We start from the raw sequence: 56485 nt of genomic DNA, 5'->3' as shown, positions 1-56485 counted from the left end.
GCCACAATCGCGAATAATTCTCGTTAGTTTAAACTTCTCGATCGGTGAACCTGCTTGTCGTCAGTCCAAAGCCCTCAAAATCAGCTGGTTGGTGCGCTGTACCGCGACCACCGCAGTTGGCTATTGGCCTGGCTGCGACGCAATATCGCCTGTGCCCATCGGGCCGAGGACCTGAGCCAGGACACCTTCGTGCGCCTGCTGGGTCGCGAGCAACTCCAGGCCCCCCGCGAGCCCCGGGCCTTTCTCCTGGCCATCGCCAAGGGCCTGCTGTTCGACCACTTCCGCCGTGCCGCCCTGGAACAGGCCTACCTCAATGAACTGCTGCTGATTCCCGAAGGCGAACAGCCCTCGCCGGAACAACAGCAGATGATCCTCGAAGACTTGCGGGCCATCGACCGCCTGCTGGGCAAACTCTCGAGCAAGGCCCGGGCGGCCTTCCTGCATAACCGCCTCGACGGCCTCAGCCATGCTGAAATCGCCGAACGCCTCGGCGTCTCGGTGCCGCGGGTGCGCCAATACCTGGCCCAGGGCCTGCGCCAGTGCTACATCGCCCTGTACGGGGAGCCGACATGACCCCCATCAGTTCCAAGCCGGTATCGGCCCAGGTGCTGGATGCCGCCATCGCCTGGCAACTGTCCCTGGATGGCGGCGGTACTGCGCTGGAGCGCGAAGAGTTCGCCAAGTGGCACGCGGCCCATGAAGAACACGCCCGGGCCTGGCGCCAGCTGGGCATGCTCGACCAGCGCTTCAGCCTGGCCACTGGCCCTGCCCGCAACGCCCTGCTGCAATCGCGTGAAGGCCTGCGCCAGCGCGTGCGCAATCTCGGTCGCGGTGTCGCCAGCGTGCTGCTGTGCGGCGGCCTGGCGCTGTTCGCCGGGGAACGCTACCTGCCAGTGGACTACTGGCTGGCCGATCAACGCACCGCCACGGGCGAGCAACGCACCTTGCGCCTGAGCGACGGTACGGTGATCAACCTCAATACCCACAGTGCGCTGGACGTGCATTTCGACGAGAAGCAACGGCGCATCGTGCTCCAGGAAGGCGAGATCCTGATCCAGACCGGGCACAACGACAGCCGCCCCTTTATCGTCGAGACTCGCGACGGCCGCCTGCGCGCCCTGGGCACGCGGTTCCTGGTCAAGCGCGAAGACCGGGGCACGCGCCTCGGCGTGCTGCAATCGGCAGTCGCCGCCCGGCCGGATGCAGGCCAGGCCGAGCAGGTGTTCAAGGAAGGCCAGCAAGTGCTGATGCACCACGACGGCCTGGAGGCTCTGCCGGCCCTGGCCCTCGGCGCCGATGCCTGGACCCGGGGCATGCTGGTGGTGGACAACGCCCGCCTGGGCGACCTGATCAACGAGCTGGGGCGCTATCGTCGCGGCCACCTCGGGGTGGCGGCGCAAGTGGCCGACCTGCGCATCACCGGCAGCTTCCCGCTGCAAGACACCGACCTGGCCCTCAACGCCCTGCTGCCGACCCTGCCGGTGCAGATCGAACGCCACACGCCCTGGTGGGTGACCGTGGCGGCCAAGGCCGAGACCAAGCCCTGAACCCTGCCCCGTGATTCGCCACGGGGCCATTCCCGATAACCGATGCCCGCAATGGATGGCGGCTGCCAGACAGCACGCCACGGACGCTGATGCCTTTGTGCAATGGGTCCTGCGAAGTGGCCAACGGCTGAATCGAAATTATTTTCAATCAGCCCTATCACTTTGCGGATCTCGTTCGGCACCTAGGCAATTGCGAAATATTTCCATTCAGGAGCCATCGTATGTCCCGCCCGCTAGACACCCTGTTGCGTCCCAGCCTGCTTGCCGTTGCCATTGCCCTCAGCGCCCCACTGGCCAGCCCGGTGCTGATGGCCGCCGAACAGGCGTCCAGCGTGCGCGCCTACAACCTGCCGGCCGCGCCCCTGGCCAGCACTCTGAACCAGATCGCCAGCCAGGCCGGGCTGACCCTGAGCCTCGATCCCTCCCTGGCCGCCGGCAAGACCTCGGCCCCGGTCCAGGGCCAGTTCGACGCCCCCGGCGCCCTGCGTGAAGCACTGCGCGGCAGCGGCCTGCAGCTGGAGCGCAGCAACGCCGGCAGCTACAGCCTGATCGCCGCCCCGGATGGCGTGGTGGCCCTGCCGCAAACCAATATCACCGGCCAGCAGAGCTATGAGTCCGCCTGGGGCCCGGTTGAGGGCTATGTGGCCACGCGCACCGCCGCCGGCACCAAGACCGACACCGCGCTGGTAGAAGCGCCACGGTCGATTTCCGTGGCGACCCGCCAGCAGATGGAAGACCGTAACGTGCAGAACCTCGACGACGCCGTGCGCTATATGCCTGGCATCGTTTCCGCCAGCTACGGCAGCGACACCCGCTACGACTGGATGCGCGTGCGGGGCTTCGAGCCCACCCAGTTCCTCGATGGCCTGCCACTGCCCCGCGGCGTGTATGCCAACCCGAAAGCCGAAACCTGGAACCTCGACCGCCTGGCCCTGCTGCGCGGCCCGGCATCCTCGGTCTATGGCCAGACCCCGCCGGGCGGCCTGCTGGACATGGTCAGCCGGCGCCCCAGCGCGGAAACCAGTCACGCCATCCAGTTGCAGTACGGCAGCGACAACTACCGTCAGTTGAACTTCGCCAGCACCGGCAAGATCGACGATGAGGGCCAATTCCTCTACGGCCTCAGCGGCGTGATACGGGATGCCGGAACCCAGGTCGACCACATCGACAACAAGCGCTACAACATCGCCCCCAGCCTGACCTGGAACATCGACAGCGACACCAAGCTGACCCTGCTCTCGCAATTCACCCGCGACGATACCGGGGCCACCAGCCAGTTCATGCCGATCCAGGGCACCAAGATCAAGTCGCCCCTGGGCGAGGTTTCCCACCACAAGAACCTGGGCGACCCGAACTACGAGTTCTACGACCGCACCTACTACGCCCTGGGCTATGCCTTCGAGCATCGCCTCAACGATGTCTGGCAATTCCGCCAGAACCTGCGCTACACCAAATCGGAACTGGCTTTCCAACAACTGACCGTGGGCTCCTACGCCTACTCACCAGCGGATGCGGCGGGCAATATCGGCCGCACCTCGACCAATGTGAACGAGGACATCGGCCAGTTCGCGATCGACAACAACTTCCAGGCCGACTTCAGTACCGGCGACATCAGCCACACCCTGCTGCTGGGCCTGGATCACCAGCGCACCGACACCTCCTACCTGTCGATCTACGGTGACGGCGGGAAGACCAACATCTTCAAGCCGGTCTATGGCCAGGCGATCGTCCGCCCCGCGCGCTCCGGCGCCTACTACGACTACAACCAGAAAACCGTGCAGACCGGCCTCTACCTGCAGGACCAGATGGCCCTGGACCAATGGCGCCTGACCCTGGGCGGTCGTGAGGACTGGGTGCACCAGAGCACCAAATACTTCAACAAGAACGACGCCACCAACACCGACCGCAACCGCAATTTCAGCGGCAACGCGGCGCTGAGCTATGTGTTCGACTCGGGTGTGGTGCCCTACCTGTCCTACGCCGAGTCGTTCCAGCCGGCCAGCAACGCCGATGCCTCTCCTAGCCAGTCGTACAAGCCCACCGAAGGCAAGCAGTGGGAACTGGGGATCAAGTACCAGCCACCCGGTTCCAACACCCTGCTCAGCGCAGCGGTCTACGACCTGACCCAGAAAAACGTCCAGGTCACCAGCATCGGGCCTGGCGGCGAGTCGATCACCAGCCAGACCGGTGAAGTGAAGGTCAAGGGCCTGGAGCTGGAAGCGGTGTCCGACGTGACCGACAACCTCAAGGTCATCGCCGCCTACACCCTGGCCAAATCCGAGGTGCAAAAAGGCATCTACAAGGGCAACCGCCTGCAACTGATGCCCAACCAGCAAGCCTCGCTGTGGACCGACTACACCTGGCACAGCGGCCTGCTCGACGGCTTCGGCGTAGGTGCCGGCGCCCGTTACACCGGCAACACCTACGGCGACCAGGCCAATACCTGGCTGGGCAAGGCCAATGCCTACACGGTGTTCGACGCTGCCGTGCACTACGACCTCGGCCGCCTGGACCAGAGCCTCAAGGGCGCCTCGCTGAAACTCAACGCCACCAACCTGTTCAACAAGGACTACCTGTCTACCTGCGATGCGTCCTACTGCTACTTCGGCGACCAGCGCAGCGTGGTCGCCAGCGCCACCTATCAATGGTAATCGGCTGAGTTGAACCCCGGGCCGTCCCGCAAGGACGGCCTTGGCGTGTCTGAAGGCAAAGAAATGAAAAGCACAAGCATCCGCCGCTGGTCCTTTATCCACACCTGGACCAGCCTGATCTGCACCCTGTTCCTGCTCATGCTGGCGCTCACCGGCTTGCCGCTGATCTTCCACCACGAAATCGACCACCTGCTGGGGGATGCCGCCGAGTTGCGGCAGATGCCCGACAACACCCCGCACCTGGACCTGCAGCAGCTGGTCGAGGCCGCCGAGGCCCATCGCCCGGGCGAGGTGATGCAGTACTTCGGCTGGGACCAGGACCAGCCCAATGGCGTGACGACCATCATGGCCAAGACCGCCGGTACCCACCCCGACGACTCCTTCACCTTTATGCTCGACGCCCGCACCGGCGAGGCCGTGGCCACGCCTTCGGCCAATGGCGGGCTGACGATGTTCATGCTGCGCCTGCATGTGGATATGTTCGCCGGGCTGCCGGGCAAGCTGCTGCTGGCCTTCATGGGCATGCTGTTCGTGCTGGCGATCATCTCCGGCAGCGTGCTCTACCTGCCCTTTATGCGCCGGCTGAAATTCGCCACGGTGCGCCAGGACAAATCCACCCGCCTGCGCTGGCTCGACCTGCACAACCTGATCGGCGTGGTCACCCTGACCTGGGCCCTGGTGGTGGGGGTGACCGGAGTGATCAGCGCCTGCGCCGACCTGATCATCGCCGCCTGGCGCAACGACAGCCTGAGCGCCATGGTCGCGCCCTACCGCGATGCCCCGCCGCTGGCCTCCCTGGCACCGGCCAGCCGCCTGCTGGATATCGCCCGGGAAGCCGCCCCCGGCATGCAGCCGGACTTTATCGCCTTCCCCGGTACGCGCTTTTCCAGCGAGCATCACTACGCGGTGTTCCTCAAGGGCGGCAGCCACCTGACCTCCCACCTGTTGACCCCGGTACTGATCGACGCCAGCACCCTCAAGGTCACCGCCGTGGGCGAACGGCCCTGGTACATGGACGCCATGGGCATGTCCCAGCCGCTGCATTTCGGCGACTACGGCGGCATGCCGATGAAGCTGCTGTGGGCGGCCATGGATGTGCTGACCATTATCGTCCTGGGCAGCGGCCTGTACCTGTGGCTGGTACGCCGGCGCAGTGCCAAAGCCAAGCGGGAGGCGCGCCCATGAGGCCTCGGCAAGCGAGTTTCTGGAAGGTCTTCGGCGCGCCCCTGGGCATCGGCCTGCTCAGCGCCACCGGGCTGTTCGCGGCGCTGCTGGGCGACGGCGTCTGGGACAGCCTGAGCTGGCTGGGCCTGGGCCTACCGACCCTGATTGCCCTGCGCGGCCTGTTGCGGCGCAAGCCTGCGGCCTGAACCCGGCGCCGGAAAACCGCGCCACAGGTAGGTCGAGAGCCCTAGGCCAACCAGCATCACTGGGATAAACACGCGGTTGTCCTGCATCGCCTCGATGGCCACCAGCACGCTGAACAACGCCAGCCCCAGCAGCGGCACATAGCTGGCCGCCAGGCCCCAGCGCCAGGGCCGGGTCACCGGGTCGGGGCCGCGCAGGCGCAACAGGGCACAAACCAGGGCCGGCAGGCTCACCGCTGGCAGCGCCCAGTACCAGGCCATGTAGGCGAAGGCCATGATCAGCTCCGGCTCGCCGTCGCCCTTGCGGCGAAACTCGTACTGCAGGGCCAGGTACACCGCCAGCGCCCCCAACAGGGTCAGGGCCAGGCTGTACAAGCCGTGCAGAAGATAGGACCTGCGCATTTATCGCTCCTTGTTCATCCATCAATGCGCGCCTGTAGCCGTTGCTCCAGGCTGCGCTAAGATCCTCGGGTTGCGAGCCTAAAGCTCCTGCCACCTTTGAGGAATATTCATGTCCACCGCCAGCATGACGCTGTTCCACAGCCCCACATCACCCTACGTACGCAAGGTCATGGTGCTGCTGCACGAGACCGGGCAACAGAACCGCGTGGCCCTGCAAGACAGCAAGCTGACCCCGATCACCCCCGATGTGGCGCTGATCCAGGACAACCCCCTGGGCAAGATCCCCGCCCTGCGCCTGGCCGACGGCCAGGTGCTGTACGACAGCCGGGTGATCCTCGACTACCTGGACCAGCAGCACGTCGGCAACCCGCTGATCCCCCGTGAAGGCTCGGCGCGCTGGCGCCGCCTGACCCTGGCGGCCCTGGCCGACGGCATCCTGGATGCCGCCGTGCTGGTGCGCTACGAGCAGTTCCTGCGTGCCCCCGAGCTCCAGTGGCAGCCGTGGCTCGAAGGCCAGCGCGAGAAGATCCGCCGCGCCCTGGCAGTGCTCGAAGCCGAGGCAATTGCCGAGCTGGCCAGCCACTTCGACGTGGCCGCCATCAGCGTCGCCTGCGCCCTGGGCTACCTGGACCTGCGCCACCCCGACCTGGAATGGCGCCAGCAGCAGCCGCAACTGGCGGCCTGGTACTTCGAAGTCAGCCAGCGGCCGTCGATGCTCGAAACCCGGCCGCCGCTCTAATCGGTCAGGCGCTCGCTGCGCTTCAGTGGCAAGCCGGCACCTGTAGAACGGGGGCCTGCTTGCCGGCGCACCAGCCACCAGGCATCCAGCGGAAACAACTGGCCAAGCTGCTGCTCCAGGTGCTCGCGCTGGCGTTGATCTTCGCGCAACCCCAGCCCCCTACTCACGAACCGCCTCCAGATCGAACTGCAAGGGTGCCGGCGTCTTGCGCGCCCCCACGCCATACCAGTCCAGCTTGCGGGTCAGCACCATGAATACCCCCAGCAGCGCAAACAGCAGCAACGAGCCCATCAGCAGCGCATAGTCCTCGGCGCTCAGCAGGCCATACAGCAGGCCGTACAAGGCCGCCAGCCCCGCCGCGAACGCCGCTCCATGACGCCAGCTGTGCAGCACATGGCTGACATAGAAACCGATCAGGCCGACACAGGCCGCCGCCGACACGCCATAGGCCAGGGCAAAACCCAGGTGCTCGGAAAGCGACAGCAGCAACAGGTAGAAGAACGCCAGGGCCACCCCCACCAATCCGTACTGGATCGGGTGCACCGACAGATTCTTGAGCACCTCGAAAAGAAAGAAGCCGGCAAAGGTCAGAACGATAAACAGCAGCGCGTATTTAATCGCGCGGTCACTTTTCAGGTACTGGTCCACCGGATCGATAAAGCTCACCCCGAAGCTGCGGCTGTTGAAGCCTTGGCACTCATCATTGAGCGCGCAGCGATCCAGGGCCTGCTGCAGGTTGGTGGAGAAGAACGAGGTCTGCCAGATGGCCGAGAAGCCCTGCTCGGTGACTTCCCGCCGTACCGGCAGGTAGTTGCCGACAAAGCTCGGATGGGGCCAGTTGGCGCTCAGGCGCACCTGGCTGGTCTTGCCCACCGGCAGCACCTGCAACTGCCCGGTACCCTGCAAGCGCAGGTCGAAGGCGAAATCCAGGCGGGCGGGCTTTTTCAGGTCCAGGGGCGGCAGCACCGCATGCACACCCTCATCCAGCCAGCTGACAAAGGCCCCCGGGGCAAAGTCCAGGGTCTGGCCATTGAGCTGCAGTTGCAGGGCGTTTTCGATGCCGCGGATATCGCTGATGCCCACCGCCAGGAACGGCGCGTCGAACTGATAGTCGGCGAAATCTTCCTTGATCCCGTATTGCTCGGGCACCACGAAGTGGCCGCTGATGTGGTTGTCGGCGTGGAACAGCCGCGCCTCGTAGATCCCCCGGGCGCGCAGCTCGGTCTGGGCCTTGCCGTCCAGCTCGAAATGCTCCGGCAGGAAGAACAGCCGGCCCTGCCGCTCGCGAGTTTCCTGGTAGCGCTTCTTGGTTTTCTCGTCGGTCTTCCAGGTGCGCACCGTCTGCCGGTAGTCCACCACCAGCACCGGGCCGCTGATCTGCTGCTGGGTGCTGGAGCTGCGGGCGATATCGCTGAGCACGCCGTCGCGCAGTTGCTGGCGCTCGCCGATCAGGCCGCTGATCATCAGCAGCGGGATCAGCAACAGCATGATCAACAGGCCAATGGCCCCGAGTTTGAAGGTCAGGTTGCGGTTCATGAGGCTCTCCCAGTTGGAATGGGAGAGAGTCTGGAACGCACCTATGGGGGTTTTATGGGGACCATGTGGAGACTCTGTGGAGAATCCCCAAGATCTTTGTGGCGAGGGAGCTTGCTCCCGCTGGCCTTGGGCGCGCTTTGCGCGCCAACGGGAGCAAGCTCCCTCGCCACATCCTCACATTGCTCAGGGCAGGCGCAAGGTCACCTGCACCCCGCCCGGGACGTTGTCGATGTGCATCTGGCCGCCATGCAACTGCACCACTTCCTCGACGAAATTCAGCCCCAGGCCGGTGCTCTTGCGCCCGCTGTCCGGGCGCGGCAGGGAGTAGAAACGCTCGCACAAGCGCGGCAGGGCGTAGTCGGGAATCGGCTCGCCCTGGTTGAACAGCACCAGCTCCACGCCCTCCTCCAGGCGTCGCGCGGTGCAGCGCAGCAGGCCACCCGCAGGGCTGAAGTCCAGGGCATTGGTCAGCAGGTTGCCCAAGGCCTGGCGCAGCAGGAAAGGCTCGCCGGACCAGGCCAGGTCCGCCGGCAACTGCTGCTCGATGCGCAACTGCTTGCCCTCGATGCGCCCATGCTGGCTGGCGAGCAATTCCTTGAACAGCGGCGCCAGGGGCACCTCCAACCGCTCCTCCAGGCCCTGGCGCTGCTCCACCTGGGCCAGGTTCAGCAGGCGCTCGATCAACTGCTGCATGCGCGCGCTTTCGCTGTCGATATTACCGACGAAGCGCTGGCGCTGTTCCTCAGGCATCTCGCTCTGCAACAACTCCGCGGCACCGCGAATCGCCGCCAGCGGGCTTTTCAGTTCATGGGTCAGGGTGTGTACATAGCGCTCGACATAGGCCTTGCCTTCCAGCTGGGTGCGCATGCGTTCCACCGCAGTGGCCAACTGCTCCAGCTCGCCACCGCGATAGTGCGGCAGCTCGGCCCGGCGCCCTTCGCTGACCGCCAGGGCATAGCCGGTGATACGCCGCAGCGCGGCACTCAGCCACCAGGACAGCAAGGCGCCGAACAGCAGGCCCATGACGATCAGCCCGGCGCCCCACCACAGCAGGCGGCGCTCGGTACGGTCGACATAGGGCTGCAATGAACTGTTGGGCTTGGCCACGGTGACCACGCCGATGATCTGGCCGTTATCGCGGATCGGCGCGCCCACATGCATCACCGAGGAATTGGGGTCGTCGGCCACCGCCCGCGACGAACGCGCGCCATATTGTCCGCGCAGGGTCAGGTACACGTCATTCCAGCGCGAATAGTCCTGGCCCACCGCCAGGCCGCTGGAATCCAGCACCACCATGCCCTTGGCATCGGTGACGTAGATCCGGTGGTTGACCTGATTCTTCGGCAGGCCCCAGATGGTCGCCGCCGGTTGCCGCTCGCCATAGGCCCGCAGCAGCTGCGGCCAGCGATTCTCGCTCAGGGTGCCGGCCTTGAAATCGTCCCGCAGGATTTCCGCCAACAGGTTGGCGGTGTCCACCAGGGTTTCCTCAGTGGACTGGCGAACCCCGGGGCGGATCTCCTTGGTCACCGTGCTCAGCACGAAATAGCCGGTCAGGCTGATAAACAGCAGGTACACCAGGAAGATCCGCAGCCCCAAGGTCATCAGGCGTGGCTCGGGCTGTAGCTGTAGCCCAGGCCGCGATGGGTCTGGATCGGTTCGGCCGCAGCCGCCACCAGCCGCAGCTTGGCCCGCAGGCTCTTGATATGGCTGTCGATATTGCGCTCGTAGCCCACATCCGCCATCACCCCCAGGGCATCCAGCAATTGCTCGCGGCTGAACACCCGCTCGGGCTGTTCCAGCAGGCATTGCAGCAGGCGGAATTCATGCCGGGTCAGGTTCAGGGGTTGGCCGCGATAACTGATCTGTACCCGCGCCGGGTCGATCACGAACAGCGACTGCGAAGCTTCGGGCGCCAGCCGTGGCGCCATGCGCTTGAGGATCGCCTTGACCCGCGCCGCCACTTCCCGCGGGCTGAAGGGCTTGACCACATAGTCGTCGGCGCCGATCTCCAGGCCTACCACCCGGTCGATCTCGCCGTCCCGGGCACTGAGGAACATCACCGGCACTTCGCTGAAGCGCCGCAGCTGCTTGCAGGTTTCGAAGCCACTGATATCCGGCAGGCCGATATCGAGGATGATCAGGTCCGCCGGGGTCGCCTGCTGATGCTCCAGCGCAGCACGCCCCAGGCTCAGCCAGGTGGTGGTGAAACCTTCGCCTTGCAGGGCAAAGATCAGGGTGTCGGCAATCGCCGCTTCGTCTTCGACAATCAGGATATGGGACATGGCATCCGAGCACGGCAGGTCAATGGGCGCACGGTGCCGGATGCCTTGTGGACAGTCAATCAGACCTTGTGAAAACGTAGCGAGCGAGAGCAAGACAAGGCGAAAACAGGCGAGGAAGCGGAGTGTAGGGACCTACATGAGCATTCCTCGCCTGTTTTCAACGCAGTATTGCCGAGCGCAGTAGCTTTAGCAGTTGGGCTTGTCGGCGGTATAGCGCCGCGCCGGGTTCACCGCCGCACCGAATTCCCGCAGGGCCTTGGCGCCGATCAGCAAGGGGTAGTTGAAGCTGCTGCGGTCGGTGAGGTTGACCTCCACCGTGCGCTTGACGTTGCCCAGGCACATTTCCAGCTCCACCACCGGACGCTTGGCCGACTGCGGCTCTTCAGCCTCATCGCCTTCGTCGGCGCGGCTCTTGATCTTGCTGATGCGCGCCACCTTGTGCTCATAGACCTTGCCGCCGGCGTCCTTGGTGGCCAGGCGGAAACGCACCCAGTTCTCGCCGTCGCGGGTAAAGGTCTGGATATCCTTGGCCGACAGCGACGCGGTCAGGGCCCCGGTGTCCATCTTGGCTTGCAGGGTTTCGCCGATCTCCGGCAGGCGGATGTATTCATAACGGCCATACAGGGTCGGCTCGGCGGCCAGCACCGGCAGCGCCAGAAGAGACAGCAAAGCAAGGATGGATTTCACGACAGTGGGTTCCTTGAGAAAGAGGCAGCGGGATTTTAGACCGCCACCAGCCAATTGGTTCGCCCCGTAGGAGCCGGCTTGCCGGCGAAGAGGCCCAGCGTGCCCAACACCCTACCCGGCCCCAGGTGAAACATTCGTCAGCACACTTGAATTTGGCCTGCCCGCCGAAGCTGCTTATCATGGCGCGCCCAAAAGATTGTAAAGAGTGCCCTATGCGCCGACTGCTCACCGGCTGTTTCGTCACCCTGCTCCTGCTGCTCAACACCCTGGTGCTGTTCGGCCCACTGATGCTCTTCGCCCTGCTCAAGCTGGTGCTGCCCGGACGCCTGCGCGACTACGCCTCGGCGGCGGTAATGTGGATCGCCGAGACCTGGGCCGAGATCGACAAGCTGATCTTCGCCCTGTGCATCCCCACCCGCTGGGACATCCGCGGCGGTGAAGGCCTGCGGCAAGACACCTCGTACCTGGTGGTGAGCAACCACCAGTCCTGGGTGGATATTCCGGCGCTGATCCAGACCCTCAACCGACGCACGCCGTTCTTCAAGTTCTTCCTCAAGAAGGAACTGATCTGGGTGCCGTTCCTCGGCCTGGCCTGGTGGGCCCTGGACTACCCCTTCATGAAGCGCTACAGCAAGGCGTTCCTGGCCAAGCACCCGGAACTGCAAGGCAAGGACCTGGAAATCACCAAGGCCGCCTGTGAGCTGTTCAAGCGCCAGCCGGTGACCGTGGTCAACTACCTGGAAGGCACCCGCTTCAGCCCCGCCAAGCGCCAGCAGCAGGGCTCGCCCTTCCAGCACCTGCTCAAGCCCAAGGCCGGCGGCGTGGCCTTTGTCCTGGCGGCCATGGGTGAACAGCTGGACGCCATGCTGGATGTCACCGTGGTCTATCCCCAGGCAGGCACTCCCGGCTTCTGGGACCTGATCAGCGGCAACGTGCCCAAGGTGATCATCGACATCCGCACCCGCGAGCTGGCCCCAGCCCTGTGGCAGGGCGATTACGAAAACGACCCGGCGTTCCGCCAGCAGGTCCAGGACTGGGTCAACCAGCTGTGGACCGACAAGGACCAGCGCATCAGCGCACTGCTGGCCGAAGGCAACTGATCAATCGCTGATCACATGGGGCAGGAAACGGCTGCTGTCCTTGGTGATCGGCGAATGGTCTTCGCGAATGCCGATCCCCGCCGGCTGATCGCCAATCACCCAACTGCCAATCACCGTGTGGTTGCCGGCAAACACCGGCAGCGGGTGAAACTGCTGGCGAATGCACGGCCCGCCATAGGGCCCGGCCTCGATCAGGCGCTGCCCATCTGCGGTGCAGATCTCCACATTGGCCCCTTCCCGGGAAAAGAATGGTTTGCGCACCCAGCCCGGGTTCAGGCTGGCGCTCGGGTGCTCATCGATAAACGCCGGCAGCAGGTTCGGGTGCCCCGCATGCCGCTCCCAGAGCAGGGCCATGGCGCCCTTGTTGGAGAGAATGGCCTTCCACGGCGGCTCGACGAACTGCGTGCGGCTGCCGGCGATGGCCGGGCCAAAGCCTTCATTGAACATCTGCTCCCAGGGGTAGAGCTTGAACAGGCTGTCGATGGGCGTGCCCAGCAGGTCGACGAAACGCCCAGCGGCATTCAGGCCGATGTCTTCGATATCCATCAGCCGCGTGCCCAGGCCGGCCTGCCGGGCGATGTCCCGCAGGTACTCCACGGTGCCGCGGTCCTCCAGGGAATCGGCCACCGAGGCAAAGTGCATCGGCGACTTGAAGCCACCCTGGACAAAGGCCTGCAGCAGCTTGTCCTCGATGCTGTTGAACTGGTCGCAACCCGCCGGCAACTGCCCGCGCTGCAACTGCTGCTCCAGCCACACGTACTGGAAGAAGCTCGCCTCATACAGGGAGGTCGGCGTGTCGTAGTTGGTTTCCAGCAGCTTGGCCGGGCCCGTGCCGTCGTAGCTCAGGTCCATGCGCCCGTAGAGATGGGGATCGCCCTGTTTCCACGACTGGCGGATCAGCTCATGAAAGGCCTCGGGAATCGCCAGGCGTTCCAGCAATTCCTGGCTCTCCACCACCTCAGCCACCAGGGCCATGCACAGTTCGTGCAGTTCCTGGGTCGGGTCTTCCAGGTCGTCCTCGATCTGCCGCAGGCTGAAACGGTAATAGGCCGACTCGTCCCAGTAGGGCTCGCCGTCAAAGGTGTGGAAGGCAAAGCCCAACTGCTCCGCCGTGGCCTGCCAGTCCGGGCGCGGAGTGCTGGCGATGCGCTTCAAGAACCGAAGCCCCAGCTGTGCCCGGAGCCGAAACCGCCGCGGCTGACCACCTCATGGGCGCCGGCCATGGAGTTGCCGGCGCGGGTGAAATGCTCCGGGCTGGAAATGCCGAAACGGCCATTGCTGCCGGCATGGCTGAAGGTCTTGCCGGCCTCGACCTGCTGGCTGAGGGTGCTCAGTTGCGCACCGCCGCGCCCGTCGCGCTCCTTGTACAGGGCCTCGCTGAAGTAGCGGGTTTCCGGGGTGGAATCCAGGCCGATCCAGCGCCAGAAACTGGAACCGGAAGAACCGCTGCTGTGGCTACCACCACCACTACCACCACCAGAGCTGCCCGAGCCACTGCTAGCAGATTGCTGTTGCTCCTCTTCCTCGGGCTTGACCGGCACCGTGCGCTGGCTGGTCAGGGCAAAGCCCTGGAAAATCGGCACATAGGCCCGGTTGTCGCTGGAAACCATGCAATTGCCGGGGTAGAAGTCTTCCTCGCAGCGTTGCAGATCCAGGTAGCGCGGGGCCACGGAGTGGCTACGCTCCCAGGCGTCATCACGGGCCGACTGGCAGATATCCAGGGGAATCTGCGCCTGCTCGCATTGCCGCGGGCTGCTGAAATTCTGCACCTGGCGCACTTCGCGAGTCGCCTGGGGCTGGCCATCACAGGCCGCCAGGGCGAACGGCACGCTGCCCAGCAGCACCAGGCGCACACTTTTACTGCGTTTCATGGCGCGCCCTCAGACCGATGGCGTCATGCAGGCCGCGTTCAGCAGGCCGACACCGACAGACACCCCCGCCACCAGGATCGCCGCGGCGTTCTCCTGGTTGGCGATGCGTTGGGACAAGCCCTTGAGGGTCAGGCTCACCACGAAGAACGCCAGCAACTGCACCACTGCGGCAATGGCCGCCCAGAGCAGGAAGTCGATGATCGAGATGGAGTGGGAAATCGCGCTGGCCACCGGAATCGCAAAGCCCAGCAGGGCCCCGGACAGGGCAATGGACGCGGCACTGTTGCCCTGGCGGATCAGGGCGAATTCGTTATAGGGGGTCAGGCGCGTGTAGATAAACGCGTAGAGGGCAAACACCAGGGCGGCGCCCAGCATGTAGAGCATGAAACCGAGCACCGCATCGGCGGGCAGAGACATCTTCAGTGCATCCATGAACATGGCGTGCAAGCTTCCTTGAAAAACGGGGCGCGAGATATAGCACAGGCCCCGTTCAGGGAAAACTGCCGGGTCGGAATTCCCTTCGGCGACGCTTAGCCGCCTACCCCCCAGATGCCGCCCAGGTTGTTGAGCAGCGAATTGCCTACGCCCTGTTGCCCCAGGAACTGCAGGATCAGCGGAGCAAACTGGCCGATCATGCCGCTGTCCATGCCCAAGGCACTGAAGGCATTGTTCAGGTCATTGGTGTTCTGCACATTGCCCAAGGCACTGTCCAGGCCCGAGGCCTGTCCGGACGACTGCCCCAGCAGGCCACCCAGGGCGCCGAGACTGCCCAGGGCACCGCTGCCCGAAAGCTGCTCCAGGCCCGGCACGCTTTTGCTCAACTGCGCAAAGTCCGCGCCGCTCAGCTGGTTCTTCGCCAGGCCGAGCATGGCGCCGGTGCCTCCGATGGCCTGCTGCGGGGTGACATTCAACTGCGAGCCCAGGGCACCGAGCAGACCGGCAGTCTGGGTCGTCGGTGCTGCGGCGGCAGCCTTGTCGCCGCCCTGCATGCCGGCAATCGCATTGGCCGCATCGTTCAGGCTGAAACCGCCGGCCAGGGCCGAGCCGGCTGCCAGGGTCATCAGGGTAGCCAGGGCGAAACCGCGTGGAATATTCATCGAAACAACCTCATGGGGCGAGAAACCACCCGGAATCGGGCGGTGAAAAACGTTGTTTTGACTGAGGCCAGTGCTGATTGTTCCAAACCTCGAGCTACCGTCCGGCGCCTGCATCCAGGCAGGCTCCCGGCACGTATATCGGAACAGGCGCCATCCCCCGGGCATGAGGTAACAGGACGTGAATGGAACAACCACAGACCCTGGACTAGGCTCTGGCTGCATCCGCCAGGGTCTGTCCCTGCACCTTCCTCTAGCGGCCTGGAGAATCGTCATCGCCAGCCTCGACACCGATCAGTTGCGGCACCTATTGGCCCAGTGCTCACTGGGGGATCGCCGCGCCTTCGAAACCCTCTATCGCGAGGTTGCACCGCGCCTGCACGGCGTCGCCCTGCGCTTCATGGGCCGCAAGGACCTGGCCGAAGAGGTGCTGCAGGAAAGCTTCGTGCGCATCTGGAACAACGCCGCGCGCTACCAGGCGCACCTGTCGGCGCCCCTGACCTGGATGATCAACATCACCCGCAACCAGGCCATCGACCAGTTGCGCAAGCACCGCGAACGGCCCCTGGGCGAGCTGGAGGAACAACAGTTGGAGGATCAAGCCCCTTCGGCCCATGAACAACTGGACAGTGCCCGCCAGGCCCGAGCCCTGCACCACTGCCTGGAAAGCCTGGATGCCATGCAGCGACAATCCATCAGCGTGGCCTACTTCCAGGGCCTGTCCTGCACGGAACTGGCGCAGCACCTGGCCGCGCCCCTGGGCTCGGTGAAATCCTGGGTTCGCCGAGGCATGGAACGCCTGCGCCGGTGCCTTGAGTCATGAATTATCAAACCCCCGAACGACGCCGCGCCCTGGCCGCCGATTACGCCATAGGCCTGATGCAGGGCGCCGCTCGCCGGCGCTTCGAGGCGCTGTTGCTGGATGACGCGGCGCTGCGCGAGGAACTGGCGCAGTGGCAGGAAAGCCTCGCCAGCCTGACCGCCGCCCTGCCCGAGCACGAGGTGCCGGAGCATGTGTGGCAAGGCATCCAGGCCCGTATCGAACCCCAGGTGCTGCATGTGCCACGCAAGCATCCACTGTGGTTGCGCCTGCGCCTGGCGCTGGCGACCTGCGCGGTGCTGGCGACCCTGTATTTCGGCTTCCTGCATCAGAGCGACAACGTGCGCTACAGCGCCACCCTGCTCAGCGCCAGCCAGGAACCGGCGCTGCGCATCCAGGCCCACGCCCAGTACCTGCAGGTCGAACCCCTGGCCCTGGCGTCCATTGGCCTGGACCGTAGCCTGGAGCTCTGGGCGATTCCGGCCGATGGCAAGCCGATTTCACTGGGGGTGGTGCCATTGGGCGGCAAGGGCAAGATCAACCTGAGCCAGGTCCAACGCGCCCTGCTCGATACCCCCATCGCCCTGGCGGTCAGCCTCGAACCCCACGGTGGCTCGCCCACCGGCCAACCCACCGGGCCGGTGCTCTACCAGGGGCCACTGGCCGCGCTGTAACAGGCACCTGTTGCCATAGGAGCGGGCTTGCCCGCGAACGCCGTCAGGGTAAACTCCGCGTCCAGGACCCCACCCGCGTCCTTGCAGGCAGCCCCCTGCCCGCCATGCAAGCACCCGCCTCGCCTGGCGCCATCCACCGAACGGACTCTTATGAAAGCTGCGCTCTACTGCGGCCTCCTGCTGGCCCTGGCAACCGCCCTCTTGCTCTGGCGAATCGGCACCCCGGTCGATAGCAGCCAATGCACTGACGTTGCCCCGGGCCCCCTGACCGGCTTCATCCGCCAGTACTTCAACGACCGCCAAGGGGCCGACTGGCGCGACGACGGCAGTGCCCTGGGGATTCTTGAAGATCCCGAGGCCCAGGTGTTCGTCCGCCACCCCGAGCAGTACTACTGCGAAGCCCTGAACCTGCTGCAGGCCCCCCAGCGAACCCAAACGGAAAAGGTGCATGCCACGGCCCTGATGCTGTCCCTGCCCATCGACTACTACCTCGACCTCATGGACCGCAGCCACCAGCTGTATCAGCGCGGGGCCATGGACCGCCCCGTCCTGAGCCTGGTGCTGCTGCCACGGGGCACGGCGCTGAACTACTGGTGGCTGCCCCAGTGGCGCTCGCGCTTCCAGCGCGATGCCCCCGGGATTTTTACCGAGGCCCACATCAAGGACATCCTCAGTGGCGAACACTGGTTCGACTACCCGGGCAGAGGCTACTGATTCAGCATCCGCAACCGTTACCGAGCATTCCCCTGCGCGATGGCTGCGACCTGCTGGATGTGCTGGGACGCCGCCTGCGGGCACCACTGATCGCTTGATCGCAACCAGTCGGTGTGGCGAGGGAGCTTGCTCCCGGTCGGCCGGCGCCCCGGCGCGCAGCGGTCGTAAAACCTGAGTTCGCGACTTGGCTGGCGCAACGGCGTTGCAGCCATCGTGAGCAAGCTCCCTCGCCACAAATAAAAACGCCGCCCTCTCGGCAAGAGAAGGCGGCGTTTTTCCTTACGGGCAGGCATCAGGCCAAAGGCCGAGCATCCTTAGGCAGCACTGAACAGCTTGTGCGGGTCGATAACGAATTTCTTCGGCACCCCGGCATCGAACTCGCCGTAACCACGCGGCGCATCGTCGAGGCTGATGACCTGCACCCCCACCACTTCGGCGATATTGATCCGGTCCCACATGATGGCCTGCATCAGTTGGCGGTTGTACTTCATCACCGGGGTCTGGCCGGTGTGGAAGCTATGGGACTTGGCCCAGCCCAGGCCGAAGCGGATGCTCAGGCTGCCCATCTTCGCCGCGGCGTCCACCGCGCCCGGGTCTTCAGTGACATACAGGCCGGGAATACCGATCTTGCCCGCCACCCGCACCACGCCCATCAGCGAGTTGAGCACGGTAGCCGGGGCTTCGTGCTGGGCACCGGCATGGCCATGGCCACGGGCTTCGAAGCCCACGGCGTCCACTGCGCAATCCACCTCGGGTTCCCCCAGCAGCGCGGCGATCTGTTCGTGCAGCGGGGTGTCCTTGGACAGGTCGGCAATTTCGAAACCCTGGGCCTTGGCGTGGGCCAGGCGCACCGGGTTGACGTCACCGACAATCACCACCGCCGCTCCCAGCAGGCGCGCCGAAGCGGCCGCCGCCAGGCCCACCGGACCGGCACCGGCCACATACACGGTGCTGCCCGGGCCAACGCCGGCGGTTACCGCGCCGTGGTAGCCGGTGGGCAAGATGTCGGAGAGGCAGGTCAGGTCGCGGATCTTCTCCATGGCCTTGTCGCGGTTCGGCAGTTTCAGCAGGTTGAAGTCGGCGTAGGGCACCAGCACGTACTCGGCCTGGCCGCCGGTCCAGTCGCCCATGTCGACGTAGCCGTAGGCACCGCCGGCACGAGCCGGGTTGACGGTCAGGCAGACCCCGGTGTGCTGCTCCTTGCAGGAACGGCAGCGCCCGCAGGCCACGTTGAACGGCACCGAAACCAGGTCGCCGATCTTCAGGTTCTCGACATCGCTGCCCTTCTCGATCACCTCGCCGGTGATTTCATGGCCGAGCACCAAGCCAACCTGGGCAGTAGTGCGGCCGCGAACCATATGCTGGTCCGAACCGCAGATATTGGTGGAAACCACGCGCAGGATCACACCGTGCTCGATCTTCCTGCCGCGCGGGTCCTGCATTTTCGGATAGTCGATCTTCTGTACTTCGACCTTGCCGCTGCCGAGATACACCACACCACGATTACCAGACATGCCTGTCACCTCTTTATTTGTTGTTGTGACGAGAGAAAAGCCAGCTTCAAGCGGCAAGCTATAAGCCGCAAGAAGTGTGAGCGCCGCATTGCTCTTGCGGCTTGAAGCTTGCAGCTTGTCGCTAGAGAACAACCGTACGGTTGCCGTTCAAGAACACCCTCCGTTCGATGTGATACCCCACCGCCCGGGCCAGGGTCAGGCCTTCGATATCCCGGCCCTTGGCGATCAGGTCTTCGGGGTAGTAGCTGTGGTCCACCACTTCCACGCCCTGGGCGATGATCGGCCCCTCGTCCAGGTCGTTGTTGATGTAGTGGGCGGTGGCCCCCACCAGTTTCACGCCCTTGTTGTAGGCCTGGTGATAGGGCTTGGCGCCCTTGAACCCCGGCAGCAGCGAGTGGTGGATATTGATCGCCTTGCCGTCGAGCTTGCGGCACAGCTCCGGCGACAGCACTTGCATGTAACGGGCAAGAATCACCAGCTCGGCGCCGGAGTCCTCGATCACCTGCCACACCTGGCGTTCCTGGGACGGCTTGTCGTTGGGGTCGAGGGGAAAGTGGTGATAGGGAATCTGGTGCCAGTCGGCCAGGGGCTTGAGGTCCGGGTGGTTGGACACCACCGCCATCACGTCCATGGGCAACTGGCCGATGCGCTGGCGGTAGAGCAGGTCGTTGAGGCAGTGATCGGCCTTGGACACCATGATCACCACCTTGGGTCGGTAATGCGGCGCGGTCAGCTCGAAGCTCATGTCGAAGGCCTTGGCCCGCTCGGCCAGGCCCTGGCGAAAGCCCGGCTCGTCGAGGCCATCGGGCTGGCGAAACTCCACGCGGATAAAGAAGCGCCCCGAGAGCCGGTCGTCGAAGGAATGGTGCTCGGTCACGTAGCAACCCTGCTCGAACAGGAAGCGGGTCACTGCGTCCACCGTGCCAAGCACACTGGGGCAGTCGGCGGTGAGAATCCAGGTATCGGGGGCGCGGCTCATGCGGGATAACTCCTGTTCGTTAGGGCAACCGCAGCGCGGTCGATTCTCTGTAGGAGCGAGCTTGCTCGCGAAAAACCCAAGGGCGCTGTGGTCTTTCGGGAACTCCGTCCTTCGCGAGCAAGCTCGCTCCTACCCAGCCAAGCTGGGCTCAGGCCTGCACGCTCAGGCCGTATTCGGCGGCGGCATCCTGCAGCCACATCCACCAGTAATCGGAGAAGCTGCGGCGTACCAGCAGCTCCCAGGTGTCCTCGCCGGTGCGGCGGATCACCAGTTGCGACTTGGCGAACACCGTGCCCACCGCCTTGCCCACCGGGAAGTTGTTGGGGTGCACGTCGTAGCTGGTGGACTTCATCAGCACCTGGCGCACATTGGGGCCGGAGAGTTCGAGAATCTGCTGGCCGCCGCTGACATTGACGATCTGGATATGCAGCTCGCCCAGGGCCTCCCGCAGTTTCTGCTCGGCAGCCAATTCCTCGCCGCCGGGCACGATCAGCAGCCATTCATCCGGGCCCAGCCATTGCAGGCTGCTGTCGCCCTTGACCACCACCGTCAGGGCACTGGGCAGCTCGATGCCCAGGGCCTTGTGCACGCCGGCAGCGAAGGCCGGGTCGTGGCCATCGCCACGAATGGTCAGGTGGCCCAGAAGTTTTTTCTCCCGCAGGATCACCCCGGCGTTCTTCCGGCCCTTGCCCACCAGGCTCGGCAGGTCGGCGTGATGCAAGGACGACTCGGCCTTGGCCGCGCCGGTGGGACGCTGTTGGTAAACGTTGACTGCGCTCATATCGCACCTGTCCTGAATTCTGTTGATAACCCCGGCCTGCTGTAGGAGCCGGCTTGCCGGCGAAGCTCTTGAGCCTTGTGCCAGCCCTGAGACCGCCTTCGCTGGCAAGCCAGCTCCTACGCGAGCGGTGTTGTGCCTTAGATGTTCTGGCGATCACCCTTGGGATCGAAGAACACCGAGGAAACGATTTCCGCCTCGATCACCCGGCCATCGGCCAAAGGCGCGAACACCCGCTCGCCCAGGCGCTTGAGGCCGCCCTTGACCACGCCCATGGCAAAGGAATAACCCAGGGAGTTGTGGGCGTAGCTGGAGGTCACGTGGCCCACCATGCTCATGGGAATCGCCTGCTTGGGGTTGAACACCAGTTGCGCGCCTTCCGGCAGCCACTGGGTCGGGTCGATCGGCTTCAGGCCCACCAGTTGCTTGCGCTGCTCGCGCACGCAGTCTTCGCGGTTCATCCCGCGCCAGCCGATCCAGGAGAACGGCTTGGTGCGGCCCACGCACCAGCCCATGTTGAGGTCGTCCGGGGTCATGGAACCGTCGGTGTCCTGGCCGACGATGATGAAACCCTTCTCGGCCCGCAGCACGTGCATGGTCTCGGTGCCGTAAGGGGTCAGGTTGTACTTCTTGCCGGCCTCGACGATCTGCTCCAGCACGCCCATGGCGTAGTCGGCCTGGACGTTGACCTCATAGGACAGCTCACCGGTGAAGGAGATGCGGAACACCCGCGCCGGTACGCCACCCACCAGGCCTTCCTTCCAGGTCATGAACGGGAAGCCGTCCTTGTCCAGGTCGATGTCGGTGACTTCGCTCAGCAGCTTGCGGCTGTTGGGGCCCGACAGGGTCATGGTGGCCCAGTGGTCGGTGACCGAGGTGAAGTACACCTTGAGGTCCGGCCACTCGGTCTGCTGGTAGATCTCCAGCCACTGCAGCACCCGGGCCGCGCCGCCGGTGGTGGTGGTCATGAGGAAGTGGTTGTCGGCCAGACAGGCGGTGACGCCGTCGTCGAAGACCATGCCGTCTTCCTTGCACATCAGGCCGTAGCGGGCCTTGCCCACATCGAGCTTGGTCCAGGCGTTGCTGTAGATGCGGTTGAGAAACTCCCGGGCATCCGGGCCCTGGATATCGATCTTGCCCAGGGTCGAGGCGTCCAGCAGGCCGACGCTGTCGCGCACTGCCAGGCACTCGCGCTTGACCGCGGCGTGCAGGTCCTCGCCGTTTTTCGGGAAGTACCAGGGGCGCTTCCACTGGCCAACGTCTTCGAACTCGGCGCCATTCTTCACATGCCAGGCATGCAGCGCGGTGAAGCGCACCGGCTCGAAGATGTGCCCGCAGTGCCGGCCAGCCACGGCGCCGAAGGTGATCGGCGTGTAGTTCGGGCGGAACATGGTGGTGCCCATCTGCGGGATGCTCACGTTCAGCGAACGGGCGGCAATCGCCAGGCCGTTGACGTTGCCCAGCTTGCCCTGGTCGGTGCCGAAGCCCAGGGCGGTGTAGCGCTTGACGTGTTCCACCGACTCGAAGCCTTCGCGGGTCGCCAGTTCGATGGCGGCGGCGGTGACGTCGTTCTGCAGGTCGACGAACTGCTTCGGCGCCCGGGCGGTGCCTTTTTCATGGGGCACCTGGAACAGCGCCAGGGTCGCTTCTTCAAGACGGGTCAGGGCCTTGGGCAACACGCCCTCCACGCTCTGGAAGCCGGCTTCGCTGGCGGCGCGCACGCCACCCTCGAAACCATCGGCCAGGGTATCGCCGAGGCTGTAGACGCCATTGATGCCGCCCACGCACACACGCTTCTGCGGCGCTTCACCGGGCACGAAACCGAGGATGTCTTCGCGCCACACCGGCTTGCCGCCCAGGTGCGAGGCCAGGTGCACCACCGGGCTGTAGCCGCCGGAGCTGGCGATCAGGTCGCAGTCGAGCCACTCGCCGGGGCTGGTGACCTTGTGCGCCTTGACGTCGATGGCCGCCACCCGCGCACCGGTCACATGCTTGCTGCCACGGGCTTCGATCACTGCGCTGGAAGTGAGGATGCGGATGCCCTTGGCCCGCGCCTCCTCCACCAGGGCGCCGCGAGGGTTGTGCCGCGCATCGGCGATGGCCACCACTTGCAGGCTGGCGTCGAGCCAGTCGAGGGCCACGCGGTAGGCGTGATCGTTGTTGGTGGACAGCACCAGCTTCTTGCCCGGAGCCACGCCGTAGCGACGCACGTAGGTGGACACCGCGCCGGCCAGCATATTGCCCGGCACATCGTTGTTGCCGTAAACCAGCGGCCGTTCGTGGGCGCCGGTGGCCAGTACCACGCGCTTGGCCCGCACCCGGTGGATACGCTGGCGTACCTGGCCGATGGGCGCACGATCGCCGAGGTGATCGGTGAGGCGCTCATGAATGGTCAGGAAGTTATGGTCGTGGTAGCCATTGACCGTGGCCCGTGGCAGCAGCAACACATCGGGCAGCGACTTGAGCTCGGCGACCACGCTGGCCACCCACTCCACCGCCGGCTTGCCGTCCAGGCTCTCGCGGCTGTCCAGCAGGGTGCCACCGAATTCTTCCTGCTCGTCGGCCAGGATCACCCGGGCGCCGCTACGGGCAGCGGCCAGGGCCGCCGCCAGACCGGCCGGGCCAGCGCCGACAATCAGCACGTCGCAGTGCTGGTTCATGTTGTCGTAGGTGTCCGGATCGTTCTCGGTAGGCGAACGGCCGAGGCCCGCAGCCTTGCGGATGTACTTCTCGTAAGTCATCCAGAACGACTGCGGGTACATGAAGGTCTTGTAGTAGAAACCCGGGGGCATCAGCTTGCCGCCGACCTTGCCAAGAATCCCCATCATGTCGTTGTTGACGCTGGGCCAGCCGTTGGTGCTGGTGGCCACCAGGCCCTGGTACAGCGCCTGTTGCGTGGCGCGCACGTTGGGGATCTGGGTGGCTTCGGTGGCGCCGATCTGCAGCACCGCGCTGGGCTCCTCGCAGCCTGCGGCGAAAATGCCCCGGGGCCGCGAGTACTTGAAGCTGCGGCCGATGATGTCGACGCCGTTGGCCAGCAGGGCCGAGGCCAGGGTGTCGCCCTCGAAGCCTTTGTAGGCCTGGCCGTTGAAGGTGAAGGTGAGGACTTTGTTGCGGTCGATACGGCCGCCGTTGGACAGGCGATTGCTCTGGCTCATACCTTCTCTCCAGCAGCCTTGGCGGTGAACTGCGGCTTGGTGCCGATCTTGTAGGTTTCAAGAATTTCGTAGCTGACGGTGTCGCGGGTGGCGTTGAAGTACTGGCGGCAACCGGCGGCGTGGATCCACAGTTCGTGGTGCAGGCCGCGGGGGTTGTCGCGGAAGAACATATAGTCGCCCCACTCCTCGTCGGTGCAGGCATTGGGGTCCAGCGGCCGGGGAATATGCGCCTGGCCGGACGAATGGAATTCCTCTTCGGAGCGCAGCTCGCCGCAGTGAGGACAGAAGATATGCAACATAGGGAAGTGTCCTCTTATTAGTGGGCGACGGCCGCGGCGCCGTGTTCGTCGATCAGCGCACCGTTGTGGAAACGGTCGATGGAGAAAGGAGCGGCCAGCGGGTGCATCTCGCCCTTGGCCAGGCTGGCGGCAAACACGTTGCCCGAGCCCGGGGTGGCCTTGAAACCGCCAGTGCCCCAGCCGCAGTTGAAGAACATGTTCGGCACCGGGGTCTTGGAAATGATCGGGCAAGCGTCCGGGCTGGTGTCGACGATGCCGCCCCACTGGCGGTTCATGCGTACCCGGGACAGCACCGGGAACATCTCGACGATGGCCTGGATGGTGTGCTCGATCACCGGGTAGGAACCGCGCTGGCCGTAGCCGACCCAGCCGTCGATACCGGCACCGATCACCAGGTCGCCCTTGTCCGACTGGCTGATGTAGCCGTGCACCGCGTTGGACATGATCACGCTGTCGATAATCGGCTTGATCGGCTCCGACACCAGCGCCTGCAGCGGGTGGGATTCGATCGGCAGGCGAAAGCCCGCCAGCTTGGCCATGTGCCCGGAGTTACCGGCGGTGACCACACCGACGCGCTTGGCGCCGATAAAGCCCTTGTTGGTCTCGACGCCAATGCACACGCCGTTTTCCTTGCGGAAACCAATCACTTCGGTCTGCTGGATCAGGTCCACGCCCAGGGCGTCCGCGGCCCGGGCGAAACCCCAGGCCACGGCATCGTGACGGGCCACGCCGCCGCGCCGTTGCACGGTGGCACCGAGGATCGGGTAGCGGGTGTTCTTCGAGCAGTCCAGGTAGGGAATCTCGTCCGCCACCTGCTGGGTGTTGAGCAGTTCGCCGTCGATGCCATTGAGGCGGTTGGCGCTGACCCGGCGCTCGGAATCACGGATGTCCTGCAGGGTGTGGCACAGGTTGTAGACCCCGCGCTGGGAGAACATCACGTTGTAGTTGAGGTCCTGGGACAGGCCTTCCCACAGCTTCATGGCGTGTTCGTAGAGCTGCGCCGATTCGTCCCACAGGTAGTTGGAACGCACGATGGTGGTGTTGCGCGCGGTGTTGCCGCCGCCCAGCCAGCCCTTCTCCACCACCGCCACATTGGTGATGCCGTGCTCCTTGGCCAGGTAGTAGGCGGTGGCCAGGCCATGCCCGCCGCCGCCGACTATGACCACGTCATAGACTTTCTTCGGGGTTGGCGTGCGCCACATGCGCTGCCAGTTTTCATGGTGGCTGAGAGAGTGCTTGAAGAGGCCGAAGCCCGAGTAGCGTTGCATAGTCATTGCTCCAGTTGCGGCTCTCAGCGGTAAACCGGGAAATCAGCGCACAGGGTCGCCACCTGACGGGCGACATTGGCCTCGACATCGGCATCGCCGAGGTGGTCGAGAATGTCGCAGATCCAACCGGCCAGTTCGGTGCACTGGGCGACCTTGAAACCACGGGTGGTGACCGCCGGGGTGCCGATGCGCAGGCCGGAAGTGACGAATGGCGACTGCGGGTCGTTGGGCACGGCGTTCTTGTTCACGGTGATATGGGCGCGGCCCAGGGCGGCGTCGGCATCCTTGCCGGTCAGGCCCTGGCGAATCAGGCTGACCAGGAACAGGTGGTTGTCGGTGCCGCCGGACACTACATCGTAGCCGCGTTTGATAAATACGCCGGCCATGGCCTGGGCGTTTTCGATCACCTGCTTCTGGTAGGCCTTGAAGCCGGGCTCCAGGGCCTCCTTGAAGCACACCGCCTTGGCCGCGATCACATGCATCAGCGGGCCGCCCTGGGCGCCGGGGAACACCGCGGCGTTGAGCTTCTTCTCGATCTCTTCGTTGGCCTTGGCCAGGATCAGCCCGCCACGAGGACCGCGCAGGGTCTTGTGGGTGGTGGTGGTGACCACATCGGCAAAGGGCAGCGGGTTGGGGTACAGGCCTGCGGCCACCAGCCCGGCCACGTGGGCCATGTCGACGAACAGCAAGGCGCCGACCTTGTCGGCGATCTGCCGGAAACGCGGGAAATCCAGGGTCTTGGAGTAGGCAGAGAAGCCGGCGACGATCATCTTCGGCTTGTGTTCAACCGCCAGGCGCTCGACCTCGTCGTAGTCGATCAACCCGGTGGTGGTGTCGATGCCGTATTGCACCGCGTTGTACAACTTGCCCGAAGACGACACCTTGGCGCCGTGGGTCAAGTGGCCGCCGTGGGCCAGGCTCATGCCCAGGATGGTGTCACCGGCCTGCAGCAGCGCCAGGTACACCGCGCTGTTGGCCGAGGAGCCGGAGTGCGGCTGGACGTTGGCGTAGTCGGCACCGAACAGCTGCTTGGCGCGCTCGATGGCCAGGGCCTCGACCTTGTCCACATGCTCGCAGCCGCCGTAGTAGCGCTTGCCCGGATAGCCCTCGGCGTACTTGTTGGTCAGCCCGCTGCCCTGGGCCTGCATCACCCGCTTGCTGGTGTAGTTCTCCGACGCGATCAGCTCGATGTGATCTTCCTGGCGTTGCTCCTCGGCATTGATCGCCGCCAGCAGTGCATCGTCGTAACCCTGAATCTGATCTTGCTTGCTGAACATCACGTCTCTCCCAGCGGCGGCGCTGCGCCTTTCGTCTCGGTGAGGCCAGCGTTAAAGCTGCGCCCTTTGGATGCGATGGTATGACCGAGGCGGCGAACTCAAATGCCTATGGACGCCACACAAAGGTGCGTTTACGACATGTCCGACAGGGGCAGCGGCAAGCGACAAGTGGCGAGCGCCAGGATTGTCCGAGCCGGCCCGCAAGAGAAGCTGACACAGGGCCAGAAATTGCAGCAAAGGCCCGGGATAGAGCGCATGATCCCCAAGCCGCGGCGCCGCAGCCGGCAACACACGCCCCCCACGCATAAATCCTTATGGGCCATGCATTAATCCGCCATAAGCAGCACCTGTGCTGGGCCATTGTTCTTGGGTAAAGTGCCCACCATCATCGACCACGGAGCCGGCCATGACCGACAAGAGCCAACAATTCGCCAGCGACAACTACTCTGGCATCTGCCCTGAAGCCTGGGCTGCCATGGAGCAGGCCAACCACGGCCACGAGCGCGCTTACGGCGACGATCAGTGGACCGCTCGCGCCTCGGACCAATTCCGCAAACTGTTCGAAACCGACTGCGAAGTGTTCTTCGCCTTCAACGGCACCGCCGCCAACTCCCTGGCGCTGTCGTCGCTGTGCCAGAGCTACCACAGCGTGATCTGCTCGGAAACCGCCCACGTCGAAACCGACGAATGCGGCGCCCCGGAGTTTTTCTCCAACGGGTCCAAGCTGCTGATCGCCGGCACCCAGAACGGCAAGCTGACCCCGGAGTCGATCCGCGAGATCGCCCTCAAGCGCCAGGACATCCACTACCCCAAGCCGCGGGTGGTGACCCTGACCCAGGCCACCGAGGTGGGCAGCGTCTATACCCCGGAAGAAGTGCGCGCCATCAGCGCCACCTGCAAGGAACTGGGGCTGAACCTGCACATGGACGGCGCGCGCTTCTCCAACGCCTGCGCCTTCCTCGGCTGCACCCCGGCGGATCTGACCTGGAAGGCCGGGGTCGACGTGCTGTGCTTTGGCGGCACCAAGAACGGCATGGCGGTGGGTGAAGCCATCCTGTTCTTCAACCACAAGCTGGCGGAAGACTTCGACTACCGCTGCAAGCAGGCCGGCCAGCTGGCCTCGAAAATGCGCTTTCTCTCGGCGCCCTGGGTCGGCCTGCTGGAAAACGACGCCTGGCTCAAGTACGCCCGCCACGCCAACCACTGCGCGCAATTGCTGGCCCAGTTGGTGGCCGATATCCCTGGCGTGGAGCTGATGTTCCCGGTACAGGCCAACGGCGTATTCCTGCAACTTTCGGAACCCGCAATTGCCGCGCTGACCGCCAAGGGCTGGCGTTTCTACACCTTTATCGGCCAGGGCGGCGCGCGGTTCATGTGCTCCTGGGACACCGAGGAAGAGCGGGTGCGTGAACTGGCGGCGGATATCCGCACGGTGATGAGCGCCTGAGCCACCTTCCTGACCGGAAGGCTCACTGTGGCGAGGGAGCTTGCTCCCGCTGCGCCGGCCAGGGCGCAGCAGCCGTAGAGCCTTGCATGAGCTTGCGACCATGGGGTTGGCTACGCCAACCAACGGGAGCAAGCTCCCTCGCCACAACAGCAATCGGCTATCACTTCACAAATTCCTGAACTGATTATTTGCCTTGGCTGATTCAACATCCGCAACCTTTGTCCGAGACTCCGGGGTCGACCTATAAAAACAAGGCTCCCCCCCATGACGACTCAGTCTTGCGTCACCGAGAAAGCCCACCCGCCCGGCCTGAAAATCGAAACCCGCTCCATCGACTACGTGCCCCGCAACGAGCGCCACGGCAAGGTCTGGCACCAGGGCCCGTTCTGGTTCACCGGCAACTTCGTGCTCACCACCATGGTCACCGGCTTTACCGGCGCGGCCCTGGGCCTGGCCCTGCAATACGCCATCCTGGCGATCGTCATCGGTGTGTGCCTGGGCACCTTCTGCATGGCCTTCCATGCCAACCAGGGCCCGCGCATGGGCCTGCCGCAGATGATCCAGTCCCGCGCCCAGTTCGGCCTGCGCGGCGCCATCGTGCCCTTCACCGCCGTGGTGTTCGTCTACATCGGCTTCAACGTGTTCAACGTGATCCTCGCCACCGACGCCATCAACACCGTGATACCCGGCGCCCGGGCGCCCTGGTACACCCTGATGATCGCCATTGCGGTGCTGATCGCGGTGGTCGGCCACGACCTGCTGCATAGTGTGCAGCGCTGGCTGACCTACCTGATGATCAGCGTGTTCGCGGTGCTCACCGTCAGCGCCCTGCTGACCCTGCAGGCCGACGCCGCCGTGGCCGAGGCGCACTTTTCCTGGTCGGCGTTCCTGATCCAGCTGTCGGCCGCCGCCGGCTACCAGATCAGCTATTCGGTGTACGTCTCCGACTACTCGCGCTACCTGCCGCACCAGACGCCATCGCGCCAGGTGATCTTCTGGACCTACCTGGGCGCCGCCGGCTCGGCCCTGTGGCTGATGTCCCTGGGGGCCTTCCTGGCCTCGGCCCTGCCCTCGCCGGACGCCATCGCCAGCGTGCGGGAAGTGGGCAACCGGCTGATTCCCGGCTTCGGCACCTTCACCGTGCTGATCGCGGTGCCGGCGCTGGTGGGCATCATGGCGGTCAACTGCTACGGCGCCATGCTCACCGGCATCAGCGCCATCGACGGTTTCAAGTCGATCAAGCCCAACCTCAAGAGCCGGATCGCCGGGATCCTGCTGGTGGCGGTGGTGATCTTCCTGATCGCCATGAATATTCCCGAGAGCTACCTGGGCAGCTTCAATACCTTCGTCCTGCTGATGCTGTATTTCCTGGTGCCCTGGACCGCGGTGAACCTGGCGGACTTCTACCTGGTGCGCAAAGGCCATTACGCCATCAGCGATATCTTCAACCCCGCGGGCATCTATGGCCGCTGGTCCGGCGCCGGGCTCACGGCCTATTTCCTCGGCTTGCTGGCGATGGTGCCGTTCATGTCCCTGAGCTTCTACCAGGGCCCGCTGTCCGTGGCCCTGGGCGGCGCCGACATTGCCTTCGTGATTGGCCTTGCGGTGGCCGGGCTGGTCTACTGGGCGCTGACCCGCCACCTGGACCTTGCGGCGGAGCGGCTGGCCATCCAGGCCAGCGAACAGCGACTGGAAGGAGGCGCGCAATGATCCCCCAGGCATCCCTGAAAGTGGCCTGCCAGCAACTGGCGCCACGCCTTGGCGAGCTGGACTACAACCGCAATCTCGGCGCCGAAGCGATCCGCCAGGCCGCCGCCCGCGGCGCCCAGGTGGTGGTGCTACCGGAACTGGTGCAAAGCGGCTACGTGTTCACGGGTCTGGCCGAAGCCCTGGCCCTATCCGAAAGCCTCGACGGACCGACCTTGAGCCTGTGGAAAAACCTCGCCGAAGAGCTGCAGGTGGTGATTGTCGGCGGCTTCTGCGAGCGCCTGGACGATGATCGCGTGGCCAACAGCGCCGCCCTGGTCGAGCCTGAAGGCACGCTGACGGTGTATCGCAAGGCCCACCTGTGGGATCAGGAAAACCTGATCTTCACCCCCGGCGACGAACCGCCGCCGGTGGTGGCCACGCGCTTCGGGCCGATCGCCCTGATGATCTGCTACGACCTGGAGTTTCCCGAGTGGGTGCGCCTGCCGGCCCTGGCCGGTGCGGCGCTGCTGTGCGCGCCGGTGAACTGGCCCGACGGCCCGCGCCCGGCCAGCGAACGCCCGGCGGAGATGGTGCGGGTGCAGGCCAATGCCGCGGTCAACCGCATGTTTATCGCCGCCTGCGACCGCAGCGGCGAAGAGCGCGGGGTGAACTGGGTGGGCGGCTCCACCATAGTCGACGCCGATGGCTACCCCCTGGCGGGCCGCGACCGGGAAACCGGCGAGCAACTGCTGCTGGCGGAGCTGGACCTGGCCCAGGCCTGGCACAAGTCCATCAGCGAACATAACCATGTGCACCTGGATCGACGGCCCAGCCTGTATGGATGAACCCGGCTTGCGTGGCGAGGGAGCTTGCTCCCGCTGGGCCGGCCGGCGCAGTAATCGGTCTTGCGCCTGCTACGCAGGCGAGCGGGAGCAAGCGCCCTCGCCACGACAAGCGGTTGCTCCTTAGAACTCTACCCGCACATCGCCCTTGGGCACGCTGCAGCAGGACAGGATGTAGCCCTCGGCCTCGTCTTCCTCGGTGATCCCGCCGTTGTGCTCCATCTCCACTTCGCCCCCCAGCTTGAGCACCTTGCAAGTGCCGCAGATGCCCATGCCGCAGGCCTTGGGAATCATCAGGCCAAGCTTGGCCGCCGCGGCGTGCACGGTTTCCCCCGGGGCCACGCGGATGCTCTTGCCGGAGGCGGTGAACTCCACCTGATGCAGGTCGGCGACATCGATTTCCGGGGCCTCGGCGGCTTGCTCGGCATGTTCCACGGCATCGGCCCGAGCTTCCGCCGGGGTCGCACCGAAAGATTCCTCGTGGTAACGGGTCATGTCGAAGCCGGCGGCTTCCAGCAGGCGCTTGACCGCATTCATATAGGGCGTCGGCCCGCAGCAGAACACTTCCCGCTCGAGGAAGTCCGGGGCCATCAGTTCCAGCATCTTGTGGTTCAGGTAGCCGCGGTAGCCGGCCCAGGGCTCGCCCAGGCCGTGCTTCTCGCAGATCAGGTGCAGGCTGAAGTTGTCGATCCGCGAGGCCATATGCTCCAGCTCGCGGTGATAGATGATGTCCTTGGGCGAGCGCGCGCTGTGGATAAACACCATGTCGACATTGCCGTTGGTGTCGTAGAACCAGCGGGCCATGGACATGACCGGGGTGATGCCCACGCCGCCGCTGAGGTAGAGGATCTTCGGGTTGGGAAAGTCGATGGCGTTGAACAGCCCCACCGGCCCGTGCACCGCCAGTTCCTGGCCTTCATGCAGGGTGTCGTGCAGGTGGTTGGAGACCTTGCCCCCGGGCACTCGCTTGATGGTCACCGAAAAGCTGTAGGGCACCGACGGCGAGCTGGAGATGGTGTAGGAGCGCATCACCGGCTGGCCTTCGATTTCCAGCTCCAGGGTGACGAACTGCCCGGGCTTGAAGAAGAACATGATCGGCTGGTCGGCCATGAAGCAGAAGGTCCGCACGTCCCAGGTTTCCTGGATGACTTTGACGCAACGGACGATATGACGGCCATTGGCCCAGGTCTGGGTGGTTACCGGGTTGAGGAAGGTGTTGGACATGCTGTTCTCCACGGCCGACTGTCGGCGTCTTGCCAGCGATTCTGCGTAAGGCGTCTCGCGCCCATTTACCTATCTGCGACATTCACATGCTTATCGCGACCAGCCCCTGGCTACAGGGGCTTGCGCGTCGGGAACAGATTGCGCCATGTCGTCCATGGATAAGGTTCACGACGCCTGCGGACCCACACTCGCCCCAAGCACAACCCGCGACTTTTCGTGACTTGCGTAGCACCACCGTAGCCAACCACTAATTCGCCGGCCGCATCGAACGGCCATGAGGACTTGAAGATGGACGTCACTACCCTGAGCTTGGGCGATCCACTGGAACCCGCACGCAAGGCCACTGCGCAAATGCTGCAGGAACGCGAGCGGACCTACTCCCTGCCGCAGCCCTTCTACTGCGACGAAAGGCTGTTCGATATCGACATGCAGGAGATCTTCCACAAGGAATGGCTGATCGCCGGCATGACCTGCGAGATCCCCACCAAGGGCAACTACATCACCCTGCAGATCGGCAAGAACCCGATCATCGTGATCCGTGGTGCCGACGGCGTGGTCCACGCCTTCCACAACGTCTGCCGCCACCGCGGTTCACGGCTGTGCACCAGCGACAAGGGCAAGGTGGCCAAGCTGGTCTGCCACTACCATCAGTGGACCTACGAGCTGGATGGCCGCCTGCTGTTCGCCGGCACCGAGATGGGCGCCGACTTCGACATGAAGCAGTACGGCCTGAAGCCGGTAAACGTGAAGACCGCCGGCGGCTACATCTTCATTTCCCTGGCCGAGAACCCACCAGCCATCGACGACTTCCTCGCCACCCTGGCTCACTACATGGAGCCCTACGACATGGAGAACACCAAGGTGGCGGTGCAGACCACCTTGCACGAGAAGGCCAACTGGAAGCTGGTGCTGGAGAACAACCGCGAGTGCTACCACTGCGGCGGCTCGCACCCGGAATTGCTCAAGACCCTGCTGGAATGGGACGACGTCACCGACCCCCGTGCCGACCAGGCGTTCAAGGACCATGTCGCGGCCTCCGCCGCGGCCTGGGAAGCGGAAAAGATCCCCTACGCCCACGCCAGCTTCGGCCTGCGCAACCGCATCGTGCGCATGCCGCTGCTCAAGGGCACCGTGTCCATGACCCTGGACGGCAAGCAGGGCTGCGCCAAGCTGATGGGCCGGATCAAGAACCCGGACCTGGGCTCGATGCGCATCCTGCATTTGCCCCATTCGTGGAACCACTGCATGGGCGACCACATCATCGTGTTCACCGTGTGGCCGATCAGCGCCCAGGAAACCGTGGTCACCACCAAGTGGCTGGTGCACAAGGATGCCGTGGAAGGCGTGGACTACGACGTGGCGCGCATGCGCCAGGTGTGGGACGCCACCAACGACCAGGACCGGCGCCTGGCCGAGGAGAACCAGCGCGGCATCAACTCCACCGCCTACCAGCCAGGGCCTTACTCCAAGACCTACGAGTTCGGCGTGGTGAACTTCGTCGACTGGTACAGCGAGCGCATGCTGAGCAACCTCGGCGCGGAGCCGGCGCCTTACCTCAAGGGTGTGCCCGTTAACGGATAGGAGCAGTGGGTAGGAGCAGCTGCGAGCAGTAAGCGGCAAGCGCCAAGACAAGCGCCCGGGGCGGGTTGAGCCTGTCCCCGGGCGTTGCCGTTGCAGCAGGTCGGATCAGGCCAGCGGCCAGCTGACGGCGCCGTTCTCGCCAACGAAGGTTTCGCTGATCTGCGCGCCGTTCAACTTCACCCTCACGTAGCCATTGCGCACCCGCAGCGGATAGTTCGGATCATCTGCCGACAAGGTTTCCGACCATTTCACCCGGGGCTTGCCTTTCAGTTCGCTGGTAACCCCATAGGGAATCGCCCCGTGGCCGATGCAGCGACCGTACATGCCGTTCTGGGGCGCATAGCAGATGCCGTTATGCAGGTGCCCCCAGTACCAGTAGTCCGGAACCCGCCCCAGGGCATCGACCACCTGCTTGTACAGCGCGGTCTGCTGCTGGCCGCTGATATCCAGCCCCTGGTGATGACTGAGAACCATGATCCGCCGCCCCTGCCCCTTCTCGGCCACCAGGCCCTTGAGCCACTGGATCTGCTGGGTGTTGAGGTTGCCGTCCATGTACAGGTTCATCTCGTCGGCGGCATAGGCGCTGTCCAGGCCAAGGATCAGCCAGTGGGTGTTGAACAGGGCGAAGTAGCTGGTGCCCTGCTGCCGGGGGAACAGGGCCTGGATCTCGGCGAAATAGCCGTGGGCGCCGCTGTACATCTCGTGGTTGGAGTTGAGGCTGAATGACGCCAGGGAACCCTGGGGCCAGTGAGTGAGGTCGGCGTCTTCCTCGGTGCCGGTGCCGGCGTAGTACACGTCGCCCAGGTGGATGGTGACGTCCGCCTGGTCAGCGAGCATCAGCTCGGCCACCCGCTGGGCCGCCGATTGCGTTTCGAAATACCCGGTGCCCCAGTCCCCGGCCATGTCCAGCAGCACTTCGTCGGCCATCTCGATCAGCGCCGGGGTGGTGGCGAAGGGCGCATGCTTGCGCAGGTTCTCGATCCAGTTGAGCAGGGCCTCGCTCCAGCGCAGGTCCAGCAGCTCCCACTGGCGACAGCCCAGCAAGGTGCCGTCCTTCATGACCTGGGTCTTGAGCTCGTCCACCGATTGCGGCAACGGCTGGGCATTGCCCAGGTGCAGCACCGACAGACCGTGGGCCAGTTCCCAGGGTACCGGCGGTTGGCCGGGCGGCAGGTCGCCGTGGATCAGCGCGTACTGCGCCTGATCGTGGGCCCGCTGCAGCAGCTGCACTATGGCTTGCAGTTCTGCGGGCTGCAGCTGATCACGGAGCTTTTTCCAGGCCAGGTCGAGCCTGGCCAGCAGCCCGTCGATGCGGGTTTTCAAATGCTGGAAGTCATGTTCCAGATTGCTCACAAACGACATGTCGGTATCCCTCTCGTGGTCCATGGTCGCTGGCGCCTCGTGGCGTCAGAGGGTTTTCATGTATTCGATCAACTGCCACTTCTGCGTATCGGAAAGTTCGGTGCCATACAGGTGGCCGCTGTTGCCATTGCCCTCCAGATGGGTGTCGTACTTGAACAAGCCCGAGCCCTGCACGGCCGGACCGCTGGTGACGAAGCCGACCTTCTGCGGGTCGTAGATATCCGAGCCGGTGAAGAACACCTGGGGCCGCAGCTCTGGAGCCTGCAACAGGTCCCACAGGCTAGGCACCGAACCGTTGTGCAGGTAGGGCGCGCGCAGCCAGATGCCATCGGTGGGGGTGTTGCTGTAGCTCTGGGTCTTGCGGTAGGCGCCAAAGTCGAAGGGCGGCTTCTTGAAACCGTGGAAGGCCTGCACCAGGCCAGTGGTGAAGGAGTCCAGGCGATGAGGGTCGGTGCCCAGTTGCTGGATCTGGGTAGTGACCTGGCCGGTGTCGGCCTTGCCGAAATCATGGCAGCCGGCGCAATTGGCCTCCCACAGCGGCTTGCCCTGGGCGGCCTTGGCTTGATCGATGGCGAACGGCCAGGCCGGCGGCTTGTGCCCCAGCAGCCAATTGGTGACCCGGTTGAAGCTCTGCGGCAGCACCGATTGCGGGGTGGCCCCCACGGCCATCGCCGCCGCGTAGTTGCGCTCGCGAATCTGGTTGTTGTTGCCGTCCCAGTGCAGGTACATCGACTCCCGGGGTTTCTGGTTCCAGATCTGCGGCAGGTCCACGGTGCCAATGGTGGAATCGTCGGGGAAGCCGAACACCACCATCTTGGTCGGGTTGAAGGTGTCGGTGCGCCCCGGCCCTTGCTGCGGCCGCAGCTTCTGCCAGGCATAGGCCTGTTTCTGCTTGAGCAGCGCGTTCTTGGCCATGGGCATGATCAGGTAGCGGTTGTACAGGCGCTCGACGAACCCCAGCTGGAACTTGGCGTTGATCGCGTTCATCAGCGCATCCACGGTGAATTTCGGATCGCTAGCGCAATCGTAGGCGAACCACTGGAAGGCCTGGAGCTGCATCAGGTTGGCCGGCGCCGTGGCCACCACCGTGGGCACGTCGCTGGCGCTGGCGCGGTAGGCACCGGTGTGGCACAGGGCGCAGTTGGGTTCTACCGTGGGGTAGCCCAGCTGACGCTTGGCCATGCCCACCGGCAGCTCGCGACCATTCTCGTAGAGAAACCCGAAAACCTCGTAGCCACCGGGCCGGGGCAGTTTTTCCGGGCACAGCTGCGGCAGCACGGCGAACAGGTAGTAGGGTATCCGCGCCTCGATGCCCAGGCCGATGGCGGCGTACTTGAAGTGATCTTCGTCGGAGGCCTCGGGTGGCTGTGGCACTTCGCGGAGCATATTGACCCAGGCGGTATAACCGACAATGCCCAGCACCAGCAGCCCCAGCAGGGTCTCCACACGAAAGCCGTGGCGCTGCCAGCGGGCCGCCCAGTATTGGCGCCAGGCCTGCAGCCCGGCGCAGAGCAAGGCCCAGGGCCGGTTGGCCGGGGCGCTGCCCAGGTACAGGGTTATCCCCAGCAGCAGGAACATGCTGAGGTCGCCCAGCAACATGGGCACGAATACCTGGGACTGGTTGCTGGTGTCGATCAGGTAGATCCAGAACGCCACGGCAATCAGCCGCGACAGCACGCACAGCCAGGAATGCACCACGAAACGCAGCGCGTTGCAGCCCGAGGGCATGTAGAACAGGCTGATGCCCACCAGCAGCATGCCGGCGTTTTCCAGCCAGGGGTCGGACAGCACCGGCGGCAGGCCGACCACCGCCGTCAGCATGGCCGGGGCGAACAGCGCCGGCAGGGCGAACACCATATTCATGGCGATGCCCAGCCAGATAAAGCGTTGGAACCAGCGGATATAAGCGTTCATCTGAGCCTTCCCTGTCTACCTGTGAAGCTGCCCCGGGCTCGAAAGCCGTGGGCAGGCTGCAAGCACGACGCGGGCGACCGCGTCGCGTGCCAGAACCGCGTCCGTGGCGCCACGGGCCGCGAGCAACAGGTTCAGCCCAAGGCGGTCTTCTCCAGATGCGCGAGCATCAGCGGGTATACATCCACCACCGCATCCTTGCCGAAGATGCAGTCGATATGGCCGTAGCCCGGCACCACATGGCGGCTGTAGAGCTCTGGGCCATGCATCTGGCACAGGCGCTCGTAGGTCTTCTGGGTGCTTTGCGGCAGGTAGCACTGGTTGTCGGCGCCGCTGATAAAGCAGATCGGCAGCTTCAGCCGGTCGAAGTGCGGCATGTACACATCGCGGCCCTTGAAGTCCACCAGATGGCCCTTGCGACAGATCAACGCCAGGTGCTCGAAGGTCTGGATATTGGACTCGCCGAACAGCTCGTGGAGGTTGTCGTGCAGGTTCTGGTTGAGGGTGTCGTGGCGGTACAGCGAGGCGTACATAAAGGTAATGCGATGGCACACCGGGTTGTTGCAGTAGCCCTGGGCCTCGATCCGCGCATAGCCGTTGAGGGCCGTGTCATACAGCCGGCTGAACAGGCTTTCCTTGCTGTCGGCATAGGCCGTCAGCGACTTGATGCCAATGGCATCGAGCATGCCCGGCAGGTGCAGCCCGGCCTTGATCCCGGTGGCGGTGGCCACCACGGTGTCGGCGGCGATCTGCGAGCAGACCACCGAACGCACATCCTGCAGGCCCGCCAGCAGCGACATGAAGAAGGTGGTGGCGCCGTAGCAGTGCACCACGCACTGCACATCGCGGGCACCGGTGGCCTGCTTGATCTGGCCAATCGCGGCCTTGAAGTCGTAGGCCGCGATCTGGTCGCCATTGCATTCCTGCTTGCTCGCCGGCAGCAGGATGCTGACCCGGAAATCCAGGAGCCAGACGTCATAGTCGTGCTTGCACAGGTACTCCAGCAGGTTGGTCTGGATGGTGTCGGTGGAGAAGATATTCGAGCCCACCCCCAGCCCATGCACCAGCATCACCGGGCCCTTGCGGCCGGCCTGGTAGCGGGTCAGGCGCAGTTGCACGCGGTCTTCGGTCTCGAAGAACTGCACCGTGGGCACCGGCGCGTCCAGCGGCCGCTTGACCCGTGGCGGCGCGTCGGGGTTGAAGTAGATATCCCCGGCAAACACCCCGCCGTAGCTTTCCCAGAGAATCCCGGCGAAGAACTTGCCGAAGCGCGCCAGGGCTTCGATGCGCTCGCGCTCGTTACGGGCATTGAGCACCTTCATGGTGGTCATCTGCCGGGCGAAGTCCGCCGGCTGGATATGCATCACCCCCGAGCCCAGCACCGGGCCGCTCTTGTCCTGGCCGCGATAGAGGGTGACATACAGGGTGCTGGTGTCGGGCCAGATATTCAGCACGCCATGGTCGCTGGGCACCGTCTTGAAGGCGCTGAAGTAATACTCGCTGCCATCCTCGGCGCTCAGGCGCATGTCGTAGTTCATATGGCGCACGCCCACCTGCTGCTGGTATTCCTCGAACAGGTTGAACACCCCGTGGCTGGCCACCAGGGGCTGTGGCGACAGCACCGGCGCGTCCAGGGTGCCCACCAAGGTGGCGGCGTGGGCGGGCTCCTTGAGCATGCGGTTGAGATCGGCGGCGGTGATGGTCAGGGTGAACTCGATGGGCGAGTTGTCCTCCTGGCCGCGCTTGGCCGCCTGCTGGTAGAGCGCCAGGTCGGTGCCCTGGGGCTGGGTGAAGGCGGTGGAGAAATAGCCCTTCATGGTCTCGGTGAACTGCACCCCCAGGGTGTCGGGCGCCACCGCCTTGCTCGGGGCCGAGGGCAGGCTGTAGTTGATCTTCCAGCCGCGATCCTCGGCCAAAAGACGCATGTTGCGCTCACTGACCGCAGAGATGGTCAGCAGCGGATTGACCGCCAGCGAGGTGGGAATCACCGCTCCATCGGCCACATAGAGCCCGGGGTACACGGCATCGCCACTGCTGCCGCTGAACACCTGGCCCTTGTGGTTGACCACGCCCTGGGCGGCGTCCTCGCCCATCACGCAGCCCCCCAGCGGATGCACCGAAACGATGCTGTGCTTGAGCAACTGGGTCCAGATCGGGTTCTCCACCCAGATACCGCCCAGGGCACGGGTGGCCTGGTGCAGGCGCTCGTTGCCGAGCAGCACATTGGGCTGCTCGCCCACCCCCGGCCAGTCGATGCGCAGCTGGTCCTGGGCGTCCAGCAGCATGCGCCCGCGGCCATTGTCGTGGCTCATGATCAGGTAGGTCTGCATATTGTGCAGCGCGCCGTGGTAAGGCCCACGCAGGAAGCTCTCAGCCTCGCGCTCCTTGTAGCCCAGCTTGCCGCTGAGGCTGTCGTCGCTGGGCTGGCCCAGGGTGCTGGCGAACAGCGCCATGCTCGGCACCATGGCCCGGCCCAGGGCACCGGGAATCGAGCCCTCCTCGATCACCATGCGGCTGCGCCAGTCGCCCTCGGTGCGCATGTCGATAATTGAAGTGATGCAGGGCCCCACGGGTTGCAACTCGCTGGCCGCATGGGTGCCGAAGCCAATGCCGTTGATGGTCTGCTGGCAGTTGTGACCGAAGCCGAGGATGTCGCCATTGCCGCTCATGTGCTCGCCCAGTTGCGCCGAAGTGGCCAGGCCCTTGGCCCGAGAGCGCAGGAGGATTTCGGTGGAGCCCAGGGTGCCGGCGCTGAGCACGACGATATCGGCCTTGACGAACAGGGTCGGTGCCGAGAACTTCTCGCGGCCGCTGTCCAGGTACTGGAAGTGCACGATCCAGCCGTCGCCATCGCGTTCCAGGTAACGCACTTCGGCCTGGCAGAAAATCTGTGCACCGTGATTCCAGGCATCGGGCAGGTAGTTCATCAGGGTGGTGTTCTTGGCCTTGTTGTTGCAGCCAGAAACGCAGTCGCCGCACTGGTTGCAGGGCAGTTGCTCGACCCCGACATGATTGAGGTTGTTGGGCAGCTTGGCGAAGTTGACGTTGATCGGCGGCTTGTAGAAGTGCTTGTCCTGCTTGAGGAACTGCGCCGATTTGCGGTGCGCCTGGAGCTTGGGCAAAGGCGGCGCGGAATCGGGATAGGGGTTGGGCTTGAGCATTTCCCGAGCCCGGGCATAGCCCTCCTTGAGCAGGGTGTCGCGGTGTTCGCGCACCGCCTTCGGCCAGCGCGGGTCATCGAAGACGCCGGGTTCGGGCTCCAGGGACACGTTGGCGTTGATCAGCGAAGTACCCCCCAGGCCGCAACCGACCACCACGTTCTGCTGGGCGTTGACGTGCAGATCGAACAGCCCGGTGCGCGAGCCGATATGGCCTTCGGGGTCATGCACCTGCAACTCCTCGGTGGCGCTGACCAGGGTGTTGGGGTACTCGCCGGGGCGAATCTCGCGCCCGCGCTCCAGCAGGCAGACCCGGCGTCCGGCCCGGGACAATCGGGAAGCGGCGATGCCGCCGCCGTAGCCGGAGCCGATGACAATCACGTCGTAGTGTTCCTGGATCTCGCTGATGGGGCTGGCGATCCGAGTCATGGCGGAGTTCCTCTCAGGCAGATGGGGCAACTCTGTGGTCGCCTCTAATAGTCAGGTGCAGCCGGGGGCGCGGCGGGCAGCCGTACAGGCCGACCTTGGCGCCGCAAACACAATCGTTGCAACAGTGAGGGGATGCAGGCCGGGCTATAGGCGTGCGCGCTGGTTGGCACAACGACGACGGGTACGTCGCGGCGTCAGGCTATGGGCTGGAGAAGCGGGTGATAGACGACAATCCATTGCCTGGCCTCCCTGGGCAGCATGTGGATAAGTAGCTGCCAAGTCCTTGTGGCATGAGTGAAGACAGCCCCCCTCCTAGTGTCAAGCCAGGCATTAGAACTGTATGAAATTTGAGCTATTGCCGCACACGCTATGGAATGCAAGGGATACAGCCTTCGACGAACAACTTATCCACATGTTGGCCCACAGCAATTGTGAGCAAGTGCCGGGGCCTTGGGGATAGTTCGCCGGACAACGCCAGGAAAATCCGTGACTTGGGTGCAGACAGCGCTTTTCAGCGTGATTGATCAATTTTTGCGCAATTGCGTACAAGCCACGTCATCAAAGGGCTGCAGCCGAAGGCAAACACCTTATCCACAGAAAGGCCAACAGACTTTGGGGGCAACTGCGGACCCTGCTGTGGAAAACCCCTGAAAGCCATGAAAAATCAGGCGTCCGGGTGCTTGAACAGGCGTATTTAGAGGTTTTGGATATTTTTTGATCAGGCAGCGCAAAGTCGCTAAATACAAGGGCTGTAGCGCTAAGCGAACATCTTATCCACAAAAGCGCCAACAGACTTTGGGGGCAACTGCTGTGCAAAAGTCCCGCTTCGGATTGCCCGATCCGCAGAAAAAACCTCGAAAAAACCTGCACTTGGCCTGATCGAATTTTGTACAACCGCCTGTAGACCTTGCTCTGCCTGGGCTTGAGCAAGGCACGAACATCTTATCCACAGGGCCGCACACAGGGATTGTGAGTAACCCCCTCTACGCTGTTATCCCCCTTGCAGGAGCTGGCCGGGCGGCGCACGGCTTGCGGGCCTGTTCGCCGACAAGCCGGCTCCTAGGAGAGGAGATTGAGTGGTGGCGTCAGCGCACCACGCCCTCTTCGATCAGCAGCTTGAGAATGGCCTCGGCCCCAGCCTCGGGGCTGACGCCCTTGAGCACCTGGCCGGTGCCGCCGCTGGCCTTGGCGGTCGCGGCCTTCATGCGATCGGCGCCGCTCTTGGCCTTGATCACTTTCAAACGCTTGGGCCGTGGCCGGGCCGGTTGCAGGCTGGCGCCGGCCAGCAGCTGGTCTTCCAGCACCATCACCTGGTCGGCCTGCAGCACACCGCGGCGCGCCGGGCCGTAGGCGCTCTGGCGCGGCTTGGGCGCGGCGTTATCCACAGTGGCGAGAAACGGCAGGCGCACCTTGAGCCGGCGCCGTTGGCCACGGGGCAAGGCTTGCAGCACATGGGCCACGCCATCCCCCAGGGATTCGACCTGGGCCAGGCCCACCACCAGCGGCCAGCCGAGGTTCTCCGCCAGGAGGAAAGGCAGCATGCCCGAGCCCTCGCCGGTTTCCGCCTGGCTGCCGGTCAGCACCACCTGGGCGCCGGCGTGGCGCAGGTACTGGGTCAGGGCCGGCAGCGCATCGGCGCCCGCCGGTTGCTCCAGTACATGCAACTGTTCCAGGCCCATGCCCAGGTAGGCGCGCAGCGCCGGCTCGGCCACATCGCCGGCATGCAGTACCTGCAATTGCTCACCGGCCAGTTGCAGGCCCAGCTCCACCGCCCGGGCATCCTGTTCGGCGCGCCGTGGACGGCCCGAGGTGGGGTGGGCGCCGATGGATACCAGGCTGATCACATTGCTGTGCATAACTGTCCCCTTAAGCCGCATCGCGCTTGGCACCGTCGCGGTAGGCGCTGACCGCCGCGATCAGGGCCTTGAGAATCTCGGCGCTGTCGCCGATCACCGACAAGTCGGCACGTTTGATCATGTCGCAGCCCGGGTCGAGGTTGATCGCCACCACCTTGTCGCAGGCGCCGATGCCTTGCAGGTGCTGGATCGCTCCGGAAATCCCCACCGCCACATAGACCCGCGCGGTGACCCAGATACCACTGGCCCCCACTTGCCGGTCACGGGCCATGAAGCCGTCGTCCACCGCCACCCGCGACGCGCCCTCGGTGGCGCCCAGGGCCGCGGCGGCCTGGTGGAACAGTGGCCAGTCCTTGACCCCGTTGCCGCCGGAAAAGATGAACTCGGCCTCGGCCATGGGAATCGCCGCCGGGTCCACCGCCACCGCGCCCAGGTCCTCGATCCGCGCCAGGCTGCGGGCCATGCCTGTGGACAACTCCACCGGCAAGGCCTCATGGCGGGTTTCGCTGACCGGCTCGGCGCATTCGGCGGCGGCCAGGATCAAGCGTGCAACCGGCCGCGCCAGGTCTTGCAGGCCGGCACCGGCACGGCCGATGCACTGCCCATCCTTGACCTGCCAGACCCGGGTTGCCGGGCGTTCGCCCAGGGCCGCAGCAAAGCGCCGGCCCAGCTCGCCGCCACCGGTGCGGCTGTCGGGCAGCAGCCAGTGCCGTGGGCTGAACTGGTTATCCACAGCCCGCAGGCCCTGCACCCGTTGTTCCGGTGCATAACCTTCGAACTCGCTGCCCTGCAGCACCAGCAAGCGGTCGACGCCGGCCGTGGCGAAAGTCGATTCCTTGTGCTCGCCGAACACCACTGCCAGCACCGCGCCGTCCTGCCCCGCCAGTTGATGGGCCAGGCCCAGCAGATCGCGGTCATGACTGCTCAGGCGGCCACCGACCATGTCCGGCACCACGCTGATGTAGAACGCCGGTTGCGCCACCTGATGCAGCGGCAACTGCACCTCGGCCGCCGCGCTGCGCTTGGCGCTGCCGCCCTGTTGCGCGCCACTGCGATCGATGCGCTTGAGGCCGTTGGGGCCGATAAAGCCAATGCCGTGGAGGTTCTTGCGGATCAGGCCATTGGGCCCCATCCAGCTGTGCTGCGCCGGCTGCATGGCGGCGTGCAGCGGATGCAGGCGGTTGCGGGCGATCCACTCGGCCCGGGGATCGCGGCGGATAATGTCGCTCATCAGTGCACCTCCGCAGGTTCGGGTTTGAGCACCACAGCCTTGCCCGGTGCGGCCTCGTCCAGCAGGGCGTCGGCCACCAGCTCGGCGATGTCCTTGATCGCCGGACGCGGTTCCACCACCCCTTCGAGCATCGCCGTGCACTGTGGACAACCCACCGCCACCAGCTCTGCGCCGGTCTCACGGATGTCTTCCATCCGCATATCGGGAATCCGCTGCTTGCCGGGAATGTCGGTGATCGGCGCGCCGCCGCCACCGCCACAGCAACGGGAACGGAAGCCCGAGCGCTGCATTTCCCTGATTTCGATGCCCAGGGCCCGCAACACAGAGCGCGGTGCCTCGTACTCGCCGTTGTAGCGGCCCAGGTAGCAGGGGTCGTGATAGGTCACGCTGCTGCCCTTGTGCTGGCCGAGATTCAGCGCACCGGCGCCGATCAGTTCCGCGAGATAAGTGCTGTGGTGCTGCACCAGGTAGTGGCCGCCGAAGGCGCCATATTCGTTTTTCAGCACATGGAAGCTGTGGGGGTCGCAGCTGACGATGCGCTTGAAGCGGTACTTGGCCAGGGTCTGGATATTGCGCTTGGCCAAAAGCTGGAAGGTCGCTTCATCGCCCAGGCGCCGGGCCACATCACCGCTGTCACGTTCTTCCAGGCCGAGCACGGCGAAGTCCACCTGGGCCGCCTTGAGCACCTTGACGAAGGCCCGCAGGGTGCGCTGGTTGCGCATGTCGAAGGCACCGTCGCCGACCCAGAACAGCACGTCGGTGGTGTTTTTCTCGCTGAGCAGCGGAAGATTCAGGTCGGCCGCCCAGTTCATCCGTCCGCCGGGGTTGAAGCCGCCGGGGTTGTCGGTGGCGATCAGGTTTTCCAGGACCTCGGCGCCCTTGTTCGGCGTCGCGCCTTTTTCCAGGGTCAGGTGGCGGCGCATATCGACGATGGCGTCGACGTGCTCGATCATCATCGGGCACTCCTCCACGCAGGCCCGGCAGGTGGTGCAGGACCACAGGGTCTCGGCGTCCACCAGGCCGTTGACTATGGGCTGGTGCGGGTTGCCGCCGTGTTCGCCGATGGCCTTGCCAGGGTACGGGCTACCGGCGAACTGGGCGTCGGTACCGCCGGCCAGGCCCACCACCATGTCCTGGATCAGCTTTTTCGGGTTCAGCGGCTGGCCGGCGGCAAAGGCCGGGCACGCCGCCTCGCACTTGCCGCACTGCACGCAGGCGTCGAAGCCCAGCAACTGGTTCCAGGTGAAGTCCTTGGGTTTTTCCACCCCCAGGGGCGCGCTTGGGTCTTCCAGGTCCAGGGGCTTGAGGCCGGTGGAACGGCCACCGCCAAAGCGTTCGGCGCGGCGGTGCCATGCCAGGTGCAGGGCCCCGGCGAAGGCGTGCTTCATCGGCCCGCCCCAGGTCATGCCGAAGAACAGCTCGCTCACGCCCCAGACCACGCCCAGGGCGAGCACCGCCGCCAGCAGCCAGCCGCCGAAGTCTTGCGGAAGAATGCCGGCCACCGGCAGGGTCGCCACGAAGAAGCTCACGGAGAATGCCAGCAGGCTTTTCGGCAGGCGCATCCATGGGCCCTTGGACAGCCGTACCGGCGGGTTGCGTCGACGCTTGGCGACAAACAGCGCGCCCACGAACATCAGCGTGGTGGCCAACAGCAAGGCATAGCCGAGGATGCGGTTGTGCAGGCCGAAACCGTGCACCAGGATCGCCAGCACCGCGGCCAGGACAAAACCGCCCGCGGTGGCCACGTGGGTGTTGGCCATGTACTTGTCCCGGGCCACCACATGGTGCAGATCCACCATGTAGCGCTTGGGCATGGCCAGCAGGCCGCCAAGCAGGTCGACCTTGGAAGCTCGCCCCTGGCGCCACAGGGCCACGCGACGCAGCGCGCCGAGGACCGCAAGGCCCAGGGCGGCGAATAGCAGAATGGGCAGAAGGGTGTTCAACATGGTGAAGCTCCCGCAAGGGTCTTACAGGAACAGCTTTGAGTGGCGAGGGAGCTTGCTCCCGCTGGGCCGGGAAGCGGCCCCAAACTGGGTAATCGAGATCCATCGGTGGACCTCGGTGAACGGTTTGGGAGTGCTACGCACTCCAGCGGGAGCAAGCTCCCTCGCTACGGCAAGCCGGCTCCTACAGGAAGTGGCTTAGAAGTCCTTGCACAGGCGCAGTGCGTCGTAGATGGCGGCATGGGTGTTGCGCTGGGACACGCAGTCGCCGATGCGGAACAGCAGGTAGCCCTCCCCCGCTTCGCCGAGGCAAGGCTGCGGCTTGATCGCGAACAGCGCCTCGACGTCCATCTGGCCCTTGTTGCGCGAACCCTCCTTGAGCCCGTAGTACAGCTCTTCGTCGGGGCGCACGCCGTTCTCCACCACCACCTGGTCCACCACCCGCTCTTCCCGGGCGCCGGTGTATTCGTTCTCCAGCACCGCCACCAGCTTGTCGCCTTCGCGGTAGACCTTCTCCAGGGTCAGGTCCCCGGTCATGATCACTTCCTTGGGGTACAGGCTGCGGTAGTAGGTGGGGAACGAGGTGCCGCCCACGGCAATGCCCGGCTTGATGTCGTCGGTGACGATCTCCACCTGCGAGCCCTTGTCGGCAATGAAGTCGGTGACCGACATGCCGGTGAATTCGCAGATGGTGTCGTACACCAGTACGTTCTTGCCCGGCGCCACCTTGCCGTCGAGGATGTCCCAGCTGCTGACCACCAGCCCTTCGGCGGCGCCCCAGTGTTCGTTCTGCTCGATGAAGGGATGACCGCCCACCGCCAGCACCACCACATCGGGGCGCAGGTCGAGGATGGTGGCGCTATCCGCCGCGGTGCCCAGGCGCAGGTCGACTTTCAGCCGCGCCAGCTCCAGCTGGTACCAGCGGGTGATGCCGGCGATCTGGTCCCGTTGCGGCGCCTTGGAGGCGGTGGTGATCTGCCCGCCAATGGCCTCTTTCTTCTCGAACAGGGTCACCTCGTGGCCGCGCTCGGCCGCCACACGGGCAGCCTCCATGCCGGCCGGGCCGGCACCGACCACCACCACCTTGCGCTTGATGCCGGTGGTTTTCTCGATGATGTGCGGCACCCCCATGTATTCACGGGAGGTGGCGGCGTTCTGGATGCACAGCACGTCCAGGCCCTGGTACTGGCGGTCGATGCAGTAGTTGGCGCCGACGCACTGCTTGATCTGGTCGATCTGGCCCATCTTGATCTTGGCGATCAGGTGCGGGTCGGCCATATGGGCGCGGGTCATGCCCACCATGTCGACATAACCGCCTTCGAGAATCCGCGTGGCCTGGTTCGGGTCCTTGATGTTCTGCGCGTGCAGCACCGGCACCTTGACCACTTCCTTGATGCCCGCCGCCAGGTGCAGGAACGGCTCCGGCGGGAAGCTCATGTTGGGGATCACGTTGGCCAGGGTGTTGTGGGTGTCGCAGCCCGAACCCACCACGCCAAGGAAGTCCAGCATGCCGGTGTCGTCGTAGTACTTGGCGATCTGCTTCATGTCCTCGTGGGACAGGCCATCCGGGTGGAATTCATCGCCGCAGATGCGCATGCCGACGCAGAAATCGTCGCCGACCTCGGCGCGCACCGCCTTGAGCACTTCCAGGCCGAAACGCATGCGCTTCTCGAAGGTGCCGCCCCATTCGTCGGTCCGTTTGTTGACCCGCGGGCTCCAGAACTGGTCGATCATGTGCTGGTGCACCGCCGACAGCTCCACCCCGTCCAGGCCGCCGGCCTTGGCCCGGCGCGCGGCCTGGGCGTAGTTGCCGATCACCCGCCAGATCTCTTCCGGCTCGATGGTCTTGCAGGTGGCGCGGTGCACCGGTTCACGCACCCCGGACGGCGACATCAGGGTCGGCCAGTTGAAGCCGTCCCAGCGTGAACGCCGGCCCATGTGGGTAATCTGGATCATGATCTTGGCGCCATGCTTGTGCATGGCGTCGGCCAGGTTCTGGAAATGCGGAATGATCCGGTCGGTGGACAGGTTCACCGAGCTCCACCATTCCTGGGGGCTGTCGATGGCCACCACCGAGGAACCGCCGCAGATCGCCAGGCCGATGCCGCCCTTGGCCTTTTCCTCGTAGTACTTCACGTAGCGCTCGGTGGTCATGCCGCCGTCGGTGGCGTAGACCTCGGCGTGGGCGGTACTGAGCACGCGGTTGCGGATGGTCAGTTTGCCGATCTGGATCGGCTGGAACATCGCTTCGAAAGCCATTTTCTCAACTCCGCTTACAAGGGTTTGACGACGAACAGACCATCGTCGTGACCTTCTTCGGAACCACCGTAGAGCTGCTCGGCCACGGTGCGAATCTTGCTGCCGCGAGCGGCCAGGATCTGGTCCATGGCCCCGGCGAACCAGCCGGTGAACATGTAGTCCACCTTGCGCCCGACCTTGCCGTACACATAGACAAAGGCCGAGTGCTCGAGCTTGACGCTGGCGGTGCCTTTGTCCAGGTCGATGTCCTGGATCTTGAACAGGCCCCAGCCGCGCTGGGACAGGCGCTTCATGTAGTGCTCGAACACCGCCACGCCTTCCAGGCCATGGCATTCGGCTTCTTTCTCACACCAGTGCCAGGCGGACTTGTAACCGGCCTTGTAGAGGATTTCGGCATAGGCCTCGGCACCCAGTACTTCCTCGATGCCCATGTGGTTGTTGACGAAGAAATGCCGTGGCACGTAGAGCATCGGCAGGGCGTCGGAAGTCCAGACACCGGTTTCGCTGTCGACTTCGATAGGCAATTGCGGGGCGATCTTGGCCATGGAAACGTGACTCCAGATATTCAGTGAATGCCCCTGCGCGAACGGCAGGGGGAAATCGGATAAGGGGGCTGGAGAGGCTTACTCGCCCCAGACGTCCTTGAGGACATTGACCCAGTTCTCGCCCATGATCTTGCGCACCACGCGCTCGCTGTGGCCGCGCTTGAGCAGGGTCTCGGTCAGGTTGGGGAACTCGCCCACGGTGCGGATGCCCAGCGGGTTGATGATCTTGCCGAAGTTGGTCAGGCGCCGAGCGTAGCCCTTGTCGTGGGTCAGGTACTCGAAGAAGTCCTGGCCATGGCCCTGGGTGAAGTCGGTGCCGATGCCGATGGAGTCTTCACCGACGATATTCATGGTGTATTCGATGGCTTCGGCGTAGTCGTCGATGGTGGAGTCGATGCCCTTGGCCAGGAACGGCGCGAACATGGTCACGCCAACAAAACCGCCATGGTCTGCAATGAACTTCAGCTCGGCATCGGACTTGTTGCGCGGGTGCTCCTTGAGCCCCGACGGCAGACAGTGGGAATAGCAGACCGGCTTCTTCGATTCGAGGATCACTTCCTCGGAGGTCTTGGAGCCGACATGGGACAGGTCGCACATCACCCCGGCGCGGTTCATCTCGGCGACGATCTCGCGACCGAAGCCCGAGAGCCCGCCATCACGCTCGTAGCAGCCGGTGCCCACCAGGTTCTGGGTGTTGTAGCACATCTGCACAATGCCCACGCCCAACTGCTTGAACACCTCGACATAGCCGATCTGGTCTTCGAAGGCATGGGCATTCTGGAAGCCGAAGAGGATGCCGGTCTTGCCCAGTTCCTTGGCCTTGCGGATGTCGGCGGTGGTGCGCACGGGCATCACCAGGTCGCTGTTGTCGCGGATCAGCTTCTGGCTTGCGGCGATGTTGTTGACCGTGGCCTGGAAGCCTTCCCAGACCGACACCGTGCAGTTGGCTGCGGTCAGGCCGCCCTTGCGCATGTCTTCGAACAGCTCGCGGTTCCACTTGGCAATGATCAGCCCGTCGATAACGATGCTGTCGGCGTGTAATTCGGCTGGGCTCATCAGGCTGTCCCCTTTATTGGCGATTCATGCGCCGAATCGTCTGCCGGCGCTTTGGGGCCAGCATATGCCTGAGCACCGGGGCGCCTCGGTGCAAAAACGACAGGGGGTTTGCCGAAAGCGTCAAGCGCCGACAAAGGGCCGTGAACCGAGCACGACCGGGCAGCGGCGGCCACTATTCTTTGCCTCGGGCTTGCGCCAGAATTCGCGGCTTTAATCAACTGTTTCACTGGATTAGGGGCGGCGCTGCAATGAAACCGATCTTCCTCGCCTTGCTACTGCTGGCGACGGGCGCACAGGCGGCCGAAGAGGCCGACAACACCCCCTGCGACGGCGTCGAAAACGACGTGCAGACCCTGGAGTGCGCGACCTACAACAGGACCACCGCCGAGCAGTTGCTGGGCGATAACGTGCAAAGCCTGCTGGAACGCTTGGGCACCCTGTACGCCAACGACAAGGCGCAACTGGCGGATATCAGCGCCAAGGTGCGCAATGCCCAGCAGTCGTGGCAGAAACAGCGCGATGCCGACTGCGCGCTGGAGGTCTTTCCGGCCAAACCCGGCAGCAAGGCCTACAACATTGCCAATAACGACTGCCTGGCGCGGATGAGCGATGAACGCTCGGAATTCATCGAGTCCATCGCCCAGGAATGACCCTCTGCCCGTAGCAGCGGACTTGCCCGCGAACAGCCCCCTGCTTGACCCCAGGAGCTTCGCGAGCAAGCTCGCTCCTACAGAAAAGCAGGGGCAAAGTCCGTCGGCTCAGGCGCCGCCGCGAAAGCAGGAGACGCCCCAGGCGGTGAGCTTGAACGGCAGATGGTAGTGCTGGCGCGGGTCGTCCAGGCCGAAGCGGTACAGCAGCACATCGAGAAAGGGCACCGCCGGTAGCGCCTGGCCCAGCTCACGATAGAAGCTCGCCACTTCCAGCTCCACTTCGTAAACGCCCTGCTCGAAGCGTGCCGCCAGCCCGCTTAATTCCCGCAGCAGACCATCGCCGGCTATCCGACCGGCACACAGCCACTCCCCACCCAGGGGCCGGACCCGCACCGGCAGGCCTTCGGCCACCTGGCCGCTGGCCACATCCACCACATGGATGGAAACCCCGGCGTTCACTTCCAGAACCCCTGGTGCGCCCGGGCCGCTTCCTCTTCCAGCATCGGCCCGAAGACCGGGATCTGCCGCTGCCCCCGGGCGAACACTTCACGGCATGGTAGGGAAAAGGTCGGGTTCTCCGGGTGATCACCGGTCAGCCCCAGCAGCGCATGTTCCGACAGGGCGTAGACCACCCGGCCGATGCCGGTCCAGTAGATGGCCCCGGCGCACATGCAGCAGGGCTCGGCGCTGGTGTACAGGGTGCAGCGCGCCAGCTCCTCGGGCCCCAGCAGCCTGGCGGCCAGGGCAGCGGCGGCCAGCTCGGCGTGCTGGGTTGGGTCGCCTTCAGGGGGCATGGAATTGTTGCCGGCACTGGCGATGACCTTGCCGTCGCGGTCGGCCACCAGGGCAGCGAACGGATGGCGGCCGCGGGCCTTGGCCGCTTCGGCCAGCTCGATGCTCTGGCGCAGCAGTTGCAGGTCCAGTTCACTGACACCGGCAGGTACAAGGGAAGAGAAATGGGTCATGTCGACCTCCTTATGGGTTTGCACAACAAGCCCGCCCCGGCAACGGGGCGGAGGAAAGGCGCTCAGTCGTTGAGCTCGGCGGTGTGCCCAAGCCCTTCGCGGGTATCGGAATTGAGCAGCAGGTTGAGCACGATGGCGGTGATCGCACCCAGGAAGATGCCGCTTTCCAGCACCAGCTTGAGGGCACCACCGGCGTGGGCGAACAAGGCCGGAAAGGACATCGGCAAGACTCCGACGCTCACCGACACCGCGACGATGATGCCGTTGCGGGTGCCTTCGAAGGTCACCCGCGACAGCTCCTGAATGCCGGCCACGGTGGTCATGCCGAACATCACGATGGCGCAGCCGCCCAGCACCGGAGTCGGCACCGCGGCAATCAGCGCGCCGAGCTTGGGAAACAGGCCCATCAGCACCATGATCGCCCCCGCCGCTGCCACCACGAAGCGGCTGCGCACATTGGAAAGGGCAATCAGCCCGGTGTTCTGGGTAAAGGCGTTGTAGGGAAAGCTGTTGCACAGGCCACCGAGCAGGGTGGACAGGCCGTCGGCGCGAAAGGCATCGCCGAGAGTGCGCTGGGTGGCCGGCTTGCCGGTGAGCTTGCCGATGGCCAGGCAGTTGCCGGTGGTCTCGGCCATGATCACCAGCATTGCCAGGGTCATCACCAGGGTCGGCATCAGGGAGAACTGCGGCCTGCCGAACGCCATGGGCGGGCTCAGCTCGAACCAGGCCGCACTGCCCACCTGGCTGAAGTGGGTCATGCCGAAGGCGGCGGCGATCAGACTGCCCAGCAGCAGGCCGATCAGCACGCTGAGGTTGCCGATAAACCCGGAGAACTTGGCATAGATCACCAGGGTCACCGCCACCGTGGCCAGCCCCAGCAACAGGTTGGCCGGGGCGCCGAAATTCTCCGCCGCCGGGTTGCCGCCCCCGAGCCAGATGGCCGCGGCCGGCATCAGCGAGATGCCGATGATGGTGATCAGGCTGCCGATCACCACCGGCGGAAAGAACCGCAACAGGCGGCTGAACACCGGCGCCAGGGCGATGGTTATGGCCCCGGCGGCGATCACCGCGCCAAACACCTCGGTCAGGCCGAATTCCTTGCCGATCATGATCATCGGCGCCAGGGCGATGAACGAGCAGCCCTGGATCATCGGCAGACGGGCGCCAAAGCGCCAGAAACCCAGGGTCTGGATCAGGGTGGCGAGCCCCGAGGTCAGCAGGTTGGCGTTGATCAGCAACACCACCTGGGCGGCGCTCAACCCCAGGGCGCTACCGAGAATCAGCGGCACCGCCACGGCGCCGGCGTACATCACCAGCACATGCTGCAGGCCGAAGGTGAAGAGCTGGCGCAAGGGCAAGATTTCATCCACCGGATGAACGGGATCGGGGCTCATGTCGTGTGTCTCCTGAAAAATCAGCTGTAGTTGTTGTTCTGGCAGGTTTCCGGGGCAAATCCCCGGGCAGGAAGTACGAACGCTGGAGCGGATAATCTGTGCTTGAATACGATGAAACAAATGAGCAGCCATCGCTTTAAACGATGGATCAGGCCACCCACCCGGGATGCACACCCATGCGCTTTTCACTGGATCAATTGCAGATGTTCGTGCAGGCCGCGCAGACCGGCTCGTTCTCGGCCGCGGCGCGCAAGCTGGGCAAGACCCAGTCCACGGTCAGCGTGGCGATTGCCAACCTGGAAGCGGACCTGGGGGTGGAGTTGTTTGACCGCAGCACTCGCAGCCCGCAACTGACCGCCACCGGGCAGAAGATGCTGTTGCAGGCCGAAGCGGTACTGGAGCGTTGCCTGACCTTGCAAGCCAGCGCCGATTGCCTGGCCGAGGCGGTGGAACCGCGCCTGGCGATCGTCATCGAGACGCCCTACGGCCCCTTGATGCCGGTGCTACGGGAATTCGAACAGGCCTTTCCCTATGTCGACCTGCTGATCCGCCACCCGCTGTCCGGGGATGCCAGCGAGCTGGTGACCCGCGGCGAGGCGGCGCTGGGCATCGCCTTCTCCCAGCCCGGCTACCCCCAGGAACTGGAGTTCCAGCAGCTGGGCAAGCTGATCATGTTGCACGTCTGCCACCCGGATCACCCCTTGGCGCAGCTGGACAACGTGACCTTCGACGACCTGCATGTGCACCGGCGCCTGGCCTTCAGCGCCCATGCCGACAAGCTGCCCAGCAGCGAGTACCTGCGCGCCACCCAGCTGTGGCGGGCGGAAAACTACCTGGCACTGCTGGAAATGGTGCGCGCGGGCCTGGGCTGGGCCACCCTGCCGCGGCAGCTGATCCAGCGCGAACTGGCCAAGGGCGAACTGGTGGAACTGCAATTGGGCGCCTACCCCCACACCGACTGGCTGGTGGGGGTGGACCTGCTCTGGGCCCGGCAGCGGGTGATGGGCAAGGCCGAGCGCTGGCTCAAGGAACGCCTGCTCAAGCACAAGGTGTACGAGGTGGACCGGCGCGGGCAATCGACCACCTGGTAAAGCCGGCACAGGCAACAAAGGGATAAGGTTGTGCCGTTGGCGGCGGGGAAAATATAAGCAAGGATTAGAAATACTTATAAAAGACTTATATAGTCCACCATGAACGAGATCCTCTGGAGTAGAAAAGCGGTCAAGCAGTTGCTGCGCTTGCACAGCGAGCATCGGGGGCAGATTCGCGACGCCGTCGCCCTGCTGGCCGACATGCCCATCAGCAGCAACGTCAGGCCCCTGTCCGGCCATGCCTACGCCTATCGCCTGCGGGTCGGCCAGTACCGCGTACTGTTCGACTAGGACGGGGCCATCCATATCGTCAGTGTTCAAGAGGTCAAGAAACGTGATGAACGCACCTACTGACATCCAAATCATCCATGGTCCGGACGGCAAGCCGGCGTTCGTGGTGATTCCCTACGCACAATACGTCGCGCGGCACCAGGAGCCCGACCTGATTCCCCATGCCGTGGTCAGTCGCATCGTCGACGGCGCCACACCGATCCGTGCCTGGCGCGAGCATCTGCAACTGACCCAGGACGAAGTCGCCAAGCGCTTGGGGATCTCCCAGCCGGCCTTCGCCCAGCAGGAAAGCGTGGCCCGGCCGCGCAAGAGCACCCGGGAAAGAATCGCCGCAGCCTTCGGCATTCGCGCCGAGCAGTTGCAGCTGTAAGCTGTGCCCCAGTCACTTTTGGAAAGGGTTCTACATGAGCATCTGCGGTATCGAGATCAAGGGCAGCGAAGCCATCTTCGCCCTGGCCACCCTGCAAGACGGTGCGCCGCAACACCTGGCGCTGAACATCAAGAAAATCGCCTTGGACGACGACGATGAGGCGAGCAACGTGCGCAGCTTCGCCGCCCAGGTCGCGGCCTTTGTCCGGGAACAGGGCATCAGCCGCATCGCCATCAAGAAGCGCAGCAAGAAAGGCGAATTCGCCGGCGGCCCCACCACCTTCAAGATCGAAGGCGTGCTGCAACTGCTGGAGCATTGCGAAGTGACCCTGGTGTCGCCCCAGACCCTCAGCGCCCAGCACAAGAAACATGCCTACGAGCTGCCGGCGAGCCTCAACAAGTACCAGCACGAAGCCTACAAGGCCGCCTGCGCCGCCCTGCTCAAGAAGTAACCCTGGGGCCTGCTAGCGGCGGCCTCGGTAGTGCTGCAGCCAGTCGGCCAACGAGTTGTCCTCCAGGGCATAGGCGCCACGGCTGGATTTCCACACCAGCTCCTTTTCCCGCAGGGCATCGATGCACGCCTGCACCGTCTGGGTGCCGGGCTGTGCATCGCTGCCCATGGCCCGCATGGCCTTGGCCACCGCCGCTAGGGTGTCATCGGTGAAGGGCGCGAAAGGCAGGTTGTGCAGCGAACGCTCGACCATCACTTCCAGTACTGCGCGCTGGGATAGGGTCAAGCCGTTCCAGGCGCTTTCGAACTCGCTCCAGACTCCGGCCCGGAGGATCTCCGCACTGTTGCGCAACAACTCGTCGAGCTGGCTGGCCTCGCCCAATTCCAGGGCCACCTGGCCAATGACGCTGCGGAGCATTTCCGGGCGCCGCCCCACCCATTCGAACGCCTGGTCCAGATCATCGGCATTGAATTGGTTGGTGGAGGCCAGATGGGCATTCAGGTGGGCCGTATAGGCCTTGGTGAAATCCCGCCCCAGCAGCGGAAACGCAGTGATGCTGGAGCCGAAGAACGGCTGGTTGCGGTTGAGCACCAGGTGCGCCAGCTTGTCCCGATTGGAACCGGTGAACACCAGGTGCAGGCCGCCGGTATCCTGGCCCCGGCCCTGGTTGAGCTGGTCGCGGGCGGCCTTGAGGGCAAACATGGCGTTGAGCCCGGCCTCGGAGCTCAGGGCATGCTGGGCTTCGTCGATCACCAGCACCACGGTCTTGCCCGCCGCGCTGTGCAACAGTTCCAGGGCCTGGGTCAGGGTCGCGCCCTCGGGCAGCTGGGACTTGCTGAAATCCCAGGACAGGGTGCGTAGAAAGCTCAGTTTCTCCACCCCCAACGACTTGGCCAGCTTGCGGATACCCTTCTCGAAAGGCACCAGGGCCTCGGCGATAGCGGCGGCGATCAGCTCGGCAGGGTCTCTTTCGCGATTGGCCCAGAGGTCGACATAGACCGCCAGCCAGCCCCGCTGCCGGCACTCGGGCAACAGGTCCTCGCGCAGGAAAGTGCTCTTGCCGGTGCGCCGAGGCGCGGCGAGGAACAGCCCCGAGCTGTAGTCCTGGAGGCCAACCCCTACCAGACCATCGGCAATACTGAGCGCCAGGGCCGGCCGGCGAAAGACGAAACCGCTGCTTTTCGACATGGTTTTATACTCAATTATTGCCACGACTATAATTTATAGTCACGAGTATAATTAGCTATAAAACCCTGTCAAACCAGCTCGCGCCCCCCGCCCAACTGGCGCCGGTCTTCCCGTGGGCAGTGGCTGAAACGCGCACGATAACTGCGGGTGAAATAGGACGGCGACTCGAAACCGCAAGCGATGCTCACCTCCAGCACGCTCATGTCGGTCTGGCGCAGCAGCTGCCGGGCCTTCTCCAGGCGCAGGCCCAGGTAGAAGTTGCTCGGGGTGTCATTCAGGTGCAGGCGAAACAGCCGTTCAAGCTGGCGTCGGGTGACCTTGATCGATTCGGCCAGGGCCAGGGTGCTCAGGGGCGGTTCGCTGTGCTGCTCCATCTCGCCAATCACCTGCACCAGCTTCTTGTTGTTAATGCCGTAGCGGGTGGCGACTTCCATGCGCTGGTGATCCTTGCGCGGGCGGATGCGCCCCAGCACGAACTGCTCGCTGACCTGGATCGCCAGCTGCGGGCCGTGGGCCTGGGCGATCAGGTCGAGCATCATGTCGATGGACGCCGTGCCACCGGCACAGGTGATGCGCCGGCGGTCGATCTCGAACAGTTCCTGGGTCACCCCGAGCTGTGGGTAGGACTCCTTGAAGGCCTCGATGGCCTCCCAGTGCAGGGTCACCCGATGCCCTTCCAGCAGGCCGCTCTCGGCGAGAATCACGCTGCCGGTGTCGATGCCGCCGAGGATCACCCCTTCCCCATCCAGCCGCCGCAGCCAGTGCTCCAGGGCCGGGGTGAGGAACTTCAACGGC

The 56485-nt window shown here is 64.6% G+C and carries 50 protein-coding genes and 1 pseudogene (1 of these 51 running past the window's edge); 19 read left to right on the top strand and 32 right to left on the bottom strand.

The annotated features are described in order from the left end of the window. Positions 1–54 precede the first annotated feature (54 nt). The 5 genes from J4P02_RS05345 (at position 55) to J4P02_RS05325 (ending at position 5568) form a co-directional block, all read left to right on the top strand. Positions 55–573, top strand: coding sequence for an RNA polymerase sigma factor (locus J4P02_RS05345; RefSeq protein WP_426188494.1), 519 nt, complete (start codon positions 55–57; stop codon positions 571–573). Continuing rightward, on the top strand, positions 570–1547 hold the full coding sequence (locus J4P02_RS05340) for a FecR domain-containing protein (protein WP_426188493.1): 978 nt from the start codon (positions 570–572) through the stop codon (positions 1545–1547). The genes J4P02_RS05345 and J4P02_RS05340 overlap by 4 nt, the downstream gene beginning before the upstream one ends. Before the next feature lie 221 nt (positions 1548–1768). After that, positions 1769–4198, top strand: coding sequence for a TonB-dependent siderophore receptor (locus tag J4P02_RS05335; protein WP_426188491.1), 2430 nt, complete (start codon positions 1769–1771; stop codon positions 4196–4198). Positions 4199–4261: 63 nt separating this feature from the next. Further along, a complete protein-coding gene (locus J4P02_RS05330; protein WP_426188489.1) occupies positions 4262–5383 on the top strand; it encodes a PepSY-associated TM helix domain-containing protein in 1122 nt (373 codons plus the stop codon). After that, positions 5380–5568 (top strand): hypothetical protein, encoded by a 189-nt coding sequence (locus J4P02_RS05325; protein WP_426188487.1) that lies wholly within the window; start codon positions 5380–5382, stop codon positions 5566–5568. Before J4P02_RS05330 ends, J4P02_RS05325 begins: the two co-directional genes overlap by 4 nt. On the opposite strand, the gene J4P02_RS05320 is transcribed toward J4P02_RS05325, so the two are convergent. After that, positions 5515–5967, bottom strand: a complete 453-nt coding sequence (locus J4P02_RS05320) for a hypothetical protein (protein ID WP_426188485.1) — start codon at positions 5965–5967, stop codon at positions 5515–5517. The two genes, J4P02_RS05325 and J4P02_RS05320, sit on opposite strands and share 54 nt — an antisense overlap. A gap of 109 nt (positions 5968–6076) precedes the next feature. On the opposite strand from J4P02_RS05320, the gene J4P02_RS05315 reads away from it, so the two are divergent. Next, positions 6077–6706: a glutathione S-transferase gene (locus J4P02_RS05315; protein WP_426188483.1), complete on the top strand. Its 630-nt coding sequence runs from the start codon at positions 6077–6079 to the stop codon at positions 6704–6706. Here J4P02_RS05315 and J4P02_RS05310 read toward each other — a convergent pair. The 5 genes from J4P02_RS05310 to J4P02_RS05290 form a co-directional block, all read right to left on the bottom strand. Beyond that, complete coding sequence (locus J4P02_RS05310; protein ID WP_426188481.1) at positions 6703–6873, bottom strand: hypothetical protein; 171 nt, start codon at positions 6871–6873, stop codon at positions 6703–6705. The genes J4P02_RS05315 and J4P02_RS05310 overlap by 4 nt on opposite strands. Next, complete coding sequence (gene creD, locus J4P02_RS05305; RefSeq protein ID WP_426188479.1) at positions 6866–8242, bottom strand: cell envelope integrity protein CreD; 1377 nt, start codon at positions 8240–8242, stop codon at positions 6866–6868. The genes J4P02_RS05310 and creD overlap by 8 nt, the downstream gene beginning before the upstream one ends. A gap of 183 nt (positions 8243–8425) precedes the next feature. After that, the gene (gene creC / locus J4P02_RS05300) at positions 8426–9844 is read right to left on the bottom strand and encodes a two-component system sensor histidine kinase CreC (protein ID WP_426188478.1); all 1419 of its coding nucleotides are present in this window, start codon (positions 9842–9844) and stop codon (positions 8426–8428) included. After that, complete coding sequence (creB, locus tag J4P02_RS05295; RefSeq protein WP_426188476.1) at positions 9844–10524, bottom strand: two-component system response regulator CreB; 681 nt, start codon at positions 10522–10524, stop codon at positions 9844–9846. Before creB ends, creC begins: the two co-directional genes overlap by 1 nt. A 186-nt stretch (positions 10525–10710) precedes the next feature. Continuing rightward, positions 10711–11211: an ATP-dependent zinc protease gene (locus J4P02_RS05290; protein ID WP_426188474.1), complete on the bottom strand. Its 501-nt coding sequence runs from the start codon at positions 11209–11211 to the stop codon at positions 10711–10713. 212 nt (positions 11212–11423) lie between these two features. On the opposite strand from J4P02_RS05290, the gene J4P02_RS05285 reads away from it, so the two are divergent. After that, a complete protein-coding gene (locus tag J4P02_RS05285) occupies positions 11424–12311 on the top strand; it encodes an acyltransferase (protein ID WP_426188473.1) in 888 nt (295 codons plus the stop codon). Here J4P02_RS05285 and J4P02_RS05280 read toward each other — a convergent pair whose 3' ends face one another. From J4P02_RS05280 to J4P02_RS05265, 4 genes are all read right to left on the bottom strand, one after another. Beyond that, complete coding sequence (locus tag J4P02_RS05280; RefSeq protein WP_426188471.1) at positions 12312–13466, bottom strand: glutathionylspermidine synthase family protein; 1155 nt, start codon at positions 13464–13466, stop codon at positions 12312–12314. Beyond that, the gene (locus J4P02_RS05275; protein ID WP_426188469.1) at positions 13463–14182 is read right to left on the bottom strand and encodes a DUF1190 domain-containing protein; all 720 of its coding nucleotides are present in this window, start codon (positions 14180–14182) and stop codon (positions 13463–13465) included. Before J4P02_RS05275 ends, J4P02_RS05280 begins: the two co-directional genes overlap by 4 nt. Before the next feature lie 9 nt (positions 14183–14191). Further along, positions 14192–14620 carry a DUF350 domain-containing protein gene (locus J4P02_RS05270; protein ID WP_426188467.1) on the bottom strand — a complete coding sequence of 143 codons (429 nt, stop codon included), beginning with the start codon at positions 14618–14620 and terminating at the stop codon, positions 14192–14194. A gap of 92 nt (positions 14621–14712) precedes the next feature. Next, positions 14713–15279: a DUF2780 domain-containing protein gene (locus J4P02_RS05265; protein ID WP_426188466.1), complete on the bottom strand. Its 567-nt coding sequence runs from the start codon at positions 15277–15279 to the stop codon at positions 14713–14715. A gap of 178 nt (positions 15280–15457) precedes the next feature. Between J4P02_RS05265 and J4P02_RS05260 the strand changes: the two genes are divergently transcribed. From J4P02_RS05260 to J4P02_RS05250, 3 genes are all read left to right on the top strand, one after another. Next, positions 15458–16099, top strand: coding sequence for a sigma-70 family RNA polymerase sigma factor (locus J4P02_RS05260; RefSeq protein ID WP_426188464.1), 642 nt, complete (start codon positions 15458–15460; stop codon positions 16097–16099). Further along, positions 16096–16770, top strand: coding sequence for an anti-sigma factor (locus J4P02_RS05255; protein WP_426188462.1), 675 nt, complete (start codon positions 16096–16098; stop codon positions 16768–16770). Before J4P02_RS05260 ends, J4P02_RS05255 begins: the two co-directional genes overlap by 4 nt. Before the next feature lie 150 nt (positions 16771–16920). Then, complete coding sequence (locus J4P02_RS05250) at positions 16921–17484, top strand: hypothetical protein (protein WP_426188461.1); 564 nt, start codon at positions 16921–16923, stop codon at positions 17482–17484. A gap of 314 nt (positions 17485–17798) precedes the next feature. On the opposite strand, the gene fdhA is transcribed toward J4P02_RS05250, so the two are convergent. From fdhA to J4P02_RS05215, 7 genes are all read right to left on the bottom strand, one after another. Then, complete coding sequence (gene fdhA / locus J4P02_RS05245; RefSeq protein WP_426188459.1) at positions 17799–18998, bottom strand: formaldehyde dehydrogenase, glutathione-independent; 1200 nt, start codon at positions 18996–18998, stop codon at positions 17799–17801. A 121-nt stretch (positions 18999–19119) separates the two neighbouring features. Further along, a complete protein-coding gene (purU, locus tag J4P02_RS05240; protein ID WP_426188458.1) occupies positions 19120–19977 on the bottom strand; it encodes a formyltetrahydrofolate deformylase in 858 nt (285 codons plus the stop codon). A gap of 148 nt (positions 19978–20125) precedes the next feature. Then, positions 20126–20758 (bottom strand): sarcosine oxidase subunit gamma, encoded by a 633-nt coding sequence (locus J4P02_RS05235; protein ID WP_426188456.1) that lies wholly within the window; start codon positions 20756–20758, stop codon positions 20126–20128. 137 nt (positions 20759–20895) lie between these two features. Beyond that, entirely contained in the window at positions 20896–23913 is a 3018-nt protein-coding gene (locus J4P02_RS05230; RefSeq protein WP_426188454.1) for a sarcosine oxidase subunit alpha, read from the bottom strand. Then, entirely contained in the window at positions 23910–24212 is a 303-nt protein-coding gene (locus J4P02_RS05225; protein ID WP_426188452.1) for a sarcosine oxidase subunit delta, read from the bottom strand. Before J4P02_RS05225 ends, J4P02_RS05230 begins: the two co-directional genes overlap by 4 nt. A 17-nt stretch (positions 24213–24229) precedes the next feature. Then, the gene (locus J4P02_RS05220; RefSeq protein ID WP_016964291.1) at positions 24230–25480 is read right to left on the bottom strand and encodes a sarcosine oxidase subunit beta family protein; all 1251 of its coding nucleotides are present in this window, start codon (positions 25478–25480) and stop codon (positions 24230–24232) included. Positions 25481–25503: 23 nt separating this feature from the next. Beyond that, positions 25504–26757 carry a serine hydroxymethyltransferase gene (locus tag J4P02_RS05215; RefSeq protein ID WP_426188450.1) on the bottom strand — a complete coding sequence of 418 codons (1254 nt, stop codon included), beginning with the start codon at positions 26755–26757 and terminating at the stop codon, positions 25504–25506. 406 nt (positions 26758–27163) lie between these two features. On the opposite strand from J4P02_RS05215, the gene J4P02_RS05210 reads away from it, so the two are divergent. The 3 genes from J4P02_RS05210 (at position 27164) to J4P02_RS05200 (ending at position 30738) form a co-directional block, all read left to right on the top strand. Next, positions 27164–28204, top strand: coding sequence for a low specificity L-threonine aldolase (locus tag J4P02_RS05210; protein ID WP_426188448.1), 1041 nt, complete (start codon positions 27164–27166; stop codon positions 28202–28204). A gap of 264 nt (positions 28205–28468) precedes the next feature. Next, complete coding sequence (locus J4P02_RS05205) at positions 28469–29914, top strand: purine-cytosine permease family protein (protein WP_426188446.1); 1446 nt, start codon at positions 28469–28471, stop codon at positions 29912–29914. After that, on the top strand, positions 29911–30738 hold the full coding sequence (locus tag J4P02_RS05200) for a nitrilase-related carbon-nitrogen hydrolase (RefSeq protein WP_426188444.1): 828 nt from the start codon (positions 29911–29913) through the stop codon (positions 30736–30738). The genes J4P02_RS05205 and J4P02_RS05200 overlap by 4 nt, the downstream gene beginning before the upstream one ends. A 120-nt stretch (positions 30739–30858) precedes the next feature. Here the strand turns inward: J4P02_RS05200 and gbcB are convergent, their stop codons facing one another. Continuing rightward, a complete protein-coding gene (gbcB, locus tag J4P02_RS05195) occupies positions 30859–31959 on the bottom strand; it encodes a glycine-betaine demethylase subunit GbcB (protein WP_426188442.1) in 1101 nt (366 codons plus the stop codon). Positions 31960–32247: 288 nt separating this feature from the next. Here gbcB and gbcA point away from each other — a divergent pair, with 288 nt between their 5' ends. Further along, positions 32248–33540, top strand: coding sequence for a glycine-betaine demethylase subunit GbcA (gene gbcA / locus J4P02_RS05190; protein WP_426188440.1), 1293 nt, complete (start codon positions 32248–32250; stop codon positions 33538–33540). A 105-nt stretch (positions 33541–33645) separates the two neighbouring features. Here gbcA and J4P02_RS05185 read toward each other — a convergent pair whose 3' ends face one another. From J4P02_RS05185 to J4P02_RS05145, 9 genes are all read right to left on the bottom strand, one after another. Continuing rightward, positions 33646–34902, bottom strand: coding sequence for a metallophosphoesterase family protein (locus tag J4P02_RS05185; RefSeq protein WP_426188438.1), 1257 nt, complete (start codon positions 34900–34902; stop codon positions 33646–33648). A gap of 45 nt (positions 34903–34947) precedes the next feature. Next, positions 34948–36816 (bottom strand): hypothetical protein, encoded by a 1869-nt coding sequence (locus J4P02_RS05180; RefSeq protein ID WP_426188436.1) that lies wholly within the window; start codon positions 36814–36816, stop codon positions 34948–34950. Positions 36817–36947: 131 nt separating this feature from the next. Continuing rightward, positions 36948–40400 carry an alpha/beta fold hydrolase gene (locus tag J4P02_RS05175; RefSeq protein ID WP_426188434.1) on the bottom strand — a complete coding sequence of 1151 codons (3453 nt, stop codon included), beginning with the start codon at positions 40398–40400 and terminating at the stop codon, positions 36948–36950. A 1085-nt stretch (positions 40401–41485) separates the two neighbouring features. Beyond that, complete coding sequence (locus J4P02_RS05170) at positions 41486–42256, bottom strand: electron transfer flavoprotein subunit beta (RefSeq protein ID WP_426188432.1); 771 nt, start codon at positions 42254–42256, stop codon at positions 41486–41488. Positions 42257–42266: 10 nt separating this feature from the next. Further along, on the bottom strand, positions 42267–43487 hold the full coding sequence (locus J4P02_RS05165) for an electron transfer flavoprotein subunit alpha/FixB family protein (protein ID WP_426188430.1): 1221 nt from the start codon (positions 43485–43487) through the stop codon (positions 42267–42269). Continuing rightward, positions 43487–45433, bottom strand: a complete 1947-nt coding sequence (gene dgcB / locus J4P02_RS05160; RefSeq protein WP_426188428.1) for a dimethylglycine demethylation protein DgcB — start codon at positions 45431–45433, stop codon at positions 43487–43489. Before dgcB ends, J4P02_RS05165 begins: the two co-directional genes overlap by 1 nt. Before the next feature lie 195 nt (positions 45434–45628). Then, positions 45629–47689, bottom strand: coding sequence for a dimethylglycine demethylation protein DgcA (dgcA, locus tag J4P02_RS05155; RefSeq protein ID WP_426188426.1), 2061 nt, complete (start codon positions 47687–47689; stop codon positions 45629–45631). 14 nt (positions 47690–47703) lie between these two features. Further along, complete coding sequence (locus J4P02_RS05150) at positions 47704–48234, bottom strand: DUF5943 domain-containing protein (RefSeq protein ID WP_426188424.1); 531 nt, start codon at positions 48232–48234, stop codon at positions 47704–47706. 78 nt (positions 48235–48312) lie between these two features. Continuing rightward, positions 48313–49290, bottom strand: coding sequence for a dipeptidase (locus tag J4P02_RS05145; protein WP_426188422.1), 978 nt, complete (start codon positions 49288–49290; stop codon positions 48313–48315). Positions 49291–49538: 248 nt separating this feature from the next. Here J4P02_RS05145 and J4P02_RS05140 point away from each other — a divergent pair, with 248 nt between their 5' ends. Beyond that, a complete protein-coding gene (locus J4P02_RS05140; RefSeq protein WP_426188420.1) occupies positions 49539–49940 on the top strand; it encodes a lysozyme inhibitor LprI family protein in 402 nt (133 codons plus the stop codon). 108 nt (positions 49941–50048) lie between these two features. Here J4P02_RS05140 and J4P02_RS05135 read toward each other — a convergent pair whose 3' ends face one another. The 3 genes from J4P02_RS05135 to J4P02_RS05125 form a co-directional block, all read right to left on the bottom strand. Further along, positions 50049–50399 (bottom strand): hydroxyisourate hydrolase, encoded by a 351-nt coding sequence (locus J4P02_RS05135; RefSeq protein WP_426188418.1) that lies wholly within the window; start codon positions 50397–50399, stop codon positions 50049–50051. Then, positions 50396–50905, bottom strand: coding sequence for a deaminase (locus J4P02_RS05130; RefSeq protein ID WP_426188416.1), 510 nt, complete (start codon positions 50903–50905; stop codon positions 50396–50398). The genes J4P02_RS05135 and J4P02_RS05130 overlap by 4 nt, the downstream gene beginning before the upstream one ends. Before the next feature lie 62 nt (positions 50906–50967). Beyond that, positions 50968–52299 carry a nucleobase:cation symporter-2 family protein gene (locus tag J4P02_RS05125; protein WP_426188414.1) on the bottom strand — a complete coding sequence of 444 codons (1332 nt, stop codon included), beginning with the start codon at positions 52297–52299 and terminating at the stop codon, positions 50968–50970. A 176-nt stretch (positions 52300–52475) separates the two neighbouring features. Here J4P02_RS05125 and J4P02_RS05120 point away from each other — a divergent pair, with 176 nt between their 5' ends. From J4P02_RS05120 to J4P02_RS05105, 4 genes and pseudogenes are all read left to right on the top strand, one after another. Beyond that, a complete protein-coding gene (locus tag J4P02_RS05120) occupies positions 52476–53390 on the top strand; it encodes a LysR family transcriptional regulator (RefSeq protein ID WP_426188412.1) in 915 nt (304 codons plus the stop codon). A gap of 99 nt (positions 53391–53489) precedes the next feature. Beyond that, a pseudogene (locus tag J4P02_RS05115) lies at positions 53490–53744 on the top strand (type II toxin-antitoxin system RelE family toxin). Next, complete coding sequence (locus J4P02_RS05110) at positions 53728–54051, top strand: helix-turn-helix domain-containing protein (RefSeq protein WP_426188410.1); 324 nt, start codon at positions 53728–53730, stop codon at positions 54049–54051. The pseudogene J4P02_RS05115 and the gene J4P02_RS05110 overlap by 17 nt, the downstream one beginning before the upstream one ends. A 34-nt stretch (positions 54052–54085) precedes the next feature. Beyond that, on the top strand, positions 54086–54502 hold the full coding sequence (locus J4P02_RS05105; RefSeq protein ID WP_426188408.1) for a DUF3010 family protein: 417 nt from the start codon (positions 54086–54088) through the stop codon (positions 54500–54502). A gap of 12 nt (positions 54503–54514) precedes the next feature. Here J4P02_RS05105 and J4P02_RS05100 read toward each other — a convergent pair whose 3' ends face one another. After that, entirely contained in the window at positions 54515–55690 is a 1176-nt protein-coding gene (locus J4P02_RS05100; RefSeq protein WP_426188406.1) for an AAA family ATPase, read from the bottom strand. A gap of 68 nt (positions 55691–55758) precedes the next feature. Then, positions 55759–56485: the 3' portion of a GlxA family transcriptional regulator gene (locus tag J4P02_RS05095; RefSeq protein WP_426188404.1), read on the bottom strand. 233 nt of this gene lie beyond the right edge of the window; only the last 727 of its 960 coding nucleotides appear in the window; its start codon lies off the right edge, out of view — the gene reads right to left on this strand; its stop codon occupies positions 55759–55761.

Source organism: Pseudomonas sp. NFXW11, assembly GCF_049887815.1.
Taxonomy (GTDB): Bacteria; Pseudomonadota; Gammaproteobacteria; order Pseudomonadales; family Pseudomonadaceae; genus Aquipseudomonas.
This window is presented reverse-complemented; position numbering and strand designations above follow the sequence as displayed.

What these genes read in the sequence shown, in the direction of transcription:
- J4P02_RS05340 (WP_426188493.1), top strand. Translation starts at nt 570, where the DNA reads ATGACCCCCATCAGTTCCAAGCCGGTATCGGCCCAGGTGCTGGATGCC.
- J4P02_RS05335 (WP_426188491.1), top strand. Translation starts at nt 1,769, where the DNA reads ATGTCCCGCCCGCTAGACACCCTGTTGCGTCCCAGCCTGCTTGCCGTT.
- J4P02_RS05330 (WP_426188489.1), top strand. Translation starts at nt 4,262, where the DNA reads ATGAAAAGCACAAGCATCCGCCGCTGGTCCTTTATCCACACCTGGACC.
- J4P02_RS05325 (WP_426188487.1), top strand. Translation starts at nt 5,380, where the DNA reads ATGAGGCCTCGGCAAGCGAGTTTCTGGAAGGTCTTCGGCGCGCCCCTG.
- J4P02_RS05320 (WP_426188485.1), bottom strand. Translation starts at nt 5,967, where the DNA reads ATGCGCAGGTCCTATCTTCTGCACGGCTTGTACAGCCTGGCCCTGACC.
- J4P02_RS05315 (WP_426188483.1), top strand. Translation starts at nt 6,077, where the DNA reads ATGTCCACCGCCAGCATGACGCTGTTCCACAGCCCCACATCACCCTAC.
- creD (WP_426188479.1), bottom strand. Translation starts at nt 8,242, where the DNA reads ATGAACCGCAACCTGACCTTCAAACTCGGGGCCATTGGCCTGTTGATC.
- creC (WP_426188478.1), bottom strand. Translation starts at nt 9,844, where the DNA reads ATGACCTTGGGGCTGCGGATCTTCCTGGTGTACCTGCTGTTTATCAGC.
- creB (WP_426188476.1), bottom strand. Translation starts at nt 10,524, where the DNA reads ATGTCCCATATCCTGATTGTCGAAGACGAAGCGGCGATTGCCGACACC.
- J4P02_RS05285 (WP_426188473.1), top strand. Translation starts at nt 11,424, where the DNA reads ATGCGCCGACTGCTCACCGGCTGTTTCGTCACCCTGCTCCTGCTGCTC.
- J4P02_RS05275 (WP_426188469.1), bottom strand. Translation starts at nt 14,182, where the DNA reads ATGAAACGCAGTAAAAGTGTGCGCCTGGTGCTGCTGGGCAGCGTGCCG.
- J4P02_RS05270 (WP_426188467.1), bottom strand. Translation starts at nt 14,620, where the DNA reads ATGTTCATGGATGCACTGAAGATGTCTCTGCCCGCCGATGCGGTGCTC.
- J4P02_RS05265 (WP_426188466.1), bottom strand. Translation starts at nt 15,279, where the DNA reads ATGAATATTCCACGCGGTTTCGCCCTGGCTACCCTGATGACCCTGGCA.
- J4P02_RS05255 (WP_426188462.1), top strand. Translation starts at nt 16,096, where the DNA reads ATGAATTATCAAACCCCCGAACGACGCCGCGCCCTGGCCGCCGATTAC.
- J4P02_RS05250 (WP_426188461.1), top strand. Translation starts at nt 16,921, where the DNA reads ATGAAAGCTGCGCTCTACTGCGGCCTCCTGCTGGCCCTGGCAACCGCC.
- fdhA (WP_426188459.1), bottom strand. Translation starts at nt 18,998, where the DNA reads ATGTCTGGTAATCGTGGTGTGGTGTATCTCGGCAGCGGCAAGGTCGAA.
- purU (WP_426188458.1), bottom strand. Translation starts at nt 19,977, where the DNA reads ATGAGCCGCGCCCCCGATACCTGGATTCTCACCGCCGACTGCCCCAGT.
- J4P02_RS05235 (WP_426188456.1), bottom strand. Translation starts at nt 20,758, where the DNA reads ATGAGCGCAGTCAACGTTTACCAACAGCGTCCCACCGGCGCGGCCAAG.
- J4P02_RS05230 (WP_426188454.1), bottom strand. Translation starts at nt 23,913, where the DNA reads ATGAGCCAGAGCAATCGCCTGTCCAACGGCGGCCGTATCGACCGCAAC.
- J4P02_RS05225 (WP_426188452.1), bottom strand. Translation starts at nt 24,212, where the DNA reads ATGTTGCATATCTTCTGTCCTCACTGCGGCGAGCTGCGCTCCGAAGAG.
- J4P02_RS05220 (WP_016964291.1), bottom strand. Translation starts at nt 25,480, where the DNA reads ATGCAACGCTACTCGGGCTTCGGCCTCTTCAAGCACTCTCTCAGCCAC.
- J4P02_RS05215 (WP_426188450.1), bottom strand. Translation starts at nt 26,757, where the DNA reads ATGTTCAGCAAGCAAGATCAGATTCAGGGTTACGACGATGCACTGCTG.
- J4P02_RS05210 (WP_426188448.1), top strand. Translation starts at nt 27,164, where the DNA reads ATGACCGACAAGAGCCAACAATTCGCCAGCGACAACTACTCTGGCATC.
- J4P02_RS05205 (WP_426188446.1), top strand. Translation starts at nt 28,469, where the DNA reads ATGACGACTCAGTCTTGCGTCACCGAGAAAGCCCACCCGCCCGGCCTG.
- J4P02_RS05200 (WP_426188444.1), top strand. Translation starts at nt 29,911, where the DNA reads ATGATCCCCCAGGCATCCCTGAAAGTGGCCTGCCAGCAACTGGCGCCA.
- gbcB (WP_426188442.1), bottom strand. Translation starts at nt 31,959, where the DNA reads ATGTCCAACACCTTCCTCAACCCGGTAACCACCCAGACCTGGGCCAAT.
- gbcA (WP_426188440.1), top strand. Translation starts at nt 32,248, where the DNA reads ATGGACGTCACTACCCTGAGCTTGGGCGATCCACTGGAACCCGCACGC.
- J4P02_RS05185 (WP_426188438.1), bottom strand. Translation starts at nt 34,902, where the DNA reads ATGTCGTTTGTGAGCAATCTGGAACATGACTTCCAGCATTTGAAAACC.
- J4P02_RS05180 (WP_426188436.1), bottom strand. Translation starts at nt 36,816, where the DNA reads ATGAACGCTTATATCCGCTGGTTCCAACGCTTTATCTGGCTGGGCATC.
- J4P02_RS05175 (WP_426188434.1), bottom strand. Translation starts at nt 40,400, where the DNA reads ATGACTCGGATCGCCAGCCCCATCAGCGAGATCCAGGAACACTACGAC.
- J4P02_RS05170 (WP_426188432.1), bottom strand. Translation starts at nt 42,256, where the DNA reads ATGCACAGCAATGTGATCAGCCTGGTATCCATCGGCGCCCACCCCACC.
- J4P02_RS05165 (WP_426188430.1), bottom strand. Translation starts at nt 43,487, where the DNA reads ATGAGCGACATTATCCGCCGCGATCCCCGGGCCGAGTGGATCGCCCGC.
- dgcB (WP_426188428.1), bottom strand. Translation starts at nt 45,433, where the DNA reads ATGTTGAACACCCTTCTGCCCATTCTGCTATTCGCCGCCCTGGGCCTT.
- dgcA (WP_426188426.1), bottom strand. Translation starts at nt 47,689, where the DNA reads ATGGCTTTCGAAGCGATGTTCCAGCCGATCCAGATCGGCAAACTGACC.
- J4P02_RS05150 (WP_426188424.1), bottom strand. Translation starts at nt 48,234, where the DNA reads ATGGCCAAGATCGCCCCGCAATTGCCTATCGAAGTCGACAGCGAAACC.
- J4P02_RS05145 (WP_426188422.1), bottom strand. Translation starts at nt 49,290, where the DNA reads ATGAGCCCAGCCGAATTACACGCCGACAGCATCGTTATCGACGGGCTG.
- J4P02_RS05140 (WP_426188420.1), top strand. Translation starts at nt 49,539, where the DNA reads ATGAAACCGATCTTCCTCGCCTTGCTACTGCTGGCGACGGGCGCACAG.
- J4P02_RS05130 (WP_426188416.1), bottom strand. Translation starts at nt 50,905, where the DNA reads ATGACCCATTTCTCTTCCCTTGTACCTGCCGGTGTCAGTGAACTGGAC.
- J4P02_RS05125 (WP_426188414.1), bottom strand. Translation starts at nt 52,299, where the DNA reads ATGAGCCCCGATCCCGTTCATCCGGTGGATGAAATCTTGCCCTTGCGC.
- J4P02_RS05120 (WP_426188412.1), top strand. Translation starts at nt 52,476, where the DNA reads ATGCGCTTTTCACTGGATCAATTGCAGATGTTCGTGCAGGCCGCGCAG.
- J4P02_RS05110 (WP_426188410.1), top strand. Translation starts at nt 53,728, where the DNA reads ATGAACGCACCTACTGACATCCAAATCATCCATGGTCCGGACGGCAAG.
- J4P02_RS05105 (WP_426188408.1), top strand. Translation starts at nt 54,086, where the DNA reads ATGAGCATCTGCGGTATCGAGATCAAGGGCAGCGAAGCCATCTTCGCC.
- J4P02_RS05100 (WP_426188406.1), bottom strand. Translation starts at nt 55,690, where the DNA reads ATGTCGAAAAGCAGCGGTTTCGTCTTTCGCCGGCCGGCCCTGGCGCTC.